General features: G+C 72.0%; 52 protein-coding genes (1 of these 52 running past the window's edge). 26 read left to right on the top strand and 26 right to left on the bottom strand.

Features of this window, described 5'->3' with window-relative positions; translation table 11 throughout:
- The 4 genes from FJ694_RS04955 to FJ694_RS04940 form a co-directional block, all read right to left on the bottom strand.
- A protein-coding gene (locus FJ694_RS04955) for a pseudouridine synthase (protein WP_157264819.1) crosses the window boundary here: on the bottom strand, positions 1–474 show its 5' portion. 303 nt of this gene lie to the left of the window's left edge; the window shows 474 of its 777 coding nt (coding positions 1–474); its start codon is at positions 472–474; its stop codon lies beyond the left edge, outside the window.
- Positions 471–866, bottom strand: coding sequence for a YchJ family protein (locus FJ694_RS04950; protein ID WP_157264817.1), 396 nt, complete (start codon positions 864–866; stop codon positions 471–473). The genes FJ694_RS04955 and FJ694_RS04950 overlap by 4 nt, the downstream gene beginning before the upstream one ends.
- A 75-nt stretch (positions 867–941) precedes the next feature.
- Positions 942–1,196, bottom strand: a complete 255-nt coding sequence (locus FJ694_RS04945; RefSeq protein ID WP_157264815.1) for a hypothetical protein — start codon at positions 1,194–1,196, stop codon at positions 942–944.
- A 124-nt stretch (positions 1,197–1,320) separates the two neighbouring features.
- The gene (locus FJ694_RS04940) at positions 1,321–3,126 is read right to left on the bottom strand and encodes a glutamine--tRNA ligase/YqeY domain fusion protein (RefSeq protein ID WP_157264813.1); all 1,806 of its coding nucleotides are present in this window, start codon (positions 3,124–3,126) and stop codon (positions 1,321–1,323) included.
- A 162-nt stretch (positions 3,127–3,288) separates the two neighbouring features.
- Between FJ694_RS04940 and FJ694_RS04935 the strand changes: the two genes are divergently transcribed.
- Complete coding sequence (locus tag FJ694_RS04935; protein ID WP_157264811.1) at positions 3,289–3,738, top strand: hypothetical protein; 450 nt, start codon at positions 3,289–3,291, stop codon at positions 3,736–3,738.
- 36 nt (positions 3,739–3,774) lie between these two features.
- On the opposite strand, the gene FJ694_RS04930 is transcribed toward FJ694_RS04935, so the two are convergent.
- Complete coding sequence (locus FJ694_RS04930; protein ID WP_157264809.1) at positions 3,775–5,277, bottom strand: helicase HerA-like domain-containing protein; 1,503 nt, start codon at positions 5,275–5,277, stop codon at positions 3,775–3,777.
- Positions 5,278–5,388: 111 nt separating this feature from the next.
- Between FJ694_RS04930 and FJ694_RS04925 the strand changes: the two genes are divergently transcribed.
- The 8 genes from FJ694_RS04925 to rng are packed head-to-tail and all read left to right on the top strand — an operon-like array spanning position 5,389 to position 12,410.
- Positions 5,389–6,120: a YebC/PmpR family DNA-binding transcriptional regulator gene (locus FJ694_RS04925; RefSeq protein WP_157264807.1), complete on the top strand. Its 732-nt coding sequence runs from the start codon at positions 5,389–5,391 to the stop codon at positions 6,118–6,120.
- On the top strand, positions 6,117–7,400 hold the full coding sequence (purD, locus tag FJ694_RS04920; RefSeq protein WP_157264805.1) for a phosphoribosylamine--glycine ligase: 1,284 nt from the start codon (positions 6,117–6,119) through the stop codon (positions 7,398–7,400). Before FJ694_RS04925 ends, purD begins: the two co-directional genes overlap by 4 nt.
- A 4-nt stretch (positions 7,401–7,404) precedes the next feature.
- The gene (gene hemF / locus FJ694_RS04915; RefSeq protein WP_157264803.1) at positions 7,405–8,349 is read left to right on the top strand and encodes an oxygen-dependent coproporphyrinogen oxidase; all 945 of its coding nucleotides are present in this window, start codon (positions 7,405–7,407) and stop codon (positions 8,347–8,349) included.
- A complete protein-coding gene (gene nadD, locus FJ694_RS04910; protein WP_157264801.1) occupies positions 8,346–8,954 on the top strand; it encodes a nicotinate-nucleotide adenylyltransferase in 609 nt (202 codons plus the stop codon). The genes hemF and nadD overlap by 4 nt, the downstream gene beginning before the upstream one ends.
- Positions 8,955–9,776 (top strand): ribosome silencing factor, encoded by an 822-nt coding sequence (gene rsfS, locus FJ694_RS04905; protein WP_157264799.1) that lies wholly within the window; start codon positions 8,955–8,957, stop codon positions 9,774–9,776.
- A gap of 10 nt (positions 9,777–9,786) precedes the next feature.
- Entirely contained in the window at positions 9,787–10,257 is a 471-nt protein-coding gene (rlmH, locus tag FJ694_RS04900; protein ID WP_157264797.1) for a 23S rRNA (pseudouridine(1915)-N(3))-methyltransferase RlmH, read from the top strand.
- A gap of 25 nt (positions 10,258–10,282) precedes the next feature.
- Positions 10,283–10,903 carry a Maf family protein gene (locus tag FJ694_RS04895; protein WP_157264795.1) on the top strand — a complete coding sequence of 207 codons (621 nt, stop codon included), beginning with the start codon at positions 10,283–10,285 and terminating at the stop codon, positions 10,901–10,903.
- A 34-nt stretch (positions 10,904–10,937) separates the two neighbouring features.
- Entirely contained in the window at positions 10,938–12,410 is a 1,473-nt protein-coding gene (gene rng, locus FJ694_RS04890; RefSeq protein WP_157264793.1) for a ribonuclease G, read from the top strand.
- Between the two features lie 47 nt (positions 12,411–12,457).
- On the opposite strand, the gene FJ694_RS04885 is transcribed toward rng, so the two are convergent.
- Positions 12,458–13,519 carry a hypothetical protein gene (locus tag FJ694_RS04885; protein ID WP_157264791.1) on the bottom strand — a complete coding sequence of 354 codons (1,062 nt, stop codon included), beginning with the start codon at positions 13,517–13,519 and terminating at the stop codon, positions 12,458–12,460.
- A gap of 225 nt (positions 13,520–13,744) precedes the next feature.
- Here FJ694_RS04885 and FJ694_RS04880 point away from each other — a divergent pair, with 225 nt between their 5' ends.
- On the top strand, positions 13,745–14,101 hold the full coding sequence (locus tag FJ694_RS04880) for a putative quinol monooxygenase (protein WP_157264789.1): 357 nt from the start codon (positions 13,745–13,747) through the stop codon (positions 14,099–14,101).
- 54 nt (positions 14,102–14,155) lie between these two features.
- Here FJ694_RS04880 and FJ694_RS04875 read toward each other — a convergent pair whose 3' ends face one another.
- From FJ694_RS04875 to xth, 3 genes are read right to left on the bottom strand one after another with little or no spacing between them, the layout of a single operon-like run.
- Positions 14,156–14,434 (bottom strand): BrnA antitoxin family protein, encoded by a 279-nt coding sequence (locus FJ694_RS04875; RefSeq protein WP_157264787.1) that lies wholly within the window; start codon positions 14,432–14,434, stop codon positions 14,156–14,158.
- On the bottom strand, positions 14,400–14,687 hold the full coding sequence (locus FJ694_RS04870; RefSeq protein ID WP_157264785.1) for a BrnT family toxin: 288 nt from the start codon (positions 14,685–14,687) through the stop codon (positions 14,400–14,402). Before FJ694_RS04870 ends, FJ694_RS04875 begins: the two co-directional genes overlap by 35 nt.
- A gap of 33 nt (positions 14,688–14,720) precedes the next feature.
- On the bottom strand, positions 14,721–15,503 hold the full coding sequence (xth, locus tag FJ694_RS04865; protein WP_157264783.1) for an exodeoxyribonuclease III: 783 nt from the start codon (positions 15,501–15,503) through the stop codon (positions 14,721–14,723).
- Positions 15,504–15,607: 104 nt separating this feature from the next.
- Here xth and FJ694_RS04860 point away from each other — a divergent pair, with 104 nt between their 5' ends.
- Complete coding sequence (locus FJ694_RS04860; RefSeq protein WP_157264781.1) at positions 15,608–16,777, top strand: zinc-dependent alcohol dehydrogenase; 1,170 nt, start codon at positions 15,608–15,610, stop codon at positions 16,775–16,777.
- Between the two features lie 55 nt (positions 16,778–16,832).
- A complete protein-coding gene (locus tag FJ694_RS04855) occupies positions 16,833–17,453 on the top strand; it encodes a hypothetical protein (protein WP_232539900.1) in 621 nt (206 codons plus the stop codon).
- Positions 17,454–17,546: 93 nt separating this feature from the next.
- On the opposite strand, the gene FJ694_RS04850 is transcribed toward FJ694_RS04855, so the two are convergent.
- The 5 genes from FJ694_RS04850 to FJ694_RS04830 form a co-directional block, all read right to left on the bottom strand.
- Positions 17,547–18,125 carry a DUF4337 domain-containing protein gene (locus tag FJ694_RS04850; RefSeq protein WP_157264779.1) on the bottom strand — a complete coding sequence of 193 codons (579 nt, stop codon included), beginning with the start codon at positions 18,123–18,125 and terminating at the stop codon, positions 17,547–17,549.
- A 56-nt stretch (positions 18,126–18,181) separates the two neighbouring features.
- On the bottom strand, positions 18,182–18,679 hold the full coding sequence (locus FJ694_RS04845) for a dihydrofolate reductase (protein WP_157264777.1): 498 nt from the start codon (positions 18,677–18,679) through the stop codon (positions 18,182–18,184).
- A 113-nt stretch (positions 18,680–18,792) separates the two neighbouring features.
- Complete coding sequence (locus tag FJ694_RS04840) at positions 18,793–19,770, bottom strand: thymidylate synthase (protein ID WP_157264775.1); 978 nt, start codon at positions 19,768–19,770, stop codon at positions 18,793–18,795.
- A gap of 116 nt (positions 19,771–19,886) precedes the next feature.
- Complete coding sequence (locus FJ694_RS04835; protein WP_157264773.1) at positions 19,887–20,567, bottom strand: YiaD family glycine zipper/OmpA-like lipoprotein; 681 nt, start codon at positions 20,565–20,567, stop codon at positions 19,887–19,889.
- A 108-nt stretch (positions 20,568–20,675) separates the two neighbouring features.
- Positions 20,676–22,487 (bottom strand): ABC transporter transmembrane domain-containing protein, encoded by a 1,812-nt coding sequence (locus tag FJ694_RS04830; RefSeq protein WP_157264771.1) that lies wholly within the window; start codon positions 22,485–22,487, stop codon positions 20,676–20,678.
- Between the two features lie 92 nt (positions 22,488–22,579).
- Here FJ694_RS04830 and FJ694_RS04825 point away from each other — a divergent pair, with 92 nt between their 5' ends.
- The 5 genes from FJ694_RS04825 (at position 22,580) to FJ694_RS04805 (ending at position 28,602) form a co-directional block, all read left to right on the top strand.
- The gene (locus FJ694_RS04825) at positions 22,580–23,167 is read left to right on the top strand and encodes a MarR family winged helix-turn-helix transcriptional regulator (RefSeq protein WP_157264978.1); all 588 of its coding nucleotides are present in this window, start codon (positions 22,580–22,582) and stop codon (positions 23,165–23,167) included.
- The gene (locus FJ694_RS04820) at positions 23,164–24,636 is read left to right on the top strand and encodes an efflux transporter outer membrane subunit (RefSeq protein ID WP_157264769.1); all 1,473 of its coding nucleotides are present in this window, start codon (positions 23,164–23,166) and stop codon (positions 24,634–24,636) included. The genes FJ694_RS04825 and FJ694_RS04820 overlap by 4 nt, the downstream gene beginning before the upstream one ends.
- 56 nt (positions 24,637–24,692) lie before the next feature.
- A complete protein-coding gene (locus tag FJ694_RS04815; RefSeq protein WP_157264767.1) occupies positions 24,693–25,994 on the top strand; it encodes an HlyD family secretion protein in 1,302 nt (433 codons plus the stop codon).
- 110 nt (positions 25,995–26,104) lie between these two features.
- Positions 26,105–27,574, top strand: coding sequence for a DHA2 family efflux MFS transporter permease subunit (locus FJ694_RS04810; protein ID WP_232539907.1), 1,470 nt, complete (start codon positions 26,105–26,107; stop codon positions 27,572–27,574).
- A gap of 212 nt (positions 27,575–27,786) precedes the next feature.
- Positions 27,787–28,602 (top strand): GGDEF domain-containing protein, encoded by an 816-nt coding sequence (locus FJ694_RS04805; RefSeq protein WP_157264765.1) that lies wholly within the window; start codon positions 27,787–27,789, stop codon positions 28,600–28,602.
- On the opposite strand, the gene FJ694_RS04800 is transcribed toward FJ694_RS04805, so the two are convergent.
- The 4 genes from FJ694_RS04800 to FJ694_RS04785 form a co-directional block, all read right to left on the bottom strand.
- Positions 28,557–29,699: a lipocalin-like domain-containing protein gene (locus tag FJ694_RS04800; RefSeq protein WP_232539898.1), complete on the bottom strand. Its 1,143-nt coding sequence runs from the start codon at positions 29,697–29,699 to the stop codon at positions 28,557–28,559. The genes FJ694_RS04805 and FJ694_RS04800 overlap by 46 nt on opposite strands.
- Positions 29,700–29,884: 185 nt before the next feature.
- The gene (locus FJ694_RS04795) at positions 29,885–31,444 is read right to left on the bottom strand and encodes a sulfatase family protein (protein WP_157264761.1); all 1,560 of its coding nucleotides are present in this window, start codon (positions 31,442–31,444) and stop codon (positions 29,885–29,887) included.
- A 366-nt stretch (positions 31,445–31,810) separates the two neighbouring features.
- Positions 31,811–34,315, bottom strand: a complete 2,505-nt coding sequence (locus tag FJ694_RS04790; RefSeq protein WP_157264759.1) for an FtsX-like permease family protein — start codon at positions 34,313–34,315, stop codon at positions 31,811–31,813.
- Complete coding sequence (locus tag FJ694_RS04785) at positions 34,312–34,965, bottom strand: ABC transporter ATP-binding protein (RefSeq protein ID WP_157264757.1); 654 nt, start codon at positions 34,963–34,965, stop codon at positions 34,312–34,314. Before FJ694_RS04785 ends, FJ694_RS04790 begins: the two co-directional genes overlap by 4 nt.
- Here FJ694_RS04785 and FJ694_RS04780 point away from each other — a divergent pair.
- A complete protein-coding gene (locus FJ694_RS04780) occupies positions 34,964–35,797 on the top strand; it encodes a histidine phosphatase family protein (protein ID WP_157264755.1) in 834 nt (277 codons plus the stop codon). The genes FJ694_RS04785 and FJ694_RS04780 overlap by 2 nt on opposite strands.
- Positions 35,798–35,908: 111 nt before the next feature.
- Complete coding sequence (locus FJ694_RS04775; RefSeq protein ID WP_157264753.1) at positions 35,909–36,469, top strand: PH domain-containing protein; 561 nt, start codon at positions 35,909–35,911, stop codon at positions 36,467–36,469.
- A gap of 16 nt (positions 36,470–36,485) precedes the next feature.
- Here FJ694_RS04775 and miaA read toward each other — a convergent pair whose 3' ends face one another.
- The 3 genes from miaA to FJ694_RS04760 all read right to left on the bottom strand — a co-directional run bounded on the left by miaA (position 36,486) and on the right by FJ694_RS04760 (position 40,528).
- Positions 36,486–37,463, bottom strand: a complete 978-nt coding sequence (miaA, locus tag FJ694_RS04770; protein ID WP_157264751.1) for a tRNA (adenosine(37)-N6)-dimethylallyltransferase MiaA — start codon at positions 37,461–37,463, stop codon at positions 36,486–36,488.
- A gap of 11 nt (positions 37,464–37,474) precedes the next feature.
- On the bottom strand, positions 37,475–38,668 hold the full coding sequence (locus tag FJ694_RS04765; protein ID WP_232539897.1) for a multidrug effflux MFS transporter: 1,194 nt from the start codon (positions 38,666–38,668) through the stop codon (positions 37,475–37,477).
- Positions 38,669–38,845: 177 nt separating this feature from the next.
- On the bottom strand, positions 38,846–40,528 hold the full coding sequence (locus tag FJ694_RS04760) for a pseudouridine synthase (RefSeq protein ID WP_232539896.1): 1,683 nt from the start codon (positions 40,526–40,528) through the stop codon (positions 38,846–38,848).
- Between the two features lie 197 nt (positions 40,529–40,725).
- Here FJ694_RS04760 and FJ694_RS04755 point away from each other — a divergent pair, with 197 nt between their 5' ends.
- Positions 40,726–41,625, top strand: coding sequence for a DNA ligase (locus FJ694_RS04755; RefSeq protein ID WP_157264745.1), 900 nt, complete (start codon positions 40,726–40,728; stop codon positions 41,623–41,625).
- 37 nt (positions 41,626–41,662) lie between these two features.
- Positions 41,663–43,087 (top strand): exodeoxyribonuclease I, encoded by a 1,425-nt coding sequence (gene sbcB, locus FJ694_RS04750; RefSeq protein WP_157264743.1) that lies wholly within the window; start codon positions 41,663–41,665, stop codon positions 43,085–43,087.
- Positions 43,088–43,632: 545 nt separating this feature from the next.
- Here sbcB and FJ694_RS04745 read toward each other — a convergent pair.
- Positions 43,633–43,986 (bottom strand): four-helix bundle copper-binding protein, encoded by a 354-nt coding sequence (locus tag FJ694_RS04745; RefSeq protein WP_157264741.1) that lies wholly within the window; start codon positions 43,984–43,986, stop codon positions 43,633–43,635.
- A 156-nt stretch (positions 43,987–44,142) separates the two neighbouring features.
- Between FJ694_RS04745 and FJ694_RS04740 the strand changes: the two genes are divergently transcribed.
- The 3 genes from FJ694_RS04740 (at position 44,143) to FJ694_RS04730 (ending at position 47,800) form a co-directional block, all read left to right on the top strand.
- Positions 44,143–45,108 (top strand): hypothetical protein, encoded by a 966-nt coding sequence (locus tag FJ694_RS04740; protein WP_157264739.1) that lies wholly within the window; start codon positions 44,143–44,145, stop codon positions 45,106–45,108.
- A 227-nt stretch (positions 45,109–45,335) separates the two neighbouring features.
- Positions 45,336–46,211 carry a PRC-barrel domain-containing protein gene (locus tag FJ694_RS04735; protein WP_157264737.1) on the top strand — a complete coding sequence of 292 codons (876 nt, stop codon included), beginning with the start codon at positions 45,336–45,338 and terminating at the stop codon, positions 46,209–46,211.
- Positions 46,212–46,405: 194 nt separating this feature from the next.
- The gene (locus FJ694_RS04730) at positions 46,406–47,800 is read left to right on the top strand and encodes a cytochrome P450 (protein ID WP_157264735.1); all 1,395 of its coding nucleotides are present in this window, start codon (positions 46,406–46,408) and stop codon (positions 47,798–47,800) included.
- Positions 47,801–47,893: 93 nt separating this feature from the next.
- Here FJ694_RS04730 and acnB read toward each other — a convergent pair whose 3' ends face one another.
- The 4 genes from acnB to FJ694_RS04710 all read right to left on the bottom strand — a co-directional run bounded on the left by acnB (position 47,894) and on the right by FJ694_RS04710 (position 53,646).
- Complete coding sequence (gene acnB / locus FJ694_RS04725) at positions 47,894–50,485, bottom strand: bifunctional aconitate hydratase 2/2-methylisocitrate dehydratase (protein WP_157264733.1); 2,592 nt, start codon at positions 50,483–50,485, stop codon at positions 47,894–47,896.
- Between the two features lie 316 nt (positions 50,486–50,801).
- Positions 50,802–51,365, bottom strand: a complete 564-nt coding sequence (locus FJ694_RS04720) for a hypothetical protein (RefSeq protein ID WP_157264731.1) — start codon at positions 51,363–51,365, stop codon at positions 50,802–50,804.
- 145 nt (positions 51,366–51,510) lie between these two features.
- The gene (locus FJ694_RS04715; protein ID WP_157264729.1) at positions 51,511–52,545 is read right to left on the bottom strand and encodes an HpcH/HpaI aldolase/citrate lyase family protein; all 1,035 of its coding nucleotides are present in this window, start codon (positions 52,543–52,545) and stop codon (positions 51,511–51,513) included.
- A 114-nt stretch (positions 52,546–52,659) separates the two neighbouring features.
- Positions 52,660–53,646: a malate dehydrogenase gene (locus tag FJ694_RS04710; RefSeq protein ID WP_157264727.1), complete on the bottom strand. Its 987-nt coding sequence runs from the start codon at positions 53,644–53,646 to the stop codon at positions 52,660–52,662.
- A gap of 173 nt (positions 53,647–53,819) precedes the next feature.
- Between FJ694_RS04710 and FJ694_RS04705 the strand changes: the two genes are divergently transcribed.
- Entirely contained in the window at positions 53,820–54,584 is a 765-nt protein-coding gene (locus FJ694_RS04705; RefSeq protein WP_157264725.1) for a GntR family transcriptional regulator, read from the top strand.
- Between the two features lie 241 nt (positions 54,585–54,825).
- Positions 54,826–55,254: a succinate dehydrogenase, cytochrome b556 subunit gene (gene sdhC / locus FJ694_RS04700; protein ID WP_157264723.1), complete on the top strand. Its 429-nt coding sequence runs from the start codon at positions 54,826–54,828 to the stop codon at positions 55,252–55,254.
- The last annotated feature ends 68 nt before the right edge of the window (positions 55,255–55,322 follow it).

Here is a 55,322-nt window from a genome sequence, read left to right as displayed (position 1 = left end):
CGCGTAGCGGCTGGTGGCATGGCGCGCGTCGGTGGCGAAGGGCCACTCCACGCTCGCCAGGCGCTCGAAGCGCGTGCGCGCCTCCAGCAGCGGCTGGCCGGCGGAAGGGCGCTCCGGATCGCGCGCCAGCGGATGCTCGATCAGCCCTTGGGCCGGCGGCCAGCCGCGCACCAGCGCGAGGTAGGTCTTGCGCGGCAGGCCGGACTCGAACTGCGCGCCCAGGGTGCGCGCCACCGCGGCGTCCAGGGCGAACAGGAGCACGCCCGAGGTGCCCTTGTCGAGCCGGTGCGCCGGCCAGACCGGTGCGCCGACCTGGTCGCGCACCAGCTGCAGCGCGGCGCGCTGCTCGTGCGCGTCCAGCGCAGTGCGGTGCACCAGCAGCCCGGCGGGCTTGTCCACGACGACCAGGTGCGCGTCGCGGTAGAGCAGCGGCAGCGCGTCCGGCGCGGCATCGCCTGGCGAATCCGTGTTCAAGGCAGCTCGCCGTCCACGTAAAACCAGCGCCCGTCCTCGCGCACGAAGCGGCTGATCTCGTGCAGCCGGTGCGCGCGGCCGCCGAGCTTGCTGCGCGCCACGAACTCGACGCGCGCATGGGCCTCGTCGATCGGCTCATGGCGCTTGACCTGCAGGCCGAGCCAGCGCAGGCCCGGCTCGTTGGGCTCCAGCACGGCGGGCCGGGTGGACGGGTGCCAGGTGGCCAGCAGGTAGTCGCGCAGGCCCAGCACGAAGGCGCTGTAGCGCGAGCGCATCAGCGCGGGCGCGTCCGGCGCCTGCAGGTGCTGCGCACCGGCGTGCCAGCGCCCGCAGCAGGCAGCGTAGGCGGCGCCGCTGCCGCAGGGGCAGGTTTCGGCGGGGGACATCGTCATGGGGCGTTCAAAACGGACCGCGCCGTCGGGCCCGGTGGCGCGACGGCGCGGTCAGGGGTTGCGGCGGAAGGGGTGTCAGCGCGCCGCCTCGCCGGCCGGCGCGGTGCCGGTGGGATCGTCGCGCTGGATCTCGGAGACGCCGGCGCTGCCGTCGCCCGGGTCGGTCACGTCGCCCTCGGGCGCCAGCGGCGCGCCGCCGTCGGCGGTGGCGTCGTCAAGCGGCAGGCCGGCGGCCTTGCGCTGCTTGCGCTCCTCCAGCTTCTCTTCCTTCTTCTTCTTCTTGGCCAGGTCGCGCTGGCGTTTCTCGAAGGCGTAGTTGGGTTTGGCCATGCGGTCTCCTGCGGATGTGTCGTGAGCGGCGGAGCAGCCCCCGCCTGAAAGCCGATTGTCGCCTCAGCCAGGAGGCACCCGCAGTGCCCGGGGTCGCCCCCTGGGCACAGGAGGCGGCTCCCGTTCAGCGCCCGCGGCTGTCCTTGAGGCCGGTGATGCGGTTGAACACCGGGCGGCCGCTCGCGTGGTCCACGCGGTCGGTGACGAAATAGCCGTGCCGCTCGAACTGGAAGCGCTCGTCGGGGTCGGCCGCGGCCAGCGACGGCTCCACCACCGCCTGCACCACGCGCAGGCTGTCCGGATTGAGGCTGGCCTTGAAGTCGCGCCCACCGGCGTCGGGCTGCGCCTCGGTGAAAAGCCGGTCGTAGAGCCGCACCTCGGCGGCCACGCCGCCGCCTTGTTCCGGCGGCTGCGCGCCGACCCAGCCGATCACGCCCTTGACCTTGACGCTGTCGGCGCCGGGCGTGCCGCTCTTGGTCTCGGGCAGCAGCCGCGCGCGCACCAGCGTCACGCGCCCGTCGGCGTCCTGCTCGAAGCCCGTGCACTCGACGACGTAGCCGTACTTCAGGCGCACCCGGTTGCCGGCGGTGTCGCCCTTGGGCGGGTAGAGGCGGTGGTAGCCCTTGGGCGGGTCGATGGCGAAATCCTCGCGCTCGATCCAGACCTCGCGGCCCATGCCGAACTCGCGCCGCCCGCGCTCGGGCTGCGACGGGTGCACCGGCGCGCTGCAGGGCTCGATGTGGCCGGCGCCCAGCGCCTCGTCCCAGTTCTCCAGCACGAGCTTGAGCGGGTCGAGCACCGCCAGGCCGCGCGGCGCCTTGGGGTCGAGGTCGTCGCGCAGCGCGCCTTCGAGCGTGGCGTAGTCGATCCAGCTGTAGTCCTTGGCGACGCCGATGCGCTCGGCAAAGAGCTGCAGCGACTCCGGGGTGTAGCCGCGCCGGCGCAGGCCCGCGATGGTGGGCATGCGCGGGTCGTCCCAGCCGTTGACGATGGCCTCGTCCACCAGCGCCTTGAGCTTGCGCTTGCTGGTGATGACGTAGGTGAGGTTCAGCCGCCCGAACTCGTACTGCTTCGGCAGCGGGCGCGAGAGCAGGCCCAGGTCGGCCAGGCGCTCCAGCAGCCAGTCGTAGAAGGGGCGCTGGTCCTCGAACTCCAGCGTGCAGATGCTGTGGGTGATGTTCTCCAGCGCGTCCTCAATCGGGTGCGCGTAGGTGTACATCGGGTAGATGCACCAGCGGTCGCCGGTGTTGTGGTGCGTGGCGCGCTTGATGCGGTAGATGGCCGGGTCGCGCAGGTTGATGTTGGGCGAGGCCATGTCGATCTTCGCGCGCAGCACCATCGCGCCGTCGGGGTGCTTGCCGTCGCGCATCTCGCGAAAGCGCTGCAGGTTTTCCTCGGCGCTGCGGTTGCGGAACGGGCTGTCGGTGCCGGGCGTGCCGAAGTCGCCGCGGTTGGCGCGCATCTCCTCCGGAGTCTGCTCATCGACGTAGGCGTGGCCGGCCTCGATCAGCGCCTCGGCCGCGCGGTACATGAAGTCGAAGTAGTTGCTCGCGTAGTAGAGGTGCGAGGTGCCGTTGGCGTCCCACGAGAAGCCCAGCCACTGCACGGCGTCGAGGATGGAATCGACGTACTCCTGCTCTTCCTTCTCCGGGTTGGTGTCGTCGAAGCGCATGTGGCAGACGCCGCCGAAGTCGCGCGCCAGGCCGAAGTTCAGGCAGATGCTCTTGGCGTGGCCGACGTGCAGGTAGCCGTTGGGCTCGGGCGGGAAGCGGGTGCGGATGCGCGCCGGGTCCAGCGCGCCGCTGCCCTGGTGCGCGGCGTCGCCGGGACTGCCGGCCCAGTGGCGCGGCGCGTAGGTGCCGGCGGCCAGGTCGCGTTCGATGATGGCGCGCAGGAAGTTGCTCGGCTTGGGGGCTTCAGGTGCGGACATGGAGTGCGGCAGAGGTGGGCCGGCGGCAGGGCCGGCGCAATCTAGGAGCTGGGGTTGCGCCGGATTCTATCGAGGGGGGTATTTGCAGGCCGACACACTCCGGCCGTGCACCGGCGCGGGGGCTGGCGCGTTGTAGGCGGACCCTCCTCGAAGGAAGCCGCCATGATGCGCTCCAGTTTCTTCCTTTCGGCCGCCGCGCTTGCCCTCGTGGGCCTGGCGTCGGTCCCGGCCCGCGCGGACGTGCAGTGGTCCGTTGGCGTGGGTTCCTTCGTCCCGGGCGTGACGGTGGGCACCGTCATCTCCACCACGCCGCTGCGCCCGGCGGTACCGGTGTACGTCGCGCCGCCGGGCGTGGGCTACTCGCCGCCACCGCCGGTGTACGTCTCGCCCCCGCCGCTGTACGTGCCGCGGCCGCCGGCCTACGTGGCGCCGCCTCCCGTCTACTACGCGCCGCCGCCCATCTACACCCCGCCGCCGCCGGCCTACGGCCCGCCGGTGTACGTGCCGGCCGCGCCGCGCTTCATCGGGCCGCCGCCGGTGTACACGGCCGCCCCGGTGTACATCGGCGCACCCGGCTGGGGCGGCGGCCACCGCCACCACTGGCGGCGCTGACGGCACTGCCGGCCGGGGCCGGTCCCGGCTTCGGCCTCAGCGGCGCCGGCGCGTGCCGCCCAGCAGCGAGCCCAGCACGCCGCGCACGATCTCGCGGCCCACGGTCGAGCCGACGGTGCGCATCGCGCTGCGCGCCGCCGCCTCGGCCAGGCCCTCGCGCCGCCCGCCGCGCGGGCCGGTGCTGCCGAACAGCGCGTCCTTCAGGCTGTCGAGCAGCCCGCCCGACGCCGGCGCGCCGCCCGGCGAGGCTGCGTCCAGCGCCTGCGCGGCATGGCCGCGCAGCCGCTCGTAGGCCGATTCCCGGTCCACCGCCTGCTCATACACGCCGGCCACCAGCGAGCCCCCGATGAGCGCGCGCCGCTCGTCCGGCGTGACGGGGCCGAGCCGGCTGCCCGGCGGCTGCACGAACACGCGCTGCGTGACGCCCGGGCGCCCATGCTCATCGAGCAGGCTCACCAGCGCCTCGCCCACGGCCAGCTCGGTGATGGCGGCCTCGATGTCGAGCGCCGGGTTCGGGCGCATGGTCTGCGCCGCGGCGCGCACCGCCTTCTGGTCGCGCGGCGTGAAGGCGCGCAGCGCGTGCTGCACGCGGTTGCCCAGCTGCGCCAGCACGCTGTCGGGCAGGTCGGCCGGGTTCTGCGTCACGAAGAACACGCCCACGCCCTTGCTGCGCACCAGGCGCACCACCAGCTCGATGCGCTCCACCAGCACCGCCGGCGCGTCCTTGAACAGCAGGTGCGCCTCGTCGAAGAAGAACACGAGCTTCGGCTTGTCCACGTCGCCCACCTCGGGCAGCGTCTCGAACAGCTCCGACAGCAGCCACAGCAGGAAGGTGGCATAGAGGCGCGGCGCCTGCATGAGCTTGTCGGCGGCCAGCACGTTGACCACGCCGCGGCCGTCCACCGTCTGCATGAAGTCGGCGATGTCGAGCATGGGCTCGCCGAAGAAGCGGTCGCCGCCTTGCTGCTCGATCTGCAGCAGCGCGCGCTGCACGGCGCCGATGCTCGCGGCGCTGACGTTGCCGTAGGTGGTGGTGAAGTCGCGGGCGTTCTCGCCCACATGCTGCAGCATGGCGCGCAAGTCCTTCAGGTCCAGCAGCAGCAGCCCGTGGTCGTCGGCGATGCGGAACACCAGGTTCAGCACGCCGGCCTGCGTCTCGTTGAGCGCGAGCATGCGCGACAGCAGCAGCGGGCCCATGTCGCTGATGGTGGCGCGCACCGGGTGGCCCTGCTCGCCGAACACGTCCCACAGCGTCACCGGGCAGGCCCGGGGCGGCGGCACGTCCAGCCCGCGCTGGGCCAGCGCGGCGACGAGCTTCGGGCTCGGGCTGCCGCTCTGGCTGATGCCCGTCAGGTCGCCCTTCACGTCGGCCATGAACACCGGCACGCCCAGGGCGCTGAAGCCCTCGGCCAGGCACTGCAGCGTGACGGTCTTGCCGGTGCCGGTGGCGCCGGTGACGAGGCCGTGGCGATTGGCCAGGGCGGGTAGCAGGCAGGCTTCCTGATTGCCGTGTCGGGCAAGCAATATCGGTTCGGCCATGGCGTGCGGGCTCCTCGAAAAAGGGCGTGGCGGGGGCGACCGGTAAAATCGCCGGCAGTCTAACCAAGCAAAAGAGCCGGACGCCCCGCGGGCCGGCGAGGAGCAGCCACGATGGCCGGACATTCCAAATGGGCCAATATCCAGCACCGCAAGGGCCGCCAGGACGAAAAGCGCGGCAAGGTCTGGACGCGCGTGATCCGCGAGATCATGGTCGCGGCCCGCCAGGGCGGCGGTGACGTCAGCGCCAACCCGCGCCTGCGCCTGGCCATCGACAAGGCCAAGGCCGCCAACATGCCGGCCGACACCATCAAGCGCAACATCGACAAGGCCACCGGCAACCTCGAAGGCGTGAGCTACGAGGAAATCCGTTACGAGGGCTACGGCATCGGCGGCGCCGCGATCATCGTGGACTGCATGACCGACAACCGCGTGCGCACCGTGGCCGAGGTGCGCCACGCCTTCAGCAAGTACGGCGGCAACCTGGGCACCGAGGGCTCGGTGGCCTTCCAGTTCAGGCATGTCGGGCAGTTGCTGTTCGCGCCCGGCACCAACGAGGACAAGCTCATGGAAGCCGCGCTCGAAGCCGGCGCCGAGGACGTGATCACCGGCGACGACGGCTCCATCGAGGTGCTGACCGCGCCGGCCGATTTCGAGGCCGTCAAGGAAGCGCTGACCGCCGCCGGCTTCACCCCGGAGATCGCGGAAGTGACCATGCGCGCCGAGAACGCCATCGCCCTGGGCGGCGAGGACGCCCAGCGCATGCAGAAGCTGCTGGACGTGCTGGAGGACCTGGACGACACCCAGGCCGTGTTCCACAACGCCGAGATCGAGGAACAGGCATGAAGGTCCTGGTCATCGGCAACGGCGGGCGCGAGCACGCGCTGGCCTGGAAGCTGGCGCAGTCGCCGCGCGTCAACCAGGTGTTCGTGGCGCCGGGCAACGGCGGCACGGCCACCGACGCGCGGCTGCGCAACATCCCCATCACCGACGTCAACGCGCTGGCCGACTTCGCCCAGGCCGAGAAGGTCGCGCTCACGGTGGTCGGCCCCGAGGCGCCGCTGGCCGCCGGCGTGGTGGACGTGTTCCGCCAGCGCCAGCTGCGCATCTTCGGCCCGACCAAGGCCGCCGCGCAGCTGGAGAGCTCCAAGGCCTTCGCCAAGGACTTCATGAAGCGCCACGGCATCCCGACCGCGGCCTATGAGAGCTTCACCGACGCCGCCGCGGCGCATGCCTACGTGGACCAGATGGGCGCGCCCATCGTCGTCAAGGCCGACGGCCTGGCCGCGGGCAAGGGCGTGGTCGTGGCCATGACGCTGGAGGAGGCGCACCAGGCCATCGACTTCATGCTCGAAGGCAACGAGCTGGGCGTGCAGTACAACGCCGGCGGCGCGCGCGTCGTGATCGAGGAGTTCCTGCAGGGCGAGGAAGCCAGCTTCATCGTGCTGTGCGACGGCCACCACGTGCTGCCGCTGGCCACCAGCCAGGACCACAAGCGGCTGCTCGACGCCGACGCCGGGCCCAACACCGGCGGCATGGGCGCCTACTCGCCCGCGCCCGTGGTCACGCCCAACGTGCATGCGCGCGCGATGCACGAGGTGATCCTGCCCACCATCGCCGGCATGGCGCGCGAGGGCCGGCCCTTCACGGGCTTCCTCTACGCCGGGCTGATGGTCAGCCCCGAGGGCCAGGTCAAGACGCTGGAGTTCAACACCCGCATGGGCGACCCGGAGACGCAGCCGATCCTGATGCGCCTCAAGAGCGACCTGCTGGAGGTGCTGCTGGCCGCCACCGACGGCACGCTCAACAAGGTCGAGCTGCAGTGGGACCGCCGCTTCGCGCTGGGCGTGGTGATGGCCGCCGCCGGCTACCCGATGAACCCGCGCAAGGGCGACGCCATCCTGGGCCTGCCCGCGCCCACCGAGGACGCCGTGGTGTTCCACGCCGGCACCACGCTCACCGACCAGGGCCTGGTGACCAGCGGCGGGCGCGTGCTGTGCGTCACCGCGCTGGGCGACTCGGCGAAGAAGGCGCAGCAGCGCGCCTACGACGCACTGTCGGGCGTGCAGTTCGACGGCGCGCAGTTCCGCACCGACATCGGCTACCGTGCCATCAAGCAGCGCTGAAGCCATGGGCACCGCGGGCACTGCCGACGTCCTCGACACCACCGCCGTGCGCGCCTGGCTGCTGGACCTGCAGCAGCGCATCGTCGCGGCGCTGGAAGCCGCCGACGGCACGCCGTTTCGCAGCGACGGCTGGACGCGCGAGCCCGGCGGCCGGCTCGAAGGCGACGGCCTGTCGCGCCTGGTGGAGGAGGGCAAGCTGCTGGAGCGCGGCGGCTGCAACTTCTCGCACGTCAAGGGCCGCGCGCTGCCGCCCTCGGCCACGCAGCACCGGCCCGATCTCGCCGGCGCGAGCTTCGAGGCCATGGGCGTGTCGCTGGTGCTGCATCCGCGCAGCCCGATGGTGCCCACGGTGCACATGAACGTGCGCATGTTCGCCGCGCAACCATCGGACGGCCGCGCGCCGGTGCTGTGGTTCGGCGGCGGCATGGACCTCACGCCCTACTACGGCTTCGAGGAGGACGCGCGCCACTTCCACCGCACCTGCGCCGACGCGCTGGCGCCCTACGGCGCGGCGCTGCATCCGCGCTTCAAGGCCTGGTGCGACGAGTACTTCTTCCTGAAGCACCGCAACGAGCCGCGCGGCGTGGGCGGCATCTTCTTCGACGACTTCTGCGAGCTGGGCCCGGTGCGCAGCTTCGAGATGGTGCGCGCGGTGGGCGAGGCCTTCCTGCCCGCGTACCTGCCCATCGTCGAGCGCCGGCGCGAGCTGCCCTATGGCGAGCGCGAGCGCGACTTCCAGGCCTACCGGCGCGGTCGCTACGTCGAGTTCAACCTCGTCTTCGACCGCGGCACGCTGTTTGGGCTGCAGTCGGGCGGGCGCACCGAGAGCATCCTGATGTCGATGCCGCCGCTGGTGAAGTGGCGCTACGACTGGCATCCGCAACCCGGCAGCGCCGAGGCGCGGCTCTACAGCGACTTCCTGCGCCCGCGCGACTGGCTCGGCGAGTGAAACGCATCGGCCTGCTTGGCGGCAGCTTCAACCCGCCGCACCTGGCGCACCTGGCGCTGGCCCGCCAGGCGCGCGACGAGCTGCGGCTCGACGAGGTGCGGCTGCTGCCGGCGGGCCGGCCCTGGCAGAAGCTGGCCGAGGGGCGGCGCATCGTCGACGCCCCGCACCGCGTGGCCATGCTCCAGCTGCTGCTGCAGGGCGAGCCGGGCCTCGCCATCGACGAGCGCGAGCTGCACCGCGCCGGGCCCAGCTACACGCTGGACACGGTGCGCGAGCTCGCTGCTGAAGTGCCCGGGGCGAAGCTGTACCTCGTCGTCGGGCAGGACCAGTACGCGCGGCTGCACACCTGGCACGGCTGGCAGGAGATCCTGCAGCGCGTGACGCTGGCCGTGGCCGGCCGCGCCGGCCAGGCGCCGCGCGCGCCGGTCGAGGTGGCGGCCGTGGCGCATGACATCGAAACACTGGCGCTGCCGCCCATGGCGGTGGCGTCCACTGACATCCGCGAACGTGCGGCCCGCGGCGAGGATCTTTCCTCGCTGGTGGGGTCGGCGGTCGCGGCCTATATTGACCAGAACGCCCTGTACCGGGCTGACCCCGGGAGTTGAATGGACATCCGCAAGCTGCAACGCGCCATCGTCGATGGCCTCGAAGACGTGAAGGCCGTGAACATCGTGGTCTTCAATACCGAGCATCTCTCGCCGCTCTTCGAGCGCGTGATCATTGCCTCGGGCACCAGCAACCGCCAGACCAAGGCGCTGGCCTCCAGCGTGCGCGAGACGGTCAAGTCGCGCGGCCTGGAGGTGATGCGCACCGAAGGCGAGGACAACGGCGAATGGATCATCGTGGACTGCGGCGCCGCCGTCGCCCACATCATGCAGCCCGCCATCCGCGAGTACTACCATCTCGAGGAGATCTGGGGCGAGAAGCCGGTGAAGCTCAAGCTCGGCGACGGCAAGGCCAAGGGCCTGCCCAAGGCCTCGGCCGACGCTGAGGACGCCGACGAGGACGCGGCCGAAAGCGCCCACGCCTCGCGCACCGCGCGCACCGCCGCCGGCAAGGCCGCGCTGGCCGCGGCGCCGGTGAAGAAGACCGCGGGCCGCAAGGCGCCGGCGAAGAAGGCGGCGTCCGCCAGTGCCAAGGCCGCGCCGGCGAAGAAGGCCGTGGCCGCCAGGAAGGCAGCGCCGGCAAAGAAGGCCGTCACGCGCACCACGGGCACCAAGGTGGCCGCGAAGAAGGCCACGACGGCCAAGGCCGTGCCCGAGCAGCGCCTGGTGGTGAACGCCCCGGTGAAGAAGGCCGCGGCGAAGAAGGCACCGGCCAAGAAGGCGGTGGCGCGCAAGGCGCCGGCGGCCAAGAAGGCTGCCGCCGCGCCCGCGAAGAAGGCGCCGGCCCGCAAGGCCGCCGCCAAGAAGGCCGCGCGCGGCTGAGCCCGGCGCCGTGCGGCTGGTGATCGCCGCCATCGGCCAGCGCCAGCCGGCGTGGGCCGAGGCGGCCTACGACGATTTCGCCAAGCGCTTCCCGCCGGAGCTGCGGCTGGAGCTCAAGGCGCTCAAGGCCGAGCCACGCACCACGGGCAAGCCGCCCGCGGCGCTGATGGCGTCGGAGGCCCAGCGCATCGAGGCCGCCATTCCGAAGGGCGCGCGCCGCGTGGTGCTCGACGAGCGCGGCACGCGGCTGACCACCGTGGCGCTGGCCGAGCGGCTGCGCTTCTGGCTGCAGGACGGCCGCGACGTGGCCTTCATGATCGGCGGCCCGGACGGGCTCGATGCCGCGCTCAAGGGCACGGCCGACGAGACCATGCGGCTGTCCGAGCTGACGCTGCCGCACGCCTTCGTGCGCATCCTGCTGGCCGAGGGGCTGTACCGCGCCTGGTCGCTGACGGTGAACCATCCCTACCACCGGGAATGACCGGACAAAAGAATCGAGTTGAGCGATGACTGAACACACCCAACACGAGCGCATCCTGCTCGCCTCGCAAAGCCCGCGCCGTGCCCAGCTGCTGGAGCAGATCGGCGTGGCCTTCGAGCTGCTGCTGCCCGAAGAGCACGAGGACGCCGAGGCGCTGGAGCTGGCGCTGCCCGACGAGCGGCCGGAGGACTACGTGAAGCGCGTCACCCGCGCCAAGCTCGACGCCGCCCGCGCGCGGCGCGAGCGTCAGGGCCTGGCCGGCGTGCCGGTGCTCGCCGCCGACACCACCGTGGCGCTGGGCCGGCGCATCCTGGGCAAGCCGGCGAATGCCGACGAGGCCCGCACCATGCTGCGCGGGCTGTGCGGCCAGACGCACCGCGTGCTCACCGCCGTGTCGGTGGCCTGCGAGGGCGAGCGCGTGCTGCACGCGCTGAGCGTGTCGCGCGTGCGCCTGGAGGGCATGCGCGAGAGCGACATCGACGCCTACATCGACAGCGGCGAGCCCTTCGGCAAGGCCGGCGCCTACGGCATCCAGGGCCGCATCGCCGCCTTCGTGGCCCATGTCGAGGGGAGCTACTCCGGTATCATGGGTTTGCCCCTCCACGAGACGGCCATGCTGCTGCGGCAAGCGCACGTGCGTTTCTGAGTCCGCGCGCCGCGGCAGACGGCAGCCGCAGCGCATGCAAGACATCCTCATCAATTGGGCCCCGCAGGAGACACGCGTGGCCATCGTCGAAAACGGCGCCGTACAGGAGTTGCACATCGAACGCGCGCTGGAGCGCGGGCTGGTGGGCAACATCTACCTGGGCAAGGTCGCGCGCGTGCTGCCCGGCATGCAGAGCGCCTTCATCGACATCGGGCTGGAGCGCGCCGCCTTCCTGCACGTGGCCGACCTGGTCGGCCACAGCCGCTTCGAGCCCGGCGGCAACCACATTCCCGTGCCCATCGAGCGCCAGGTATTCGAAGGTCAGAGCCTGATGGTGCAGGTCATCAAGGACCCAATCGGCACCAAGGGCGCGCGGCTGTCCACGCAGATCAGCATCGCCGGACGGTTGCTCGTGCACCTGCCGCAGGACGACCACATCGGCATCTCGCAGAAGATCGGCTCGGGCGAGCTGCGCGACCAGCTGCGCCAGCGCATGCAGGCGCTGGTGGGCACGCGCGAGACGGGCGGCGGCGGCGGGTTCATCCTGCGCACCAATGCCGAGGACGCGACCGACGCCGAGCTGGCCGACGACATCGCCTACGGGCGCAAGACCTGGGCCGCCATCCGCGAGCGCGCCTTCACCGTGCCGCCGGGCACGCTGCTGCACCAGGACCTGAACCTGGCCGAGCGCGTGTTGCGCGACCTTAGCAACGAGCACACCGGCTCCATCCGCATCGACTCGCGGATGCAGTTCGACCACCTCACCGCCTTCGGCCAGGAGTTCACGCCCGGCGCCGTGGGCAAGCTGGAGCTCTACAAGGGTGAGCGCCCGATCTTCGACCTCTACAACATCGACGCCGAGGTCGAGCGCGCGCTGGCGCGGCGGGTTGACCTGAAGAGCGGTGGTTACTTGATCATCGACCAGACCGAGGCGCTGACCACGGTGGACGTCAACACCGGCGGCTTCGTCGGCGCGCGCAACTTCGACGACACGATCTTCAAGACCAACCTGGAAGCCGCCGGCGCCATCGCGCGGCAGCTGCGGCTGCGCAACCTGGGCGGCATCATCATCGTGGACTTCATCGACATGGCGCGCGACGAGCACCAGGGCGCCGTGCTGGCGGAGTTCCGCAAGCAGCTCTCGCGCGACCGCACCAAGACCACGGTGAGCGGCTTCACGCAGCTTGGGCTGGTCGAGATGACGCGCAAGCGCACGCGCGAGTCCCTGGCGCACATGCTGTGCGAGCCGTGCCCGACCTGCGGCGGCCGCGGCCAGGTCAAGACCGCGCGCAGCGTGTGCTACGACGTGCTGCGCGAGATCCTGCGCGAGGCGCGGCAGTTCAATCCCAAGGAATTCCGCGTCGTGGCCAGCGCCGCGGTGGTGGAGATGCTGCTCGACGAGGAGAGCCCGCACCTGGCCGGGCTGTCGGAGTTCATCGGCAAGCCGATCTCGCTCTCTGCCGAGCCGACCATGAACCCGGAGCAGTACGACATCGTGCTGCTGTGAGGCCGGGCGGCGCGCCGGGTGGCTGCCGTCCGCGTTTCCCGAACCTCCTAGACCGCGCCGCCCAGCCGCAGCGCCTGCACCGTCAGCCGCTCCGCGGCCAGGCGCAGCGCCGGCCCGTGGCCCGGCGCGCTGAGCGTGGCGCTGACCGTGCCGGCGATGGGCCCGCTGCCGCCGTCCAGGCCCGGCAGCGAGAACAGCGCCTGCGCCGCCTGCAGCTCCGGCACGCGCAGCACGAGCTGCCGGCCCATCACCGCCGCCGTCACGCCCACGCGGTTGCGGCCCTGGGCCTGGCCCGAGAGCTCCACGTGCTGGCGCCGCGTGCCCATCACGCCGTCGCCCAGGCGGACCTCGCCGCCGAGCCGCGTGCGCTGCAGCGCCTGCGTGGCCTGGCGCCCGGGGCGGCCCTGCGGCGTGCCGCAGCCGGCGTTGTGCAGCAGGCTCTCCACGAAGGGTTGCAGCTGCAGCGAGCCGCGGTCGGTGACGCGCGCGCCGAAGAGCGAGCCGCGCTGCTCGAAGCGCACGCCGGGTACGTGCGGCAGCGCGAACTGGTAGAGGTAGTCACGGCCCTTGGGACTGTCGGCGTAGATGCCCATGTGGCTCACGCCCATGGGCGAGTCCGGGCCGATGTGCTCGACCGAGAGCCGGTTGAAGTCGATGCGCCCGTCCTGGATGACGATGCCCACCTCCGCGTCCACGATCCAGGCCGCGTCGTCGATGTGCATCTGCAGCCGCCCGTTGAGTCCGGCCAGTGCGTCGAGTTGCCATTGCGCCTGCGCGCCGGCCGCGGCGGGCGAGGGCGCCCGGGCCAGCTCCACCTGCGCGTCCTGCACTTCCAGCGCTTCCAGGCTCAGCGCCTGCAGCGTCGGCGCGCCGCCGTTCGCGCCGGGCGCGGGCGTGCCCAGGCGCAGGCCCAGGCCGCGCAGCAGCACCTGGCCGGCGCGCAGCGCCAGCAGCGGCGTGCGCAGCTCCACGCCGCGCAGCTGCAGCCGGCCGAGGCGCCAGGCGCCGTCGCGCAGCGCCAGGCCGGAAAGCTCCACCACCTCGGCCTGCAGCACCTCGATGGGGCCGAAGCCGGGCAGGGTGAGGCCTTGCAGCAGCCGTGCGTCCATCGCGTCTCCTCCATCCGTTGAATGCGGCCAGGCCGTGGGCCGGGCGCCGTGCAACCGGCATGCCGCGCGGGTGCTCCAGGGCCCGCGTCTCAGGGCATTCCCGGAGCCGTGGGCGGCCGGCGCGGCCTGGCGGCGCCACCACAATGATCCTGCAGCGGCGCGCATCGAAGGCGAGCGTGCCGCGCACTCAACGACCCGAAGCTTTTCATCGAGGAGAACCGAACCATGGCCGACACCTGCTGCACCCTCGTGCCGTACTTCAAGGTCCACCCGGGCCGCCTGGACGATTTCAAAAGCCTGTGCGTGCAGTTCGAGGAGCGCACCCGCACGGAGGACGGCTGCCTGCACTACGCCTTCAGCTTCGACGGCGACGCCGTGCACTGCCGCGAGGGCTACGTGGACAGTGCCGCGCTGTTGCACCACCTGGAGAACGTCGGCCCGGTGCTGCAGGAGGCGCTGAAGATCGCCGACGTGACGCGACTGGAAGTGCACGCGCCCGCGGCCGAGGTCGAGAAGCTGCGCGAGCCGCTGGCCGGGCTGAAGCCGCAGTTCTTCGTGGTGGAGGGCGGGTTCAGGCGCTGAGCCTGGCTTGATGCCCGCCCCAGGTCGCCAGCAGGCGGCGGGGCGGGTGACCGGTCAGGGGCGGTGGGTGCGCAGCCAGTCCCGCAAGGCGTCGTTCATGCGCGTCTGCCAGCCCCGGCCGGTGGCCTTGAAGGCTTCCAGCACGTCGCTGTCAAAGCGGATGGTGGTGGGCTCCTTCAAGGGAGCCTTCTGAGGCCCTCGCACCCGCCGGCCCAGCTTGTCCTGAAGGGACTGCGGCAAGGCCACGAAGCGCTGCGCCCGGCTCACTTCATCTGCCGTCCATTCCGGGTTGTCGTCGTCAACCGCTTCGGGGCTGGGTTTTTGCTCGCTCATAGTGCTTCACCTCGCGCTGGTTGGCCTTGCGGAAACTGATGACCCGGACTCCTTGCTGCGTCTCGACGAACACCAGTGCATGCACGCGGCCGTCGAGCATGCCCAACGCCCGCCAGCGGACTTCTCCGTAGTCGCGACGCTGGTCCACTGAAAACACCGCGGTTTCGAAGTCGAAATCGCTGACCCGCTCGAATGCCAGTTGCCGTTCGCGGATGTTCCGCTCGTTCTTGGCTGGGTCATAGTCGATTTCCACAATCAAATTGTATTAACAATCTGAAGTTGGGCTTCAGCAGTCCAGCTCCACCACCACCGGCGCATGGTCGCTGGGCCGCTCGTTCTTGCGCGGCGCCTTGTCGATGTGGCAGGCGCGCACCAGCGGTTTCAGCGCCTCGCTGACCAGCAGGTGGTCGATGCGTAGGCCCTGGTTCTTGCGGAAGGCGAGGTTGCGGTAGTCCCACCAGCTCCACAGCCGCGGCGGCTGCTCGAAGAGCCGGAACGCGTCCCACAGCCCCAGCCCGGCCAGCGCCTGGAAATGCGCCCGCTCCTCGGGCGTGCAGTGGATCTGCCCGGCCCACAGCACCGGGTCGTGCACGTCGCGGTCGTCGGGCGCGATGTTGAAGTCGCCGCCCAGCACCAGGCGCGGGAACTGCGCCAGCTGGTCCTTGAGCCAGGCCTGCAGCGCCTCCAGCCACGCCATCTTGTAGGCGAATTTTTCGCTGCCCGGCGCCTGCCCGTTGGGGAAGTAGCCGCCGACGAAGCGCAGCGGCTGGCCGTCGGCGCAGGTGAGGGTGGCGGCGATGACGCGCGCCTGCGCGTCGTCGAAGCCGGGGATGTTGCGCTGCACGTCGGCCACCGGCTGGCGCGAGATCAGCGCCACGCCGTTGTAGGTGCGCTGCCCGAACCACTGCGCGTGCCAGCCGGCGTCCTGCAGCGCGGCGTGCGGGAACTTGTCGTCGGTGAGCTTGGTTTCCTGCAGCACGATGGCGTCCACGGGATGGGCAGCGAGCCAGTCGAGCAGCTGCGGCAGCCGCACGGCGAGGGAGTTGACGTTCCAGGTGGCGAGTTTCATGGGGCAACAGGAGGTTCGATCGGCTTGAGCCTACCCCAGCACAGGAACGCCCCTTGCCGCCCTTCGCACACCCGACGAAGCCCCCGTGCGAAAGGACGACCGAAATGCGCGCTCTCTGCTACCACGGCAAGAAGGACATCCGCTGCGACAACGTGCCCGACCCGAAGATCGAGGAGGGGCGCGATGCCATCATCAAGGTCACCTCCTGCGCCATCTGCGGCTCGGACCTGCACCTCTTCGACGGCTTCATGCCCGGGATGATGAAGGGCGACATCGTCGGCCACGAGTTCATGGGCGAGGTCGTCGAGGTCGGCCCCGAGAACAAGAAGCTCAAGGTCGGCGACCGCGTCGTCGTCCCGTTCACCATCTGCTGCGGCGAGTGTGACCAGTGCCGGCGTGGCAATTTCAGCGTCTGCGAGCGCACCAACCGCAACAAGGACGTGGCCGACAAGGTGTTCGGCCACACCACCGCCGGCCTCTTCGGCTACACCCACCTCACCGGCGGCTATCCCGGCGGCCAGGCCGAGTACGTGCGCGTGCCCTATGCCGACTTCGCGCCGGTCAAGATTCCCGACGGGCTCACCGACGAGCAGGTGCTCTTCCTGGGCGACATCTTCCCCACGGGCTGGCAGGCCGCCGTGCAGTGCGACATCCAGCCCACCGACACGGTGGCGATCTGGGGCGCCGGGCCGGTGGGGCAGTTCGCGGTGAGGAGCGCCTTGCTGCTGGGCGCCAAGCAGGTCATCTGCATCGACCATGTCCCGGAGCGGCTGGAGATGGCGCGCGCCGGCGGGGCCATCACCATCGACTTCGACAACGAGAGCGTCATCGAGCGCCTGGCCGAGCTGACCCAGGGCAAGGGCCCCGAGAAGTGCATCGACGCCGTGGGCATGGAAGCCCACGCCACGCGCAGCATCGACTCCATGTACGACCGCGCCAAGCAGGCGCTGATGCTGGAGAGCGACCGCGCCCACGTGCTGCGCGAAATGATCTACGTCTGCCGCCCCGCCGGCGTGCTCTCCATTCCCGGCGTGTACGGCGGCCTCATCGACAAGGTGCCCTTCGGCGCGCTCATGAACAAGGGCCTGACCGTGCGCACTGGCCAGACCCACGTCAACCGCTGGGCCGAGGATCTGCTGCGCCGCATCCAGGAAGGGCAGATCGACCCTTCCTTCGTCATTACCCACACCGTCGGGCTGGAACAGGGACCGCAGATGTACACGACCTTCCGCGACAAGCAGGATGGCTGCATCAAGGTGGTGCTCAAGCCCTGATGCCGGCCCTCTTCACGCACCACCGGCCATCCCTTCACAGCCCAGGAGCCTTGCCATGCAGCAACAGCAGACTTCCCTGACCGAGAGCGGCGTCCCCAGCGGCGTGTACAGCCCGAGTGCCGAGACGCGGCTGCGGCTGGGCCGCGTGCCCGACGACGGCCACATGCTGCCCTCGCGCCGCCTGGCGCGCGGCCTGGGCTGGTTCAGCATCGGCCTGGGCCTGGCCGAGGTGCTGGCGCCGCGGCTGATGGCGCGCGCCACCGGGCTGCACGCGCACGAGTCGCTGGTCAAGGCCTACGGCTGGCGCGAGATCGCCACCGGCGTGGGCCTGCTGTTCGCGAAGGACCCCACGCCCTGGCTGTGGGGCCGCGTCGCCGGCGACGCGCTCGACCTCGCCACGCTGGGCACGCGCGCCATCGCGGGCGACGAGTCGCAACGCCGCCGCGCGCTGTCGGCCGCCGTGGCGGTGGCCGGCGTCACGGCGCTGGACGTGGCCTGCGCCACGGCCGTGCCCAAGGCGCAGGCGGTGCGCCAGGCCCAGGCCAGCCACGACTACAGCGACCGCAGCGGCCTGCCGCAGGACCCGGAATGCATGCGCGGCGCCGCGGTGGGCACCTTCGACATGCCCGACGACATGCGCACGCCGGAGGCGCTGCGGCCGTACACGCTGCATTGACCCCGCTGCAGAAGCCGCCACCCGGCTGAAAAGACAAAGGGCCCGTCAGGGCCCTTCTTCATGGCGTCGCGCGGCGGCTGCCCGCGTCGCCCGTCACCAATGCATCGCCGCGGCCACGCCCAGCAGGCCGCCCACGCCGGCGACGCCGTACATGCCCATCTCCAGCCACTTGCGCCGCGTCAGCAGCGCGATGGCCGCCAGCGCGATCGACACCTGCAGCGCCGTCGTCGCCTGGGCCCAGCGGTGGTGCAGGTGGATCTGGTCGTCGGACTGCCGGTCCCAGTCGCGCGCCTCGGCTTCGAGCTTGTCGGCGCCTTCCTTGATCTCCGCCTTCTCCGACTTGTAGCGGTCGATCTCCTTGCGCACGTCCGGCTTCTTCTCCTCGGACACCAGTTGCAGCGACAGCTCGGCCAGGTTCTGCTTGCTGCTCTTGGCCTGGTAGTAGTTCCACTGGTTCGACGCCTCGGTCTTCTTGATCGCGGCGTTGTTCTTGTAGAGCGTGGCGTTGGCCTGCGTGGCGCCGCCCATGTAGCCGAAGAGCGCGCCCACGGTGGCCAGGATCGCCGTGGTCACGGCGATGCGGCCCTGGAACGGGTCCTTGCCGCCATGGTGCGCGGCGTGTTCGAGCTCGTGGTCGTGCGGACCGTGGACGTGGAAACCGTGGCCGGACATGTCGGAAATCCTCCCTGGATGGTTTTGTTGATTCGGCGCGGACCGGGCTGGCTGCCTCAGCCCCGGCGCCGGTAGGTGACGAAGGCGAAGTCGAAATCGTTGGGCGGCGCGGCGCGGTGCGTTTCGCGCGCCACCTCGGCGAAGCGGTTGCGGTCGAAGTCGGGGAAGCGCGTGTCGCCCTCGAAGTCGCGGTCGATCTCGGTGAGCACGAGCTCGTCGGCGAACGCCAGCGCCTGCGCGTAGAGCTGCGCCCCGCCGGTGACGAACACCGCCGGCGCGTCGGCCAGGCGCTGCAGCGCCTCCTGCAGCGAGTGCGCGGCCTCGGCGCCGTCGGCGCGCCATTCCGGATTGCGCGTGACGACGACGTTGCGCCGCCCGGGCAGCGGCTTGAAGCGCGCGGGCAGCGAGTCCCAGGTCAGGCGGCCCATGACCACGGGCGCGCCCATCGTCAGCGCACGGAAATGCTGCAGGTCCTCGGGCAGCCGCCAGGGCATGGCGTTGTCGCGCCCGATCACGCCGTTGCGCGCCATGGCGGCGACGAGGATCAGTTTCATCGGGGTTCAGGCAAGGGCGCGTGGCGCGCGCCGGTCGGGCTGGGAAGGCCGGGGCCGGGGCCGGCGGCCGAGGCGACGGAACGCGATGGTCCGCCGCCGGCATGAAGCGCGTATTACACCGCCATCGGCGCCGTCAGCGGCGGGTGGTGGCGGTAGCCTTCGAGTGAGAAATCACCGGGTTCGACCTGTTCCAGCCACTGCGGCTCGTAGCGGCCGGTCACGGCGAAGTCGGGAATGCGCTCGGAGAGCACCAGCCGCGGCGGCGCCAGCGGCTCGCGCGCGAGCTGCTCGCGCAGCATGTCGAGGTGGTTCTCGTAGATGTGGGCATCGCCCACGAAGTAGCTGAACCAGCGCGGCGTGTAGCCCGTGAGCCGGCCCACCAGGTGCAGCAGCGCCGCGCCCTCGGCCAGGTTGAAGGGCGTGCCCAGCCCCAGGTCGTTGCTGCGCACGTACAGGCACAGCGAGATCTCGCGCTTGCTCGCGTTGGGCAGGAACTGGTAGAGCAGGTGGCACGGCGGCAGCGCCATCTCCTCGATCTGCGCCCAGTTCCAGCCATGGAACAGGATGCGGCGGTCCGACGGGTTGTTGACGATCGTGTCCAGGCACTGGCGCAGCTGGTCCACCGCCTTGTAGAGCAGCACGCCGCCCGCGCCGCCGTCCTCGCCCTGCACCAGGCCGACGCGCCGGTAGCCGCGCTTCAGGGCGTCCTCGACCTGCGCCGTCGCGCCCGGGTCGAGCAGCTTGTAGGCCGGCCACTGGCGCCACTGCACGCCGTAGACGGGGCCGAGGTCGTCGTCGCCCAGGCGGTAGGGGTTATTGAGCCAGGCCTGGTTCTCGTTGGCGTTCTGGTCCCAGACCTTGCAGCCCAGGGCGCGGAAGTCGGCGGCGCTGCGGCTGGCGCGCAGGAAGCCGACCAGCTCGCCGATGGCGGTCTTGAAGGCCAGCTTCTTGGTGGTGACGGCCGGGAAGCCCTGCTGCAGGTCGAAGCGCAACATGGCGCCGGGCAGGCTCAGCGTGCGCACTCCCGTGCGGTTGTCCTGCCAGCTGCCCTGGTCGAGGACGGTCTGGACGAGTTCGAGATAGCTCTTCACTTCTTGGGCGGGCTCAAGGGCGGGCGGTTCGCAAGGCGCGCAAGTGTAGGGGCCGCGCACCGCCCGCCCGTCGCCCCGGCGCCACGGCCCGGCGCGGGCCGTGGCAAGTGACGCGATCAGCCCGCGGGCTGCGTGTCGCGCAGGAACAGCTCCACGCGCCGGTTGCGCGCGCGGCCGGCGTCGGAGCCGTTGTCGGCCACGGGCTCGTAGCTGCCGCGGCCCTCGGTGGTGATGCGCGCCGCGGGCACGCCGCGCATGACCAGGTAGTCGCGCACGGCGTTGGCACGGTTCACCGACAGCGGGTTGTTGATGGCGTCGCTGCCGGTGGAGTCGGTGTGGCCGACCACGCGCACCACCTGGTTGGCGTCGAGCCCGCGCGCGAACTGGTCGAGCACCGGGCGCATCTGCGGCTTGATGTCGGCGCGGCCGGTGTCGAAGCTGAAGTCCGCCGGCACGTTCACGCGCAGCTCCTCGTTGGCGGTGCGGCTGACCTCGATGCCCGTGCCCTGTGTGGCCTGCTGCATGGCCACGCGCTTTTCCTCCATGCGGCGCGACCAGACGTTGCCGGCGATGGCGCCCAGCGCGCCGCCGATGACGGCGCCGCGCGCGGTGTTGTTGTGGCCGGTGGCGCGGCCGATGACGGCGCCGGTGACCGCGCCGGCGCCCGCGCCGATGGCGGTGCCGCGCTGGGTCTCGCTCATGCCGCCCGGCGTGGCGCAGCCGGCAGCCAGCACGGCGGCGCCCAGCAGCGCCAGGGCGGGACGAAGGGGGGACAGGGTCAGGGTCGGGATGTTCATACGGCTCTCTCTCCTCTGCAGAGGGTTATTGGAGACGGGGCGCCCTGGGGCGCCCGCCAAACGCGCGGTGAGCACTCGACGTGCCCATGACCCGCGGCCCGGCCCGCTTCACGCCGCCGGCCGCAGGTCGAACTGCATCGCCGCCAGTCGAGCGTACAGCCCGCCGCGTGCCACCAGCTCGGCATGGGTGCCGACGTCCACGATGCCGCCCGCCTCGAGCACGACGATGCGGTCCGCCCGCTGCACGGTGGCCAGCCGGTGCGCGATCACGAGCGTGGTGCGCCCGCGCATCGCGCCCTCCAGCGCCGCCTGCACCATGCGCTCGCTCTCGGCGTCGAGCGCGCTGGTGGCCTCGTCGAGCAGCAGCAGTGGCGGGTCCTTCAGCAGCGCCCGCGCGATGCTGATGCGCTGGCGCTGCCCCCCGGACAGGCGCACGCCGCGCTCGCCCAGGAACGTCGAGTAGCCCTCCGGCAGGGCGCTGATGAACTCGTGCGCATGCGCCGCCCGGGCTGCGGCGACGACCTCGGCTTCGCTCGCGTCGGGGCGGCCGTAGCGGATGTTCTCCAGCGCGCTGGCGGCGAACACCACGCTGTCCTGCGGCACCAGCGCGATGCGCGCGCGCAGCTCGTCGAGCGCCGCCTCGCGCAGCTCCACGCCGTCGAGCGTGATGCGGCCCTGCTGCGGGTCGTAGAAGCGCAGCAGCAGCTGCAGCAGCGTGCTCTTGCCCGCGCCGCTGGGGCCGACCAGCGCCACCGTCTCGCCGGGACGGATGTCCAGCGACACACCGTCCAGCGAAGGCTGGTCGGGCCGCGATGGGTAGCTGAAACGCACGTTCTGGAACCGCACCGCGGAGCCGCCCCGGGCCGGCGGCAGCGCGCGCGGGTGCTCGGCTTGCCCGATGGCGGCATCGGCGTGCAGCAGCTCCATCAGCCTCTCGGTGGCGCCCGCGGCGCGCAGCAGGTCGCCATGCACTTCCGACAGCACCGCCACGCTGCCCACCAGAATGATCACGTACACCACCGTCTGCCCCAGGTGGCCGGCGCTGATGCGTCCCTCCATCACCGCCTGCGTGCCCTGGTACAGGCCCCACAGCAGCGCCGCGAAGGTGCCCGCGATGATGAAGGCCACCAGGAAGGCGCGCACCCGGGTGCGGTTGCGCGCGGTGTCGAAGGCGCGCTCGGTGGCCGCGGCGAAGCGGTCCGACTCGCGCCCCTCCTGCCCGTAGGACTGCACCACCGGCATGGCGTTGAGCACCTCGGCGGCGATGGCGCTGCTGTCGGCCACGCGGTCCTGGCTGGCGCGCGACAGGCGCCGCACCCGCCGCCCGAAATAGATCGAGGGCAGCACCACCAGCACCAGCACCCCGAGCACCTGCGTCATCACGCGCGGGTTGGTCACCACCAGCATGCCCAGCGCGCCCAGCCCCATCACGCTGTTGCGCAGGCCCAGCGACAGGCTCGACCCCACCACCGTCTGCACCAGCGTGGTGTCGGTGGTGAGGCGGCTGAGCACCTCGCCGGTGGCGGTGTGCTCGAAGAAGGCCGGCGCCTGGCGCAGCACGCGCGCGTACACGGCGTTGCGCAGGTCGGCCGTCACGCGCTCGCCCAGCCAGCTCACCATGTAGAAGCGCCCGGCCGAGAACACGGCCAGCGCCGCGCCCACGCCGAACAGCGCCAGGAAGTGGCCGCGCATGAGCATCACCCGCTCCTCGGCCGAGATGGGCACCAGGCCCTGGTCGATGAGCCCGCGCAGCGCCATCGGGAACACCAGCGTCGTCGCCGCCGCGCACACCAGCAGCAGCGCCGCCAGCGCGATGCGGCCGCGATAGGGCTTCAGGAAGGGTTTCAAGCTCGCCAGCGCGCCCACGCGCTGCGCGCGCGGACGGTCGCCGTCGGCGGTTCGGTTTCTTTTTCGGGCCATCCCGCCAGTGTAGGCAGCGCCTCGCCGGCCCCCGCCGTCAATGGGTGTTTGCCTTGACAAAGATTGCCTAGGCAATTATTGTCTTGTCCATCATGTCCGACATCCCGTCCCATAGCTCTTCGCTGCCCGCCGATGGGCCTGTGCCGGTGGCTTGCGCCGCGGCGCCCGGTGCGCCGGCCGTGCCCGCCGCCTTCTACGGGGGCAGCTACTGCGCCGAGGACAGCGTCGGCTACCTCATGCGCCGCGTGCTGCAGTCCATCGCCGGCCAGGCCGATGCGCGGCTGGAGCCCCATGAGCTCACGCACGGGCAGTGGATGCCGCTGTTCGTGCTGCTCAAGGCCGGCGGCGCCGCCACGACGGCGCAGGTGGCGCGGCAGGTCAGCATCGATCCGGGCGCGGCCACGCGCATGCTCGACCGGCTGGAGAAGAAGGGTTTCATCACCCGCAGCCGCAGCACCGAGGACCGGCGCGTGGTCAACGTGGCGCTGACCGAGGCCGGCCGCCAGGCGGCCGGCGAGGTGCCCAAGGTGCTGTCGCAGGTGCTCAACGAGCACCTGGCCGGCTTCAGCTTCGACGAGTGGCAGACGCTGCTGTCGCTGCTGCGCCGCATGCTGGCCAACGCCGAATCGCTGCAGGCCGCCGCGCCGGCGGCGCCGACTTCCGAAGAAGACGCCGAATGAACACTCGCACCTTGCGCGCCGCCGCGCCGGCGGCCGCCATCGCGCTTGCCGCGTTCCTGGCCGGCTGCGCCAGCCCGGGGCCGTCGAAGCCGCCCGCGCCGCTGCTGCAAGCCCCGGCCGTCGGGCTGCAGGCCGATGCGCCCACCGCGCTGCAGGTCGCGCCCGACTGGTGGCGCAGTTTCAGCGACGCCACGCTCGACGGCCTGGTCGAGCGCGCCCTGGCCGAGCAGCCCAACCTGCAGGCGGCGCAGGCGCGCATTGCCCGCGCCGCGGCCGCGGCGGAAGCGGCAGGCGCCAGCTCGCGCCCCGGCGTCAATGCCGCTTTCGACGCCACGCGCCAGCGCTTCAGCGCCAACGGCATCTACCCGCCGCCGCTGGCCGGCAGCGTCCGCACCACCGCCAACCTGCAGGCCGGCCTGCAGTGGGAGCTGGACTTCTTCGGCCGCCACCGCGCCGCGCTCGAAGCCGCCCTGGGCGCGCAGCGCGCCGCGCAGGCCGACGCGGCCGCCGCCCGCACGCTGCTGGCCGCGCAGGTCACGCGCGCCTACGTCGCGCTGGCGCAGCTGCAGGCGCAGCGCGAGGTGGCGCGCCAGGCGCTGGCGCAGCGCGAGGGGCTGCTGTCCCTGGTGCAGCAGCGCGTGCGCAACGGCCTGGACACCAGCGTCGAGCTGCGCCAGAGCGAGGGCAGCCTGCCCGAGGCCCGGCTGCAGATCGAGCAGCTGCAGGAGCAGATCGCGCTGGTGCGGCACCAGCTGGCCGCCTTGACGGCGCAACCGCCGCAGGCGCTGGCGTCGCTCGACGCGCGGCTGGCCGCGCTGCAGCCGCTGGCGCTGCCCGCCGTGCTGGGCGCCGACCTGCTGGGCCGCCGTCCCGACATCGTGGCCGCGCGCGAGCGCGTGGAGGCCGCGGCGCAGGACGTGGCCGTGGCGCGCACGCAGTTCTATCCGGACGTGAACCTCACCGCCTTCGTCGGCTTCAACGCCATCGGGCTGGACAGCCTGGTGCAGGCCGGCAGCCGGCAGTGGGGCGTGGGCCCGGCCATCCGGCTGCCGATCCTCGACGCCGGGCGGCTGCGCGCCAACCTGCACGCCCGCCAGGCCGACCTCGACGCCGCGGTGCTCGCCTACAACAACGCGCTGCTGGAGGCGGTGCGCGAGGCCGCCGACGCGCTGACCACGCTGCAGTCGTTGCAGGCGCAACGCCGCGAGCAGGCCGCCGCGCAGGAAAGCGCCGAGGCCGCGTACGGCCTGGCGGTGCAGCGCTACGGCGCGGGGCTGTCGAGCCGGCTGACCGTGCTCAGCGCCGAAGGGCCGTTGCTGGCGCAACGGCGCCTGGCCGCCGAGCTGCAGGCGCGCAGCCTCGACGCTCAGGTCGCGCTGCTGCGCGCGCTGGGCGGCGGCTGGCAGACCGAAGGCCCCGCGGCGGCGACCACCCCGCTGGCAACCGCGACGCCCGTGGCCGCGCGCTGACACCGGCCCGCCCCAAGCGCCACCTCCGGAACCGAACGAATCACCGAGACGCCGTCATGAGCAACACCCCCGCCGATGCGCAAGGCGCGCAGCCCGATCCGAAGCAATCCCGGCGCCACCAGACCCGCAAGAAGGGCCTGCTGGCCATCGCCGCCGCCGTGACCGTGGGCGGCCTGGCCTGGGGCGGCTGGCACCTGGCCGTGGCCCGCGGCTTCGAGACCACCGACAACGCCTACGTGCAGGCCGACGTGGTGCAGATCACGCCGCAGCTGGCCGGCACGGTGCAGCAGGTGCTGGTGCAGGACACCGACTTCGTGCGCGCCGGCCAGCCGCTGGTGCGGCTCGACAGCGCCGACGCGCGCGTGGCGCTGGAGCAGGCGCAGGCCACGCTGGCGCAGACCGTGCGCGAGGTGCGCACCCTCTACGCCAACAACGCCGCGCTGCAGGCCACCGTGGCGCTGCGCCAGGCCGATGCCGGGCGCGCCCGCGCCGACCTGGCCCGCGCGCAGGACGACGTGCGCCGGCGCGAGCCGCTGCTGGCCAGCGGCGCGGTGGGGCGCGAGGAGTTCAACCACGCGCTGGCGCAGCGCGCCGCGGCGCAGAGCGCCGTGGCGGCGGCCGAGTCGGCGGTGCAGGCCGCGCGCGAGCAGCTCGCCTCGGCGCGCGCGCTCACCGACGACACCCCGGTGCAGGAGCATCCCAACGTGCAGCGCGCCGCGGCGCGCGTGCGCGAGGCGCACCTGGCGCTGCAGCGCACCGAGCTGACCGCGCCGGTGGACGGCTACGTGGCGCGGCGCAGCGTGCAGCTGGGCCAGCGCGTGCAGGCCGGCGCGCCGCTGATGTCGGTCGTGACCCTGGGGCAGAGCTGGGTCGATGCCAACTTCAAGGAAGTGCAGCTGCGCAAGCTGCGCATCGGCCAGCCCGCCACGCTCGAAGCCGACGTGTACGGCGGCAAGGTCGAGTACCACGGCCGCGTCGTCGGCCTGGGCGCGGGCACGGGCGCGGCCTTCTCGCTGATCCCGGCGCAGAACGCCACGGGCAACTGGATCAAGGTGGTGCAGCGCGTGCCGGTGCGCATCGAGCTCGACCCGAAGGAGCTGCAGCAGAACCCGCTGCGCGTGGGCCTGTCCATGGACGTGACGGTGGACGTGCGCAACCAGGACGGCAAGGTGCTGGCCGACACGCCGCGCGCCGCGCCCGCTTCGGCCGCCGCGTCCGATGGCGCGGGCGCCCACCCGGCGCCGACGCCGCACGAGCGCGAGGCCGAGGCCGACGTGCAGCGCATCATCGACGCCAACCTGGGCACGGCGGCCGCGCCGCGCGCCGCGGCCGCGCCGAGGACGGGGCCGGCCTCGTGAGCGCCGCTGCTCCCGCGGCGCCCGGCGCCGCCCCGGGCCAAGCCGCGCCGCCGCCGCTGTACGGCCCGGCGCTGGTGCTGGGCACGCTGTCGCTGTCGCTGGCCACGTTCATGAACGTGCTCGACAGCTCGATCGCCAACGTCTCGCTGCCGGCCATCGCCGGCGACCTGGGCGTGAGCCCGACGCAGGGCACCTGGGTCATCACCAGCTTCGGCGTGGCCAACGCCATCTCCGTGCCGCTGACGGGCTGGCTCACGCAGCGCTTCGGCGCGGTGCGGCTCTTCACCTGGAGCGTGCTGCTGTTCGTGCTGGCCTCGTGGCTGTGCGGCTTCGCGCCGTCGCTGGAGCTGCTGATCGCCTTCCGGGTGCTGCAGGGCGCGGTGGCCGGGCCGATGATCCCGCTGTCGCAGACGCTGCTGCTGGCGAGCTACCCGCGCGAGAAGGCCGGCACGGCGCTGGCGCTGTGGGGCGTGACCACGCTGGTCGCACCCGTGGCCGGGCCGCTGCTGGGCGGCTGGATCACGGACCACATCTCCTGGCCCTGGATCTTCTACATCAACATCCCCGTGGGCCTGGCCGCCGCGGCCGTGACCTGGGGCATCTACAAGGACCGCGAGACGCCGGTGCGCAAGCTGCCCATCGACACCATCGGCCTGGCGCTGCTGGTGCTGTGGGTGGGCGCGCTGCAGCTCATGCTCGACAAGGGGCACGAGGAGGACTGGTTTCATTCCGGGCTGATCGTGGCGCTGGCGCTGGCGGCGGCGATCGGGCTGGCCGTCTTCATCGTCTGGGAGCTCACCGCCGAGCACCCGGTGGTGGACCTGCGGCTGTTTGCCGGGCGCAACTTCGCCTTCGGCGCGCTGTCGCTGTCGGTGGCCTACGGCGTGTTCTTCGGCAACGTGGTGCTGATGCCGCTGTGGCTGCAGCAGTGGATGGGCTACACCGCCACCGCCGCGGGCTGGGCGCTGGCGCCGGTGGGGGTGCTGGCCATCGTGCTGACGCCGCTGGTGGGCAAGAAGGTCAGCCAGTGGGACCCGCGCCGCATGGCCACGGGCGCCTTCATCGGCTTCGCGCTGGTGCTGTGGCTGCGCTCGCACTTCACCACGCAGACCGACTTCGCGCACATCCTGATCCCGACGCTGATGCAGGGCGCGGCCATGGCCTTCTTCTTCATCCCGCTGACCACGCTCACGCTCAGCGGGCTGGCGCCGGAGCGCATCCCGTCGGCCGCGGGCTTGAGCAACTTCGTGCGCATCACCGCCGGCGCCATGGGCACCTCCATCGCCACCACGCTGTGGAACACACGCGCCTCGCTGCACCACGCGCAGTACGCCGAGAGCCTGGGGCAGGGCAGCCCCGCGGCGGCCGAGGCGGTGGCGCGGCTGGAAGGCGCGGGCTTGAGCACCGAGCAGGCCTGGGGCCAGATCAACCGCCTGGTGGACCAGCAGGCCTTCACGCGCGCGGCCGACGACATCTTCCTGGCCTCGGCCGGGGTGTTCCTGCTGCTGATCGTGCTGATCTGGTTCACGAAGCGCCCGGCGCGCGGCGTGGCCGGGGCGGACGCGGGTGGCGCGCATTGACGCGCCGGCACGCCGCCCGGCAGCCTGGCACGCGAGTGCGCCGGCGCGCACAAGGCGATGCCGGGCACGGGCCCTTGCCCTCGCCAGGGCCGGGCCTGGCCCTGTAAATTGCCTTTACGTGGGCGGCGCGCCGTTTGCCGCTGCCGCACTGCCGTCCTGCACTGGAGCAGGTCTCGGGATTTGCGTTTTTTCGGCCGATGGACATCTTTCCCATGCACGCGAGCACCCCCGAACGTTCCCGCCGGCAGCGTTTGCGCCGCCGGGTGCTGGGCCTGGGGCCCTGGCGAGTCACGCTGTTGCTGCTGTTGCCCAGCGTTGCGCTGTGCGAGGGCCTGGCCTTTGCGCTGCACGCGCTGCTGGGCGCGGCCGACACCAGCCAGCTGATGCTGGCCGCGGCCGCCTGCGGCCTGGCGCTGCCGCCGCTGCTGTGCATGCCGCTGCTGCAGCATCTGCAGGAGCTGCAAAGCCAGAACTCCGCGCTGGAGGTGCGCGCCACGCGCGACGAGCTCACCGGCGCCTTCAACCGCGACTGCTTCCTGCAACTGGCCGAGCGCGAGTTCTCGCGCGCGCGCCGCTACGACGCCGACTGCGCGCTGCTGCTGGTGGACGCCGACCGCTTCCGCAACATCAACGACCGCTTCGGCCGTAGCTGCGGCGACGCGCTGCTGCGCGAGATCGTGCAGGCCAGCGCACGGCAGCTGCGCAGCCCCGACGTGCTGGCGCGCTTCAGCGGCGAGGCGCTGTCGGTGCTGCTGCCGCAGACCGACCCGCTGGGCGCGCTCGACGTGGCCGAGCGCATCCGCGAGACGGTGGCCGAGCTGCAGGTGCACTGGAAGGGCGCCGCCGTGGGCACCACGGTCAGCGTGGGCGTGGCCTCGCTGGGCGCGGGCCACACCGCGCTGGAGGCGCTGCTGGGCGACGCCGACGGCGCGCTGCACGCGGCCAAGGAAGCCGGCCGCAACTGCGTGCGCGCCGCGCCGATTCAGCCCAGGCGCAACGGCGAGGCGTACCCCGTCATCTCCAAGTAACCCGCGCCGACGCGGCGGCCCGACGCCGCGTCGCGCAGCTCGCACAGGCCCTCCCAGTAGATCGCCGCGGTGGAGCTGCGCGCATCGAGCTCCTGCGCGTCCAGCAGCGCGTGCACCTCGAAGCGGCCCGCGGGCGTGTCCACCGTCCACTGCACCGGGTAGCGTGCCTGCGAGCCCGGGCTCTGCCAGGTGCGCCCCGGCGTGAAGCGCAGCTCCTGTGGCTTGAACTCGCGCGCCGTGCCGCCCGCGGGCCGAAAGGCGCCGCCGGCCCACAGCGCGCTGCCGTCGCGGTGCCGGATGCGGAAGGCCATGAGCGCGCTGCCGTCGTCCAGGTTCATGCCGATCCAGTCCCAGCCCGCCGCCTGCGGGTGCAGGATGGCGATGCTCCACTCGTGGTCCAGCCAGGCCTTGCCGCGCACGTCCTCGCGCCGCTGGCCGCGCCAGAGCGTGCCGGAGACGGCGAGCTGCGGCTCGGAGTAGTAGTGGCTGGCCTGCTCGGGCTCCGGGCCCTTGCGGCTGAAGCCGCCGTCGCCCTGCAGCAGCAGTGGCTGCGTGGCGGCCAGCTCCAGCTCATAGGCGAAGCCGGCGTCGCGGTCGGCCAGCCGCGCGCGGTAGCGGCTGGCGCCGGCGCCGCCGCTGCGCCTGAAGAACCAGTCGCCGATGAAGACGTCGGTGTCGCGGCTGGAGGCCGCGGCCAGCGGCGCGTCCGGATCCTCGTTCCAGCGCGCCAGGCGCTGGGCATGGTGCAGCTTGCCGGCGGTGATCTCGCTCAGCGCCGCGTGGGCGGAGAGCAGCTGCCGCGGCGCGAAGCGGCCGCCGTCGCGCGCACCCAGGCCGGTGTTGCTGCGGAAGAACGTGAGCTGGAAGCCCAGCGTCTCGCCGGCGCCCGTCTGCAGCGTGCCGGTGGCGTACCACCACTCGGTGCGCACGCCGTTGTGGGCGCCGAAGTCGCGCGGGAAGATCAGTTCGCGCGGGCTGACCGAGCTGTCCTCGGGGGCACCGCGCGGCGCCCCGATGGCGCCGGTGGACTCGGCTGCCGGGGCAAGGGCGGGGCAGGCGGCGGGCAGGAGCGTGAGCAGGCGGCGGCGGGAGAGCATGGACGGCATGGTAGGCAGCCGGGGCAGGCGGCGAGCCGCCGCGGCGTCATGCCCGTGCCCGTGCAATGCGGCCTGTAGCGCAGCGGGGGAAAAGAAAAAGCGCCGGGCCCTCGTCGCAAGGCACCGGCGCCCAGAAGGCGCTGCCCGGAGCGCAGCGCCACCCCATAACCTGGAAATCCTTCGCTTCAGCGGCTGCCCGGGCGGCGGCCGGCGGGCACCTCCTCGGCGTTGCGCAGCGCCTGGCCCGCGGCGTTGCGCATGGCGTTGAGCTGGTCCGTGAGCGCGGCCTTGAGCGTGGCGTTCATGCCGTTGTAGCGGTTGGTCAGCTGGTACGGGTCGAGGTAGAGGTCGTAGTACTCGCCCTCGCCGATGTCGTAGAGCGCGAAGGTGGAGCCGAAGGCCGTGCGCAGGCCGCGGTAGACGAAGGCCGGCGAGGGCGCCAGCACCGCGGCGTCCTGGTCGGGCGGCTCCAGCAGCCCGGGGTCGGTGCCGGGGCTGCCGGCGGGGTCGCTCTCGGCGGCCTCGCCGGCGTTGCCGGTGTGGCTCTCCAGCAGCAGCGCCTGGCGCCAAGTGGGCGGATTCGGGCCGGCGAACAGCGGCACCAGCGAACGCCCGTCCACGTAGGCCGGCGGCGCGACGCCGGCGATCTGCGCGAAGGTGGGGGCCAGGTCCACGTTGGCGCTGAGCTTGTTCACCGTGCGCCCGACCGCGATGCCCGGGCCGCGCACGGCCAGCGGCACGCGGATGTCCTCCTCGTACAGGCGCGACTTGCCCAGCGGCAGCCGGTGCTGGCCCTGGTGCCAGCCGTTGTCCGAGCTGAAGAAGACGTAGGTGTTGGCCAGCTGCCCGGTGTCGCGCAGCGTCTTGACCAGGCTCTCGACCATGTCGTCCACCGCCAGCAGCGACTGCCGGCGCTTGACGTAGTTCATCTCCATGTGCGCGATCTGCGAGCTGGTGAGCAGCGGCAGCCGGCGCAGCCAGGATGGCTTGTCGCTGACGTCGGCCTCGTTGAACGAGGGCGGGCGCGGCATCTTCACGTCGGTGAGCAGCCCGGTGTAGCGCTTGGGCGCATTGGCCGGCACGTGCGGCAGCGTCGGGTTGAGGAACAGGAAGAAGGGCTTCTTCGCGGCGTCGGCCGCCGACTCGCGCATGAAGGCGTTGGCCTGGGCCGTGAGCACGTCGTTGAAGTGGTCCGCGGCGCGGTTGCCGTAGCTGACGGTGCGGCCGTTGAAATTGATGCTGTAGTTGTACTGGGTGTAGGGCTTGCCCCCGTTGGGGCTCCACCAGTAGCTCCAGCCCGGCGGAATGTAATGCGGGCCCACATCGGTATTGGGATAGCCGTTGAGGTATTTGCCGATCAGCGCGGTGCGGTAACCCGCGCCCTGCAGCCAGGTGGCGACGGTGGAATTCTCCAGCCCGTCGGTATGGAACTTGGCGAAACCGCCGTTGGGCCAAGCATTGGTGAATATGCCGGTGTTGTGCGCATACTGGCCGCGCAGCGTGCTCACGCGCGAGGGGCAGCACAGCGACAGGCTCGTGAAATTCTGGTTGAAGAGCACGCCCTGCTGCTCGATGAGCGCACGCGTCTTGGGCAGGTACTGGTAGAGCTCGTGCTCCATGTCGTCCACCAGGATGTACAGGATGTTGGGCCGCCCCTGCGCCGCGGCCGGCCCGGCCAGCAGCGCGCCCAGCGCCAGTGCCGCCAGCGGCCCCAGCAGCCATCGCAAGATCAATAACGACTTCATCGCGGCGGGTTCCTTCCTGTTTTCCGAGAGTGGTCCAAAAGCAACTGAATCTTTCCTGGCCGTTATCCGGGTTCGGGGATATTCGGGTGTGTCCCGGGTATATCGGTTCGAAGCCGCCGCCGGCTGGAAAGGCCGTTTTAGCGGCCCGGGCCGGAAATAACCCCGACAAATCGTAAACAGTGCTTCAGGGCGCGCCGGGCCGACGAATATGCAGGGGGCGGCTGGCGTGGCCGTGCCCGCATTCGAAGGCGTGCAATTGCAGGGGAAACGCCGCCCGCGGGAACGCGAACCCGCCGGGCGGTTTTCCTGAGTGCGCCAGCAGGCACGGGGCGGCGGCGCGGGCCGGGCCTGCCGGGCCGGGCGGCCCTACCAGTCCTCTTTGACCGCCAGCACCGCGTCGCGCCCGGCGGCGGCGCGGGCGCTGAGCGCGGCGGTCAGGGTGCCGGCCGCGACCACCGCCGCGCACAGCAGGCCCAGCCGTGCCCAGGGCAGCAGCAGCTCCATGGTCCAGTGGAAGCTCTGCGGATTCACGACCTTCACCAGCACCACGCTGACCAGGATCCCGAGGCCGAGCCCGACCAGCGCCCCGGCGGCGGTCCAGGCCGCGCCTTCGCCGCCGACCACGCCGACGACCTGGCGCCGGGTGAAGCCCAGGTGCGCGAGCAGCCCGAACTCGCGCCGGCGCGCCATCACCTGCGCCGAGAAGCTGGCGGCGATGCCGAACAGCCCGATGCCGATGGCCACGGCCTGCAGGTAGTAGGTGACGGCGAAGCTGCGGTCGAAGATGCCCAGCGAGATGCGCCGGATCTCGCCCGGCTGCGCGAACTCCAGCAGGCCGGCGTCGGGCACGAGCGCGCGCAGCCGCTGCTGCACGCTGTCCAGCGCCGCGTCGGGCGCGAGCCACAGCGCCAGGTCGTTGACGCGCGCGTCGCCGGTCAGGCGCCGGTACGCCGCGTCGTCCAGGGCCACGGCGCCGAACTGGCGCGCGTAGTCGCGCCACACGCCAAGCACCCGCACCGCCACGGGCGCGCCCGTGCCCAGCGGCAGCCGCAGCTCGGTGCCGGGCCGGGCGCCGTAGAGGTCCACCATGGCCTCGCTCACGTACACGGCCGGCAGGGCATCGCCCGGCGGGGCGGCGATCGGGCGGCCGAGCAGGGGCAGGTCGCGCGCCGGGTCGGCGATGGGCCGCGCCACCAGCGTCACCGCCGGCCGCGCCGGGTCGAGCTGCAGCGGCCGGGCGCGGATGCCCTCGACGCGCGCCACGCCCTCGACCCGCGCCGCCGCGGCCACGAAGCCCGGCGGCAGGAAGGCGGTGTCACCCTGGCCCTGCGTGCCGCCGCGCACGTACAGGTCGGCCGGCAGCACCGCGTCGAGCCACTGCGCCACGCCGTTGCGAAAGCTCGCCACCATCACCGTCAGCGCCACCGCCAGGCTCAGGCTCGACACCACGCCGGCCATGGCCACCGCGGCGGCGTGCTGCTCGTGGCGCGCGCGCTGCACCGCCAGCAGCGCCAGCGCGCCGCGCGGCTTCAGCCGGGCCAGCAGCAGCGTCACCGCAGCCGGCACGATGGCGATGCCGCCCAGCAGCAGGCAGGCCACCGAGGCGTAGGCCGGCAGTGGCAGGTCCAGCACCGGCGGCAGCAGCGCCAGCAGCCCGCCCAGCGCTAGCAGCGCCGGCGCGCGCCAGGCCGGGGCTGGGGCGAGGGTGCCGCCGAGTCCCTTGAGCGCCTGCGCCGGCGCCATGCGCGCGGCCAGCTGCGCCGGCCACCAGCCGCCGGCCAGCGCCGCCACCACGCCCAGCGCGCCGAACACCAGCGCCGCCGGCACGGAAAAGCGCAGCGGCGGGGCGATGCCCGGGAAATAGCCGCCGCCCAGGTCGCCGGCGAGCCAGCGCAGCGCCAGCGCGGCCAGCGCCGTGCCCAGCGCCAGCCCGATGCCGCTGCCCAGCACCCCGATGGCGGCCGACTCGGCCAGCACCAGGCGCCGGCGCTGCGCCGGCGACAGGCCCAGCACGCCCAGCAGCGCCAACTGCGGCGTGCGCTGCGACACCGACAGCGCCAGCACCGAGAACACCAGGAAGCCGCCGACGAACAGCGCCACCAGCGCCAGCACCGTCAGGTTGACGCGGTAGGCGCGCGACAGGTCCGACACCCGCTGCGCCGCCGTGCCCGGCTCGGCCAGCTGCAGGTCGCCGGGCAGCGCCAGCGCGCGGCGCAGCGCGGCGGCGTCGGCGCCGGCGGCGAGCCGGATGTCCACCCGCGACAGCCGACCCGGCGCGAAGCGCGCCTGCGCCGCGGCGATGTCCATCACCGCCAGCGGCGCGCCGCCGGCCGTGACGGTGCCCAGCACGCGGAACGCGCGCCGCTCCAGCCCCTGCTGCAGTGCCAGCTCGGCACCGGGCTGCAGGCCGAGGCGCTTGAGCGCGGCCGGGTTGAGGAAAACGGCGTCGGGTTCCAGGAAGGCGGTGAGCGCGGCGCCCTTCATCGGCACCGGCATCAGCGACGCGGCCAGCGGCGCCACGCGCAGCGCGTCCACGCCCAGCAGCTTCAGGCTGACGCGCTGCCCGGCGGCGTCGAGCGCGGCGGCGTCCACCTCCAGCACCGGACTGGCGGCCTGCACCAGCGGCGAGAGCGCGACGCGCTCGAACCAGGCGTCGTCGAAGCCGTCGAGTGCCGGGCTGCGCAGGCTCAGGTCGGGCTCGCCGGCGGCGGCGCGCGCGGCATTGGAGAACTCGTCCAGCGCGGAGCGGTTGATGAGCTGCACCGAGAAGGCCAGCGCCACGCCCAGCGCCACCGACAGCACCGCCACCGCCAGCCGCCACGGGTGCGCCCGCCACTCGGGCAGCACCAGCTGGATCAGCCACTGATTCACGCCGTCACCGCCTCGAAGCCGGTGGCGGTCAGGCGCAGCGCGCGGTCGGCGCGCCGGGCCGCGGCCTGGGAGTGCGTGACCAGCAGGCAGATGGCGCCTTCGGCGCGCGCCTGTTCCAGCAGCAGGGTGAGCACGCGCTCGGCGGTGCCCGGATCGAGGTTGCCGGTGGGCTCGTCGGCCAGCAGCAGCGCCGGCTTGTGCACCAGCGCCCGCGCGATGGCCACGCGCTGCAACTGCCCGCCGGAGAGCGTGCGCGGCAGGCGGTCGTCGAAGCCCTCCAGCCCGACCACGGCCAGCATGTGCCGCACGCGCGCGGGGTCGGGGCGCTGCAGCAGCAGCAGGGGCAGGGCGACGTTCTGGCTCACCGACAGGTGCGGCAGCACGTGGAACGCCTGGAACACGAAGCCGAGCTTCTCCCGGCGCCAGCGCGCGCGCGCCTCCTCGCCGAGCTGGAACACGTCCACGCCGTCAAGCCGGACCGAGCCGCCGCCGGCCTCGTCCAGCCCGGCGATGCAGTTCAGCAGCGTGGACTTGCCCACGCCCGACTCTCCCAGGATGGCAATGAAGTCGCCCGGCGCGGCCTCCAGGCTCACGCCGGTGAAGACGGGGGTGGAGGCGTAGTGTTTTTCTAAGGACTTGATTTGAAGCATGGAAGTTGTGATGGATTTCACAGACGCTGTGGACGTTATCAGCAAAACCGGGGCCTATCTCAGTGCGGTAGCGCACCGAAAATGGGTTTCGATGGTTTTTTGTCCGCCTGCACTTCCAGGGAACTATTTTGGCATGAAAACCATTTCAATATCGTGGAGTCACAGTGTGGTGAAGAAACTGGCTGATATTTTGCGGACTGCTCTACTGCTCTGTATTTCATTTGCAGCCGCTGCCCAATCCCGCACCCCCGAGCCCGGCAAGCCTTTGCTGGAATTGCTGCGCACCGGCGGTTTCATATTGTTCATGCGCCACACCCATGCCGACGTGGGCGAGGACAATTACGCCAACAGGGAATACTGGAAGGATTGCCGCGAGCAGCGCCGCATCAGCCCGCGCGGCACGGTCGAGGCCAACCTGGTCGGCACCTACATGCGTGACCTGAAGATTCCCGTCGGCCGGGTCGTGGCGGGAAATTTATGTCGCGCCCAGAAAAGCGCCGAACTGTTGCGCCTGGGGCCGGTGCAGACCTCGGAAAACCTCAACGATTTCATGACCTGGACCAGCATGGGCCGCGATCGGCAGGAGTTGCTGGCGGCGTACAGGAAGGAGTTGTCCACGCCGCCCGAAGCCGGGACGAATACCGTGCTGGTGTCGCATGCGCAGCGCGGCAATTACGCCGTGCACCCGGTGCTGGACCTGATCGAGATGGGCACCATCGCCGTGTTCCGGCCGCTGGGCCCGGACCGCTTCGAGTTGATCGCGACATTGCGCCTGGGCGACTGGCCGTTCCTGGGCGTGTCGGAAATCCCGTCGGCGGCGGCCCTGCGCTGAGCGGCCTCCACGCCTTGACCATGCCGCCGCGCGACTCCACACGCCCGTCAGGGCCGCTGTCGCGTCCCGGCGACGACAAGTCGGCCATTTCCGTGATGGACGTCACGAATCGTGCGCCGTCTGCCGGGCGCATGGGGCACACGGATTGCAGCAAGGTTCCTGCAAGCCGCACCATGGGTCCTTTACCGGTTAGGGCACGGCTGCTCTGGAAATTTCATGCGCTCCCGCGAACGTTTCAGTGACACCGAGCAGTACGAAGCGGACCAAAACTTCTTGCCGCCCGTGACTTACAAGTCCCGCGTGGATTTATGGATCGTGCTTTTGCTCGTCCTGATTTACGCGGGCATCCTGTATGAAGGCATCGTGCAGGAAAACGAGCTGGCCTGGGTTTTCGGCATTTTCCTGACGCTGGTATTGCGGCTGACGGCGCTGCCCTGCCGCTACACGCTCATGCCGGACCACGTGCTGGTGCGCTGCGGCGTGCAGCGCTGGGAAATTCCGTACAAGGAAATCAAGTCGATGCGCAGCAGCTACAACCCGGCCACGGCGCCGGCGCTGTCGCTGCGGCGGCTGGAAATCCGCCACGGCCCGCAATTGACGCTGATTTCGCCGCCGTCCCCCAGCGAGTTCGCCATCGAAGTCCGGGCGCGCATGCGCAGGCAGCGCCACTGAACGCGGAAACCGCGGCTCAGCGCTCCGTTTCCGTTCCAGCCGCCAGCCCGGCCGCCCGCAGCAGCGCTTCGAGCACGTCGGGCGCGTCGCACGCCAGCGTCACGCGCCACGGCATGCCGCGCAGCCAGGTGAGCTGGCGCTTGGCCAGCTGCCGCGTCGCGGCGCTGCCGGTCTCCAGCACGCGCGCGCGCAGCGCGGCGCCCGACAGGCCCGCGTCCAGCGCCTCCCAGGCCTGCCGGTAGCCCACGCAGCGCATCGAGGGCAGGTCGATGTCCAGGTCGCCGCGCGCGCGCAACCGGGCCACCTCGTCCAGGAAACCCGCGTCCAGCATCTGCCGGAAGCGCAACCCGATGCGCTCATGCAGCCAGGCGCGCGACTGCGGTTCCAGCGACAGGAACAGCCCTTCGGGCGCCTTCGCCTCCTTGTCGCGGTGGAAATCGGAAATCGGCCGGCCGCTGATCCGGTGGACCTCCAGTGCCCGGCAGATGCGCTGCGTGTCGCCCGGCGCCAGGCGCCGGGCCGTGGCCGGGTCCACCTGCGCCAGCTCGGCATGCAGCGCCGGCGTGCCCCGGGCCGCCGCCCGCGCCTCGATCTCGGCGCGCACGGCGGGCACCGAGGGCGGCATCTCGTCGAGGCCGTCGATGAGCGCCTTGAAGTACAGCATCGTCCCGCCCACCAGCAGCGGCAGCGCGCCGCGCGCGCGGATCTGCGCCATGGCGGCCTGCGCGTCGGCCACGAAGCGGGCGGCGGAGTAGCTCTCGGCCGGGTCGATCAGGTCGATGAGGTGGTGCGGCACGCGCGCGCGCTCCTCGGCCGTCGGCTTGGCCGTGCCGATGTCCATGCCGCGGTACACCAGCGCGGAGTCCACGCTGACGATCTCCACCGGCCGCTGCAGCCGCCCGGCCAGCGCCAGCGCCAGGGCGGTCTTGCCGCTGGCGGTGGGGCCGGCCAGGGCGATCCAGGGCAGGCCGCCGGGGGAGGGCTGGTCGTGCATCGCCGGCCCCTTCATGCCGCCTGCGCGCGCCGCAGCACGCCGTGGCGCTGCACCAGCGTCCAGCCCACGGTGGCGGTAGCGATGCCGAAGAAGCCCACCGCCAGGCCCAGCGGCAGCGTGCTGCCGTCCATGGCGCGCCCGGTCCACAGGCCCACCAGGAAGGCCACCGTCGCCAGGATGAAACCGTTGAGCGCCGACGCCACGCCGGCGCTGCGCGGGAACGGGCCCACCGCGCCGGCCTGTCCGCAGGGCTGGTGGATGCCGTGGCCGAAGCAGTAGATCCACTGCGGGATGAGCACCGCCCACACCGCCTGCACCCCGGCCAGCGCCAGCACCGCCAGGGACACGCCGCCGACCAGGCTGAAGGCCGCGCCGCGGCGCACCGCGCCGTCCAGGCCGTGGCGCAGCAGCCAGCGCCGGCAGAAGAAGGTGCCGGTGAGGTAGGCCACCGAGCCCGAGGCCAGGGCCAGGCCGAACTGCGCCGGCGTCAGGCCCAGCACCTGGATGTAGACGAAGGAGGACATCACCAGGATGGCGAACAGCCCGCCGTAGGTGCAGGCCACCAGCGCCGACCAGGCGCGGAAGGTCCGGTGCGCCAGCACCGCGCCCACCGAGCGCGCCAGCGGCCCCAGGCGCAGCGCGTGCGGGTTGCGGGCGCCGGGCACCAGCGACTCCGGCAGCCGCGTCGCGACGAAGGCCAGGGCCACGGCGCCGACGCACGTCACCGCTGCCAGCGGCGCGCGCCAGCCCAGCGTGGCCGCCAGCGCGCCGCCCAGCAGCGGCGAGGCGATGGCGATGACGCCCAGCCCCGACATGCCCTTGGACATGACGTGCGCGCCCTCGTGCGGCTCGTACAGGTCGCGCACCATGGCGCGCGCGCACACGACCGCGGCCGCGAGCGCGGCGCCCTGCAGCGTGCGCGCCAGCACCATCCAGCCCATGGCCGGCGCCAGCGTCGCGGCCAGGCTGGCCAGCGTGTAGAGCGCGAGGTTGAGCAGCAGCACCGGGCGGCGCCCGAAGCGGTCGGCCACCGGGCCCCAGAACAGCTGCCCGATGCCGAAGGCCAGCATCAGCGCCGACATGGTGAGCTGGCTCTGCGCCGGGGTGGCGTCGAAGGCGTGCGTCAGGCGCGGCAGCGCGGGCAGGTACAGGTCCGTGGTGACGGGCTGCAGGCCCAGCAGCAGGGCCAGGGCGAGCGCGGCCATGGCGGGGGAGACGGCTGCGCGCGCCGGGGGTGGGGAAACGGACATCGGAGAAGCGGAAAGCGGAACCGGGCGAGGGTAGCAGCCGAAAGGCCACGGCTTTGGGCCGGCCCCGAATGCTTCAGGGCGCTAAACAAAAAAGGCCCTCGAAAGGGCCGTCGTGCTGGTGTCACCCGAGGTTCAGAACTTCTCGAACTCCCCCAGGTAGCGCCACTGCCCCGGCGGCAGCTTGCCCAGCACCACGGAGCCGATGCGCACGCGCTTGAGGCCCACGACCTTCAGGCCCACGGCTTCGCACATGCGCCGGATCTGGCGCTTGCGGCCCTCGCGCAGCACCACGCGCAGCTGGTCCTCGTTCTGCCAGCTCACCTGCGCGGGCTTGAGCGGCTTGCCGTCGAGCTCCAGGCCGTGGCGCAGCAGCTCCAGGTCGCGGTCCGGGAGACGGCCCGGGTGCTGGTACTCCACGCGCACCAGGTATTCCTTCTCCACCCGCGTCTCGTCGCCGATGAGCTGCTTGGCGATGCGCCCGTCCTGCGTCAGCACCAGCAGCCCGGTGGAGTCGATGTCCAGCCGCCCGGCGGGCGCCAGGTGCCGCGTGTGGCCGGGATGGAAGCGGATGCGCGCCGGGTCCTCGGCCCAGTGGTTCTCGGCCGTGACCAGCACAGACGCGGGCTCGTAGCCGTCCTCGGCCTGGCCGCTGACGTAGCCGATCGGTTTATGAAGCAGGATCGTCACGCGCTTGGCCTGCGCCTCGCGCGCGGCGGGGTCGATCTCCACGACCTGGCCGGGCTGCAGCCGCTGGCCCAGCTCGGCCATCTTGCCGTCCACCTTGACCCAGCCGGCCTCGATCCAGTCGTCGGCCTCGCGCCGCGACACCAGGCCCTGCTCCGACAGGTGTTTCGACAGGCGCACGCCCTGCGCGGCGGCCGGCGTGTCGTGGTCATCGGTCCTGGCCGGCCGGGCGGCACGGTCCTCGCGCCGGGGCGCGTCCTGGAAGTCGGACCGTTGCTCGCGCACCGGCTGGCCCGGGGCGGGGCGGCGGCGGTCGAAGCCGCCTTCCTCGCGCCGTTGCGCTCGCTCGCCCCAGACGCCGCTGTCCGAGCGGCGCGGGCGGTCGCCGAAGCCGCCGTGGTCGTCGCGGGGCGGGCGGTCACCGTAAGCCGGGCGCTCATCGTGACGCGGGCGGTCGCCAAAGGCGGGGCGCTCGTCACGACGCGGGCGGTCGCCAAAGGCAGGCCGCTCGTCACGGCGCGGGCGGTCGCCGAAGCCGCCGCGGTCGTCGCGGGGCGGGCGGTCGCCGTAAGCCGGGCGCTCGTCGCGGCGCGGACGGTCGCCGAAGGCGGGGCGCTCGTCGCGGCGGGGACGGTCGCCGAAGCCGCCGCGGTCCTCGCGGGGCGGGCGATCGCCGAAGGCGGGGCGCTCATCGCGGCGCGGACGGTCGCCGAACGCGGGACGCTCGTCGCGGCGGGGACGGTCGCCGAAGCCGCCGCGGTCGTCACGGGGCGGGCGATCGCCGTAGGCCGGGCGCTCGTCGCGGCGGGGGCGATCACCGAAGGCCGGGCGCTCGTCGCGGCGCGGACGGTCCTCGTGGCGGCCCGGGCCGGCGTGGCGCGGGCGGTCATTGTGAAAACTGCCGCCGCGCTCATCGCGGCGCGGGCGGTCGTTGGGGCCGCCGCGGTCGTCGCGGCGCGGGCCGCGGCCGGCGTCGTCGCGGCGTTCCTGGCGGGCCGCCTCGCTGCGCGCGGCGCGCTCGGCGGCGGTGGGCGGCGGGCCGGCCTTGCGGGCCGTGGGGCGCACCTTGGTGCGGCGCGGATCGCGCGCCGCGGCGCCGGCCTTCAATCCGATCTTGGGTCTGTCACTCATCCCGGGATTGGACCATGCCGCCATCGCCCGGCCGGGCGACGCCGCTGCTGCCGGCAGGGACAGCCCGGCACGACTGCACGGGCACGGCGCCCGCGGCGCGCCGGCCGCCGCGGGGCGGGGCCTGCGGGTTCGGGCCGAGGCCGCCCGCGCCGGCCCGCTCCTATGCTGCCCTGCACCACGACGCCAGGGAGCCCCGCATGGACCCACACGGAAGCGCGATCACGCGGCGCCGGCTGTTGCTGCTGCTGCAACTGGGATGGCTGCCCTCCGGGACGGCGGTGGCCGCGCCCGGCGCGCCGGCCAGGCTCGAACCGCCCGCGCTGCTGCTGGCGCGCGAGGCGCCGGCGGACCTTGATCCGGCCGGCTGGCTGGTCAGCGAAAAGCTCGACGGCGTGCGCGCGCTGTGGGACGGCGAGCGGCTGCGCTTTCGCAGCGGCGCGCCGGTGCCGGCGCCGGCGGCCTTCCTGCGCCGGTTGCCGCCGCAACCGCTGGACGGCGAGCTGTGGCTGGCGCGCGGGCGCTTCAGCGAGCTGTCCGGGCTGGTCCGGCGCCAGGGCGCGAGCGCCGCGGACTGGGCGCGCGTGCGCTATGAGCTCTTCGAGCTGCCCGGCGCGCCCGGCTCCTTCGAGGCGCGCGCCCGCGCGCTGGCCGGGCTGGTCGAGGGCCTGGACGCGCCCGCGCTGCGCGCCGTGCCGCAGGAGCGGCTGCCCGACCGCGCCGCGCTGCAGCGCCGGCTGCGCGAGGTGGTGGATGCCGGCGGCGAGGGCCTGATGCTGCACCGCGCCGACGCGCCCTACCTCACCGGCCGCGGCGAGGTGCTGCTGAAACTCAAGCCGCAGCAGGACGCGGAAGGCCTCGTGGTGGAGCGGCGCTTCGGCACCGAGGGCCGGATGCAGGGGCTGCTCGTGGCGCTGCGGCTGCGGCTGCTCGAAGGCGAGGGCGAAGGGCGCGAGTTCCTGCTCGGCAGCGGCTTCAGCGACGCGCTGCGCCGCGACCCGCCGCCGCTGGGCAGCGTCGTGACCTACCGGCACCGCGGCTGGAGCAGCCGCGGGCTGCCGCGCTTCGCGTCATTCCTGCGCGTCGATCCCGGCGTTTGAAGGGGCCTGCCCGGACCGCTCGGGTATCGTCCCGCCGATGAGCGATTTGACCTTCTTCTGGCACGACTACGAGACCTTCGGCCGCGTGCCGCGCCGCGACCGCCCGGCGCAGTTCGCCGGGCTGCGCACCGATGCCGAGCTCAACGAGATCGGCGAGCCGCTGACCCTCTACTGCCAGCCGCCGCTGGACGCGCTGCCCGACCCCGAGGCCTGCCTGCTCACCGGCATCCTGCCCCAGCAATGCCAGGAGCAGGGCGTGCCGGAACATGCCTTCGCCGCAGCCATCCACGCCGCGCTGGCCGAGCCCGGCACCGTGGGCGTGGGCTACAACAGCATCCGCTTCGACGACGAGGTCACGCGCTTCCTGTTCTGGCGCAACCTCATGGACCCGTATGCGCGCGAGTGGCAGAACGGCTGTGGCCGCTGGGACCTGCTCGACGTGGTGCGCTGCGCCTACGCGTTGCGCCCGGACGGGCTGCAGTGGCCGCGCCACCCTGACGGGCGCCCGTCCTTCAAGCTCGAAGACCTCACCGCCGCCAACGGCATCGCGCACGAGTCCGCCCACGACGCGCTGTGCGACGTGCGCGCCACCGTCGCGCTGGCGCGGCTGCTCAAGACGGCGCAGCCGAAGCTCTGGGACTTCTGCCTGAAGCTGCGTCGCAAGGACGCGGTGCTGGCCGAGATCGGCACGGGCAGGCCGTTCCTGCACGTGTCAGGCATGTTCGGCCCCGAGCGTGGCTGCCTGGCGCTGATGTGGCCGCTGGGCCCGCATCCGAGCAACCGCAACGAGCTGCTGTGCTGGGACCTGGCCGCCGACCCGGCCGAGCTTGCCGGGCTGGACGCCGCCGCCATCCGCCAGCGCCTGTTCACGCGCACCGAGGACTTGCCGGAAGGCGTGACGCGGCTGCCGATCAAGAGCGTGCACATCAACAAGTCGCCGGTGGTCATCGGCAACCTCAAGACGCTCAGCCCGGCGCAGGCCGAGCGCTGGGGGCTGGACCTGGACGTGCAGCTCGGCCACGCGCGGCAGCTCGCCGGCGCGCCGCCGCTGCCGCCGCAGCTGTGGGCGCAGGTGTTCGAGCGCCCGGCGGCCGCCGCGCCGGTGGACGTGGACGAGGACCTGTATGGCGGCTTCGTCAGCAACGGCGACCGGCGCAAGCTGGAGGCGTTGCGCGCCACGCCGCCGCACGAGCTGGCGCTGCGCGAGCCGCCCTTCGAGGACCCGCGCCTGGCGGAGCTGGTGTTCCGCTGGCGCGCGCGCAACCATCCCGACACGCTCGATGCCGCCGAGCGCTCGCGCTGGGACCGGCACCGCGCGCGGCGCCTGCACGAGGGGCAGGGCGGCGCGCTGACGCTGGCGGCCTACGCCGAGCGCATCGACACGCTCAGCGAAACGGCCGACGAGCGCGGGCAGGAGATCCTGGGCGCGCTCTACGACTGGGCCGAGGAGATTGCGCCTTGAGGACGGCGCAGCGCGTGCTGTCGGGCAGGGCGTAGCGACGCTGGACGCGAGCAAAGACCTCGTCATTCCCGCGAAAGCGCACTGCTGTCCGGGGAAAACCAAGAAAGGTGTCGGCCACAGGCTGACATGCCACGCCCACTACTTCGTCATCCCCGCGCAGGCGGGGATCCAGGCGGCCCCCAAGCAGCCGGCAGCTGGTCGGTCGGCTCACCAAGGCTCAAGGCACGGCAGGCGCTGCGCATGGGCTTGCGGCTGATTTGGGGACCGCCTGGATCCCCGCCTTCGCGGGAATGACGAAGTGGGGTGCGGACCGCCCATGCCTATGGGCCACCAGCCTCTGCCAGTTTCCCCGGACAGCAGTGCGCGAAAGCGGGAATCCAAGTTGGGCTGTCCGGCAGGACGGCGGCTTTATGCGAGGCCGGCCGTCTGGCAGCACCGAAGGCCGGCCTGCGGCCGGCAGAAAAATGGATGCCCGCGTACGCGGGCATGACGACGTTTCTTCTTCGGTCTGCGCTGTTGGCAAGCGTGCCGCGGCTGCTCCGGGCCTACGGCGCCCCCACGCTCCCATGCAGCGCCGCGCGCCGGCAGGCCGCGGCGCAGACCAGGCAGGCCTCGGCGCATTCCTGGCAGTGCTCCATGTGGTGGTGGCGGCCGCACTCGGTGCCGCAGGCCTCGCACAGCTGCGCGCACAGCGCGCAGATCGCCTGCGCATGCTCGCTGTCGCGCGCCATCGCGGCCGAGGCCAGGCGGCAGACCTCGGCGCAGTCGATGTCCAGCGCGATGCAGCGCGCCATCGGCTTGGGGTCGGGCTCCTGCAGGCACGACACCGCGCAGTGGTCGCAGGCCGCGGCGCAGGCGTCGCAGGCCTCGATGCAGGCACCGTAAGGATGGTTCTCCATGGGGGTCAACTCCACAGCCCGACAACGTGGGCAATGCCGCGCTGCCGGCAAGCCATGCACCCGCGCCGCGCATGCCGCTTGCTGACGCACCTTCACCCACAGCGCGGCGCGCTCGCGCCGCCTGCTCCCCTCTACCTCGGAATCAAGGAGCCCCTCATGAAGACCCGTCAAGCCGCCGCCAGCCGCCAGTTCCGCATCGCCCTGCTGGGCGGCGCCGTGCTCGTGGCGCTGGGTGCCGCCAGCACCGCCAGCCAGGCCGCCGGCAGCAGCCACAAGGCGGACCGCGGCGCCGCGCAGTCGCAGTACCGCTCGGACATCGAGTTCTGCAACAGCGGCCAGTCGGGCCAGTCGCGCGCGCTGTGCCAGCACGAGGCCCGCCAGGCCTACAACGAGGCCCTGCGCGGCACGCTCGACGTGCCCGTGATGCAGGCCGGCACCCGCTCCACCGACAGCGTCGCCACCGGCATCGGCGCGGGCAGCACCACCGGCGCGGGCACGGGCATGCAGCCGAGCGACCAGGGCATGGCCCAGGGCAGCGGCATGCCTTCGGGCTCCTCCGGCATGGACGGCGGCGCCGCCGGCCGCAGCGCCGACGCCACGTCCAACAGCGGTACCGACCAGGGCAACCGCACCGGCGTCGGCCCCAGCAGCTCCGGCTACAGCAACAACGACGCCGGCGCCACGGGCACCAGCAGCTCCACCACCGGCGCGGGCACGGGCATGTCCTCGGGCTCCAGTGGCACGGCCGGCTCCACCACGGGCGCGGGCACCGGCACCAGCACCAACACCAACAGCCAGTCCTCGGGCAACAGCGGCTCGACCACGGGCACCGGCGCGGTCAACCCGGGCGCCACCGGCGCGGGCACGTCTTCGGGCGCCGGCAGCACGGGCATGTCGTCCGGCAGCGGCAGCTCCGGCGGCAGCGGCATGACCTCGGGCTCCACCAGCCGCGGCGCCACCAGCGGCACGCCCACGGGCCAGGGCGGCAACACCGCGGCCGACACCAACACCAACAGCGGCTCGTCGGGCAACAGCGGCTCGACCACGGGCACCGGCGCTGTGAACCCGGGCGTCACCGGCGCGGGCACCTCCTCGGGCAAGGACCCCAGCGCGGGTCGCTGATCCCTCACCCGGGCCGGCGTGCCCACGGTACGCCGGCGCGTCCCGACCCCTGAACACCGAAGGGCCGCGGCCGGCGTCGCGGCCTTTTCCGTTGGTGAGCGCACTTGCCGCCATGTGCCGCCCCGTGCGGGCCCGGACCTTGCCCCCAGGCGGCTGTCACGGGACGTCTTGCCGAAGGCCTTGCCGGGCGGGGCGTCCTGCCCATCAACGAGCACAGGAGCACTTCCATGAGCATCGCCCACCGTTCCCGCGGCCTCGTCCTTGCGCTGGCCGCCGCCGGCATGCTGGCCGGCCTGCCGGCGCTGGCCGCCGACGCCGCCACGAAGGCGGCCGCCTCGCCGGCCGCGCAAAGCGCCCTGGCACGCGATGCCCGCGCCAGCCAGGTCATCGGCCGCGAGGTGCGCGACCCCAACGGCGCCAAGCTTGGCGAGATCAAGGACCTGGTCGTGGACCTGCGCAGCGGCCAGCTGCGCTACGCGGTGCTGGAGTTCGGCGGCATCGCCGGGCTGGGCGAGAAGTACTTCGCCTATCCGGTCAACGCCTTCCGCACCTCGCCCGACAGCGACGACCTGGTGCTGACCGTGGACCGCAACCAGCTCAATGCCGCGCCGGGCTTCGACAAGGGGCGCTGGCCGGGGCTGGATGCCGATGCCTACTGGCGCGACGTGGACCGCCACCACGGCGCCGCCGGCCGCAGCGCCGAGCGCACGGCCGCCGCGGCCGGGCAGCCGCAGCTCATGCGCATGACCGAGCTGTTGGACAAGGACGTCAACGACCGCCAGGGCGCCGATGCCGGCGAGATCGAGGACGTGGTGATCAACATGGCGCAGCAGCGCGTGCACTACGTGGTGCTGGACTTCGACAAGAAGTGGAGCCCCGACGACAAGATGCTGGCGCTGCCGCTGTCGGCGCTGAGCGCGCCCGCGGGCAAGGGCAAGGACGCCGACCTGGTGCTCAACGTCCCGCGCGAGCAGCTCGACATGAAGCGCGGCTTCGACGAGAACGCCTGGCCAGACCTGAACAGCCCCGCCTACCGGCAGGACGTCAGCGGCTGGCTCGACCACTTCCCGCCCACCAGCCGGGCGCAGGAGCAGGGGCGCTGAGGGCGCGGGGCCGCCGGCCTGCAGCGGCTGCGCCCACAGCCGGTAGCTCCAGAAGCTCTCGTCCTCCCTCAGCCGGCGCAGGAACTCGTCAGGGCTGAAGCCCGTCACGTGACGCTGCGGCCGCGGAGCGAGGGGCGGCCGAGGCTGCGGTGCCGTTCCAACGGCTGAATGCCGGCGAGCCCAAGTCGTGCAGCATGCGCGGCATGGACCCTCGAACGCCTCCCGACAGTGCGCAACCTCCCGGCCCCCCGCGCCGCTTATGGGGTCTGCCGGTGGTGCGCGCCATGGGCCGCGACTTCCTCGGCTTCGCGCAACAGCGGCATCGCGCCCACGGCGACCTGAGCCTGATGTTCATCGGCTCCCGCGCCTGCTACGACCTGTTCTCCCCGGCGCTGGTGCGCGAGGCGCTGGTGGACCAGGCCGAGCACCTGGTGCGGCTGCCCCGGACCATCGGCGTGCTGCAGCGCAGCTTCGGCCTGGGTCACGGAGTCATCACCACCGAGGGCGCCACCTGGCAGCGCCAGCGCCGCATGCTGCAGCCGGCCTTCACGCCGCGCCAGGTGGCGGGCGACGCGGCGCAGATGCGCGCGGCCATCGAAACGGCCCTGGAGCGGGCGCTGCTCGCGGGCGCGGACCACGCGCTGGTGGACATGCAGGCGCTGTTCGGCCGCGTGGCCATGGACGTGATCCTACGCACCCTGTTCAGCCGGGCGGCCGACGCCGAGGCCGACGCCGCCATCGGCGCCATGGGCGTGCTGGGCGAGGCGGCGATGTTCGACCTGATCGTTCCTTTCAATCTGCCGCCCTGGCTGCCGCGGCGCGGCAAGGCGGCGCGGCGCCAGGCGCTGCAGACGCTGCGCGACCTGGTTCACGGCCACATCGCGCGGCGCCGCATGCAACCCGACCCGGCCGCGGGCGACGACGTGCTGGCCCGCCTGCTGGCGCTGCGCGACGACGCATCGGGCGAGGCGCTGAGCGAGCAGGAGGTGTTCGACCAGTGCATGGTCAGCTTCCAGGCCGGACACGAGACCACGGCCACGGCGCTGACCTGGTGGAGCCGGCTGCTGGCGCAGCACCCGGACGCGGCGGCGCGGGCGCGGGCCGAGGTGGATGCCGTGCTCGCCGGCCGCGACCCGGGACCGGAGCATCTGCAGGCCTTGCCGTTCCTCACCGCCACGCTGAAGGAGGCGATGCGCCTGTATCCGCCGCTGCCGGCGCTGATCACGCGCCACACGCTGCGCGAGATTTCAGTGGGCGGCTGGCGCATCCCGCCCGGCGCGAGCCTCTACGTCACGCCCTGGGTGCTGCACCGCGATCCGCGCTGGTGGAGCGAGCCGGACGAGTTCCGCCCCGGGCGCTTCCTGCCCGGCGCGCCGGAGGTGCCGCGCGGCGCCTGGATCCCGTTTGGCGTCGGGCCGCGGGTGTGCATCGGGCAGCATTTCGCGATGCTGGAGATGACGCTCGTGGCAGCGATGCTGCTGCAGCGCTTCGATGTCGAGTTGCCGCCGGATGCGCCGCCGATGGCGGCGGTGCTGCACGTGACGCTACGGCCGAAGGGCGGGGTGCGGCTGGGCTTGCGGCACCGTTGAGTCCCGGCGCCGCGCCATGAAAAAAGGCCCGCCAATGGCGGGCCTTCCTGCGCGTCAGTCACGGCATGACGCCGTGATTGAAAAGCGGCTGCTTCAGGCGTTCACGCCCTGCGCCACTTCCGCGTACTCCTCGATCTGGTCGAAGTTCATGTACTTGTAGATCTGGTCGGCGTTCTTGGTGACGACGCCGATCTCGGCCTGGTACTCGTCCACCGACGGGATGCGGCCCAGCTTGGAGCACACCGCGGCCAGCTCCGCCGAGCCCAGGAACACGTTGGTGTTCTTGCCCAGGCGGTTGGGGAAGTTGCGGGTCGAGGTGGACATCGCCGTGGAGCCTTCCTTGATCTGCGCCTGGTTGCCCATGCACAGCGAGCAGCCCGGCATCTCCATGCGGGCACCGGCGCCGCCCAGGGTGGCGTAGTAGCCCTCCTTGGTCAGCTCGGCGGCGTCCATCTTGGTCGGCGGGGCCACCCACAGGCGCACCGGGATGTCCTTCTTGCCTTCGAGCAGCTTGCCCGCGGCGCGGAAGTGGCCGATGTTGGTCATGCACGAGCCGATGAAGACCTCGTCGATCTTGGTGCCGGCGACTTCGGACATGAACTTGGCGTCGTCCGGGTCGTTCGGGCAGCAGACGATCGGCTCCTTGATGTCGGCCAGGTCGATCTCGATCACGGCGGCGTACTCGGCGTCGGCATCGGCCTTGAGCAGCTGCGGATTCGCCAGCCAGGCTTCCACGGCCTCGATGCGGCGCTGCAGGGTGCGGGCGTCCTGGTAGCCGTTGGCGATCATGTTCTTCATCAAGACGATGTTCGAGCGCAGGTACTCGGCCACCGGCTCAGGATTGAGCTGCACCGTGCAGCCGGCCGCCGAGCGCTCGGCGGAGGCGTCGGACAGCTCGAAGGCCTGTTCGACCTTCAGGTTGGGCAGGCCCTCGATCTCCAGCACGCGGCCCGAGAAGATGTTCTTCTTGCCGGCCTTCTCGACGGTCAGCAGACCGGCCTTGATGGCGTACAGCGGGATGGCGTGCACCAGGTCGCGCAGCGTGATGCCGGGCTGCATCTCGCCCTTGAAGCGCACCAGCACCGACTCGGGCATGTCCAGCGGCATCACGCCCGTGGCGGCGCCGAAGGCCACCAGGCCGGAGCCGGCGGGGAAGGAGATGCCGATTGGGAAGCGGGTGTGCGAGTCGCCGCCGGTGCCCACGGTGTCGGGCAGCAGCAGGCGGTTGAGCCAGCTGTGGATCACGCCGTCGCCCGGGCGCAGCGCCACGCCGCCGCGGCTGCTGATGAAGGCCGGCAGCTCACGGTGCATCTTCACGTCCACCGGCTTCGGATAGGCCGCGGTGTGGCAGAAGGACTGCATCACCAGGTCGGCCGAGAAGCCCAGGCAGGCCAGGTCCTTGAGCTCGTCGCGGGTCATCGGGCCGGTGGTGTCCTGGGAGCCGACCGTGGTCATCTTCGGCTCGCAGTAGGTGCCCGGGCGGATGCCCTGGCCTTCCGGCATGCCGCAGGCGCGGCCGACCATCTTCTGGGCGAGCGTGAAACCCTTGCCGGAATCGACCGGGGACTTGGGCAGGCGGAAGGCGGTGGAAGCGGGCAGGCCCAGGAATTCGCGCGCCTTGGCGGTCAGCGAGCGGCCGATGATCAGGTTGATGCGGCCGCCGGCGCGGACCTCGTCGAGCAGCACGTCGCTCTTGAGCGCGAAGCTGGCGACGACCTCGCCGTTCTTGACCAGCTTGCCCTCATACGGCAGCACGTCGATGACGTCGCCCATCTCCAGCGCGGAGACGTCCACCTCGATCGGCAGCGAGCCGGAGTCTTCCTGCGTGTTGAAGAAGATCGGGGCGATCTTGCCGCCCAGCGTCACGCCGCCGAAGCGCTTGTTGGGCACGAACGGGATGTCCTGGCCGGTGGCCCAGATCACGCTGTTGGTGGCCGACTTGCGGCTGGAGCCGGTGCCCACCACGTCGCCGACGTAGGCCACGAGGTTGCCCTTCTTCTTCAGGTCCTCGATGAACTGGATCGGGCCGCGCTTGCCGTCCTCTTCGGGCACGAACGCCGCGCCGGGGCGCGTGTTCTTGAGCATGGCCAGGTAGTGCATCGGGATGTCCGGGCGGCTCCAGGCGTCCGGGGCGGGCGAGAGGTCGTCGGTGTTGGTCTCGCCGGGCACCTTGAAGACGGTGACGGTGATCTTCTGCTCGACCTCGGGACGGCTGGTGAACCACTCGGCGTCGGCCCAGCTCTGGATCACTTCCTTGGCCACGGCATTGCCGGCCTTGGCCTTCTCGGCCACGTCGTGGAAGTAGTCGAACATCAGCAGGGTCTTCTTCAGACCCGCGGCGGCCACGGGGGCGCACTCCGCGTCGTCGAGCATCTCGATCAGCGGCTTGACGTTGTAGCCGCCCACCATCGTGCCCAGCAGCTCGGTGGCCTGGGTGCGGCTGATCAGCGCCACCTGCACGTCACCATGCGCCACCGCGGCCAGGAACGAGGCCTTGACCTTGGCCGCATCGTCCACGCCCGGCGGCACGCGGTGCGTCAGCAGCTCCAGCAGGAAGGCCTCCTCGCCCGCGGGCGGGTTCTTGATCAGCTCGATCAGCTCGGCGACCTGCTTGGCCGACAGCGGCAGCGGCGGGATGCCGAGCGCGGCGCGTTCGGCGACATGTTGACGATAGGCTTGCAGCATCTGGGGCTCCGTGCTTCGTGGGGTTTTCCGGGGATGGGCCGATTTGAGCCGGTCCGTGGGGCGGTCGCCCCGGGGCGCCGCCGACTCTGACATTTTATGTCTTATATAAGACTTGAGACAACGCCGCAGTGCCGCGCTGTGGCATGGCGGCAGCGCGCGAGTCTGCACCGCCACCGCGGCGCGTGAACGGTTTGACCCAGGAGCATCCCGGGTCAATCGGCGCTGCAAGTGTGAAAAAGCCGGCTTGCGCCGGCCTTGCGTTGCGTCAGGCGATGCGCGCGCGGGGCGCGCACCGCCGTCGGGCGGGGAGGGGACTTCAGTTGTTGCCGGCCACCACGGGCTGCTTGCTGGGGTCGATGCCCAGGCCGCCGCCGGTGGGCGGGGCCAGCTTGGCCGCGGCCACGGCCTCGCGCTGCTCGGCGCTCTGGCAGTCGTCGACCAGGCGCTGGCCGACGCGGGTGTCCATGAGCATGGACTTGTTGGCGATCTGCACCATCAGCGTCTGGCCCTTGACGTCCTCCAGGCGCAGCGCGCCCGTGTGCGAGAGCACGGGCTTCATGGTGTAGGTGTCCTTCTTCCACTTCACGTCCAGGTAGCCGGCGTGCCTGGCGTTGGGGCCGATGTCGAGCGTCTGGTTGAACTCGCAGGCGTAGACGCCCTGGTAGGCGCGCCCGTAGGCGGTGAGCTGGGCCTCGTCGGCCTCGGCCAGCGGCGCCTCGGGCTTGGGCGCGGGCTGCTTGGCCTTGGCGGCGGTCTTGCTGGCTGCGGCGGCAGCCTTGGCGGCCTTGGGCTTGGCCTCTTCGGCCATCGCCGCCGTGGTGCTGATCAGGCCGAGGGCGGCAGCGGCGGCCAGTGCCGCCAGTCGAAGGGTAGCGATCATGAAATCTCCTGGGCGCGAGGTCTTTCCGCGCGGGGATCAGATTGTGAGCCACCGCCCCGCGGCCCGGCAGAGCACGGTTGCGGGACAGCGACAGAACTTCACGGGCGCGGGAAATGCTCCGGCGCGCGCCGCGGGTGCGGGGATTTCAGCGCGCGGCGCCGTCCTCGCTGAACCACGCGCGCTGCACCTCGGCGGGCAGCTGCGCGCCGTCGCTCCAGGAGGTGCGGTGCGCGCGCTCGAGCACGTGCCAGAAGTAGCGGTAGCTGGCGCGGTCGTGCAGCTGGTCGTGGCCGCCGTGCTGGTGGCGGATGGGGGCCCAGCCCGCGGCCTGCGCGGCGCTGATGATCTCCACGGCGCGGTCCACTTCCGCCGCGCTGGGCGTGAAGGCCTCGACGATGGGGCGGACCTGCGCCGGGTGGATGCTCCACATGCGCGTGTAGCCGAACTCGCGCCCGGCGCGCGTGGCCGCCTGCTCCAGCGCGCGGGTGTGCCTGAACTCCGTGACCACGCAGTGCGAGGGCACCTTGGCGTGCGCGTGGCAGGCCGCGGCGATCTCCAGCTTGGCGCGCACCACCAGCGGGTGCTCGAACTGGCCCGGCACGCCCATGGCCGAGGCCGGAATCGCGCCGCGGTGCGCCGAGACGAAGTCCATGAGGCCGAAGGACAGCGACTCGATGCGCGGGTGCGCGGCCAGCGCGAACACCTCGCGCAGCGCGCCGTGCGTCTCGACCAGGGCGTGCAGCGGGATGCGGCGCGCCAGGCCGGCGCGGTCCGAGGCGGCGTCGATGAAGTCGACGGCGCGCTGCAGCTCGGCCAGGCCGCGCGGCTTGGGGACCATCAGGTAGGCCAGCCGCGCGCCGCAGCGCTGCACCAGCAGCTCGGCCACGGCCTCGAACTTGTCGTGGCCGACTTCCGGCACCCGGGCGCCGACCCGGCCGAAGCGGTTGGCGCTCGAATTGACCAGCTCGGCGATGAGCTGCGCGTGCTCGACCTCGCCGCCCACCGGGGCGCCGTCCTCGCAGTCGAGCGTGATGTCGAAGACCGGGCCCATCTCGGCCTGCAGCTGCAGGCTCTTGGACATGCGCGGCTCCACGCCCGCGTAGTGGTCGCACACGGGCAGCGGGGCGGGCAGCTCGCCGTCCTCGAACAGGGCCTGGCGGGGGTGGATCAGGGTGGTCACGGCGGCGGTCCTGGGCGTCTGGAAGGAAAAAGGGCCGGTGAACAGCGGTCACCGGCCCCGGAAGCAGTCAGTTCACGCGGTGTCCGGCGCGCTGCGCCGGACATCCGGGCGCGATCACAGCAGGTGCTTGACGCCGTCCTGCTCGCCCTGGAGCTCGGCCAGGGTCTTGTTGATGCACTCCTGCGAGAACTCGTCGATGGGCAGGCCCTCGACGATCTTGTACTCGCCGCCTTCGCAGGTCACGGGGTAGCCGAACATCACCTCGGCCGGGATGCCGTACTCGCCGTTGGAGGGCACGCCCATCGTGACCCACTTGCCGTTGGTGCCCAGGGCCCAGTCGCGCATGTGGTCGATGGCGGCGCCGGCAGCCGAAGCGGCCGACGACAGGCCGCGGGCGGCGATGATGGCGGCGCCGCGCTTGCCCACGGTGGGCAGGAACACTTCACGGTTCCACTGCTCGTCGTTGATCAGGTCCTTGACGCTCTGGCCCTCGATGGTGGCGAAGCGGTAGTCGGCGTACATCGTGGGCGAGTGGTTGCCCCACACGGCCAGCTTCTCGATCGTGCCCACGGCCTTGCCGGTCTTGGAGGCGATCTGCGAGGCGGCGCGGTTGTGGTCCAGGCGCAGCATGGCCGTGAAGTTCTTGGCCGGCAGGTCCGGCGCCGACTTCATGGCGATGTAGGCGTTGGTGTTGGCCGGGTTGCCCACGACCAGCACCTTGACGTTGCGCGAGGCCACGGCGTTGAGCGCCTTGCCCTGGGCCGTGAAGATCTGGGCGTTGGCCGCCAGCAGGTCGGCGCGCTCCATGCCCGGGCCGCGCGGACGGGCGCCGACCAGCAGCGCGTAGTCCGTGTCCTTGAAGGCGGTCATCGGGTCGCTGTGGGCCTCGATGCCGGCCACCAGCGGGAAGGCGCAGTCCTCGATTTCCATGATCACGCCCTTGAGCGCGTTCTGGGCCTTCTCGTCCGGGATCTCCAGCAGCTGCAGGATCACGGGCTGGTCCTTGCCCAGCATCTCGCCGGAGGCGATGCGGAACAGCAGGGCATAACCGATCTGGCCGGCGGCGCCGGTGACCGCAACGCGGACGGGCTTCTTGCTCATGGAGCGTCTCCAAACATGTCAGGGGAGGTGGGATGCGCCCGCGGCTCGCGGACGCGCCGGGTCGCAAGTGTATCCATGTGCGGGGGAGGGCGGCACATCAAACTTGATCTTATGTCTTATATAAGATACGTTTGATTGGACTCAAGGCGCGCGTTGTGCTGCAATCGCGTCCCATGTCCAGCGCCGTACCGCCTTTCGAACCGTCCGCAGACGCCGGCGCGGCGCCGGCCTTCAGCCCGCTGTACCAGCAGATCAAGGCGCTGCTGGTGCGCAGCCTGCAGGGCGGCGAGTGGAAGCCGGGCGAGGCCATCCCGAGCGAGCTGGAGCTGGCCGCGCGCTTCAAGGTCAGCCAGGGCACGGTGCGCAAGGCCATCGACGAGCTCGCCGCCGACGGGCTGCTGGTGCGCCGCCAGGGCAAGGGCACCTTCGTGGCCACGCATGCCGAGGAAAACGTCCAGTACCGCTTCCTGCGCTTGGCGCCCGACGAGGGCGCGAGCCCGCCGGCCGAGCGCCGCGTGCTCGACTGCCGGCGGCTGCGCGCCCCGGCCGACGTGGCGCGCGCGCTGGAGCTCAAGAGCGGCGAGGCCGCGGTGCTGGTGCGCCGGGTGCTGTCGGCGCAGGGCCGGCCCGTGGTGCTGGACGACATCTGGCTGCCCGGCGCGCTCTTCAAGGGCCTGTCCGCCGAGAAGCTCTCGGGCTGGCGCGGGCCGATGTACGAATTGTTCGAAAGCGAGTTCGGCGTGCGCATGATCCGCGCCGAGGAGCAGATCCGGGCCGTGGCTGCCGATGCCGCCACGGCGCAGTTGCTGGGCCTGGAGCCCGGCGCGCCGCTGCTGAGCGTGGAGCGGCTGTCGCGCACCTACGGCGACAAGCCGGTGGAGCTGCGCCGCGGCCTCTACAACACCGCGCAGCACCACTACCGCAACGAGCTCAGCTGAACCGGGCCCCGAGCCCGGCGCGAGCGTACGAAAGACACGAGCACAGGAAAACCGATAGCAACACGCCAGGCTTTCACACGGCTGTCATGTGGCGTGAGCCGCAGTACGCAATAAGGCTGAAGTGACGTGTTGTTGCAGTGACCTAAAATCAGCGGGTTTATCCGTAGCTCAGCCCGGAAAACCTCCACCCCGAAGCCCACCCCGGCGATTCACAACACGAGCAGCAAGAGGCGATAACACCATGGCCGACACGATCAAGCAAAGACCCGTCTATCGCAACATCCACATCGCGCAGATCGTCTCGTACCGCCTGCCGCCGTCCGGCATCGTGTCGATCCTGCACCGCATCAGCGGCGCGATCCTGTTCTTCCTGCTGCCGTTCATCATCTGGATGTTCGACACCAGCGTCTCTTCGGAAATCTCCTATGAGCGCTTCACCAGCGCCTTCACCGCCGGCGTGGGGCTGTTCCCCGGCTGGTTCATCAAGCTGGTGGCGCTGGCCCTGATCTGGGGCTACCTGCACCACTTCTTCGCCGGCGTGCGCCACCTGTGGATGGACATGACGCACAACACCACCAAGGCCTTCGGCCGCAGCTCCGCGCTGACGGTGCTGGCGCTGGGCGTGGTGCTGACGCTGGTGCTGGGCGCCAAGCTGTTCGGCGCTTACTGATTCGAAAACTGCAGCGAGGAACATTGCAAATGAACCAGAACTTCGGTTCCAAGCGCCTGGTGGTGGGC

Source organism: Azohydromonas aeria (assembly GCF_009760915.1).
GTDB lineage: Bacteria > Pseudomonadota > Gammaproteobacteria > Burkholderiales > Burkholderiaceae_C > Azohydromonas > Azohydromonas aeria.
Note: the sequence above shows the minus strand (reverse complement) of the source record. Positions and strands in the feature narration are given on the sequence as shown.

Bases quoted from the DNA above. Each gene is read 5' to 3' on its own strand.
- miaA (WP_157264751.1), bottom strand. From the start codon at position 37,463: ATGCACGACCAGCCCTCCCCCGGCGGCCTGCCCTGGATCGCCCTGGCC.
- FJ694_RS04885 (WP_157264791.1), bottom strand. From the start codon at position 13,519: ATGGACGCACGGCTGCTGCAAGGCCTCACCCTGCCCGGCTTCGGCCCC.
- FJ694_RS04820 (WP_157264769.1), top strand. From the start codon at position 23,164: ATGAACACTCGCACCTTGCGCGCCGCCGCGCCGGCGGCCGCCATCGCG.
- FJ694_RS04845 (WP_157264777.1), bottom strand. From the start codon at position 18,679: ATGAAACTGATCCTCGTCGCCGCCATGGCGCGCAACGGCGTGATCGGG.
- FJ694_RS04830 (WP_157264771.1), bottom strand. From the start codon at position 22,487: ATGGCCCGAAAAAGAAACCGAACCGCCGACGGCGACCGTCCGCGCGCG.
- FJ694_RS04810 (WP_232539907.1), top strand. From the start codon at position 26,105: ATGAACGTGCTCGACAGCTCGATCGCCAACGTCTCGCTGCCGGCCATC.
- rsfS (WP_157264799.1), top strand. From the start codon at position 8,955: ATGGACATCCGCAAGCTGCAACGCGCCATCGTCGATGGCCTCGAAGAC.
- FJ694_RS04945 (WP_157264815.1), bottom strand. From the start codon at position 1,196: ATGGCCAAACCCAACTACGCCTTCGAGAAACGCCAGCGCGACCTGGCC.
- acnB (WP_157264733.1), bottom strand. From the start codon at position 50,485: ATGCTGCAAGCCTATCGTCAACATGTCGCCGAACGCGCCGCGCTCGGC.
- FJ694_RS04755 (WP_157264745.1), top strand. From the start codon at position 40,726: ATGGACCCACACGGAAGCGCGATCACGCGGCGCCGGCTGTTGCTGCTG.
- FJ694_RS04740 (WP_157264739.1), top strand. From the start codon at position 44,143: ATGAAGACCCGTCAAGCCGCCGCCAGCCGCCAGTTCCGCATCGCCCTG.
- FJ694_RS04795 (WP_157264761.1), bottom strand. From the start codon at position 31,444: ATGAAGTCGTTATTGATCTTGCGATGGCTGCTGGGGCCGCTGGCGGCA.
- FJ694_RS04860 (WP_157264781.1), top strand. From the start codon at position 15,608: ATGCGCGCTCTCTGCTACCACGGCAAGAAGGACATCCGCTGCGACAAC.
- FJ694_RS04760 (WP_232539896.1), bottom strand. From the start codon at position 40,528: ATGAGTGACAGACCCAAGATCGGATTGAAGGCCGGCGCCGCGGCGCGC.
- FJ694_RS04935 (WP_157264811.1), top strand. From the start codon at position 3,289: ATGATGCGCTCCAGTTTCTTCCTTTCGGCCGCCGCGCTTGCCCTCGTG.
- FJ694_RS04855 (WP_232539900.1), top strand. From the start codon at position 16,833: ATGCAGCAACAGCAGACTTCCCTGACCGAGAGCGGCGTCCCCAGCGGC.
- FJ694_RS04850 (WP_157264779.1), bottom strand. From the start codon at position 18,125: ATGTCCGGCCACGGTTTCCACGTCCACGGTCCGCACGACCACGAGCTC.
- FJ694_RS04765 (WP_232539897.1), bottom strand. From the start codon at position 38,668: ATGGCCGCGCTCGCCCTGGCCCTGCTGCTGGGCCTGCAGCCCGTCACC.
- FJ694_RS04805 (WP_157264765.1), top strand. From the start codon at position 27,787: ATGCACGCGAGCACCCCCGAACGTTCCCGCCGGCAGCGTTTGCGCCGC.
- FJ694_RS04785 (WP_157264757.1), bottom strand. From the start codon at position 34,965: ATGCTTCAAATCAAGTCCTTAGAAAAACACTACGCCTCCACCCCCGTC.
- FJ694_RS04875 (WP_157264787.1), bottom strand. From the start codon at position 14,434: ATGAGCGAGCAAAAACCCAGCCCCGAAGCGGTTGACGACGACAACCCG.
- FJ694_RS04745 (WP_157264741.1), bottom strand. From the start codon at position 43,986: ATGGAGAACCATCCTTACGGTGCCTGCATCGAGGCCTGCGACGCCTGC.
- FJ694_RS04835 (WP_157264773.1), bottom strand. From the start codon at position 20,567: ATGAACATCCCGACCCTGACCCTGTCCCCCCTTCGTCCCGCCCTGGCG.
- FJ694_RS04825 (WP_157264978.1), top strand. From the start codon at position 22,580: ATGTCCGACATCCCGTCCCATAGCTCTTCGCTGCCCGCCGATGGGCCT.
- FJ694_RS04815 (WP_157264767.1), top strand. From the start codon at position 24,693: ATGAGCAACACCCCCGCCGATGCGCAAGGCGCGCAGCCCGATCCGAAG.
- FJ694_RS04930 (WP_157264809.1), bottom strand. From the start codon at position 5,277: ATGGCCGAACCGATATTGCTTGCCCGACACGGCAATCAGGAAGCCTGC.
- FJ694_RS04730 (WP_157264735.1), top strand. From the start codon at position 46,406: ATGCGCGGCATGGACCCTCGAACGCCTCCCGACAGTGCGCAACCTCCC.
- FJ694_RS04925 (WP_157264807.1), top strand. From the start codon at position 5,389: ATGGCCGGACATTCCAAATGGGCCAATATCCAGCACCGCAAGGGCCGC.
- sbcB (WP_157264743.1), top strand. From the start codon at position 41,663: ATGAGCGATTTGACCTTCTTCTGGCACGACTACGAGACCTTCGGCCGC.
- sdhC (WP_157264723.1), top strand. From the start codon at position 54,826: ATGGCCGACACGATCAAGCAAAGACCCGTCTATCGCAACATCCACATC.
- FJ694_RS04780 (WP_157264755.1), top strand. From the start codon at position 34,964: ATGGAAGTTGTGATGGATTTCACAGACGCTGTGGACGTTATCAGCAAA.
- FJ694_RS04705 (WP_157264725.1), top strand. From the start codon at position 53,820: ATGTCCAGCGCCGTACCGCCTTTCGAACCGTCCGCAGACGCCGGCGCG.
- hemF (WP_157264803.1), top strand. From the start codon at position 7,405: ATGGGCACCGCGGGCACTGCCGACGTCCTCGACACCACCGCCGTGCGC.
- purD (WP_157264805.1), top strand. From the start codon at position 6,117: ATGAAGGTCCTGGTCATCGGCAACGGCGGGCGCGAGCACGCGCTGGCC.
- xth (WP_157264783.1), bottom strand. From the start codon at position 15,503: ATGAAACTCGCCACCTGGAACGTCAACTCCCTCGCCGTGCGGCTGCCG.
- FJ694_RS04800 (WP_232539898.1), bottom strand. From the start codon at position 29,699: ATGCTCTCCCGCCGCCGCCTGCTCACGCTCCTGCCCGCCGCCTGCCCC.
- FJ694_RS04710 (WP_157264727.1), bottom strand. From the start codon at position 53,646: ATGAGCAAGAAGCCCGTCCGCGTTGCGGTCACCGGCGCCGCCGGCCAG.
- FJ694_RS04880 (WP_157264789.1), top strand. From the start codon at position 13,745: ATGGCCGACACCTGCTGCACCCTCGTGCCGTACTTCAAGGTCCACCCG.
- FJ694_RS04720 (WP_157264731.1), bottom strand. From the start codon at position 51,365: ATGATCGCTACCCTTCGACTGGCGGCACTGGCCGCCGCTGCCGCCCTC.
- FJ694_RS04735 (WP_157264737.1), top strand. From the start codon at position 45,336: ATGAGCATCGCCCACCGTTCCCGCGGCCTCGTCCTTGCGCTGGCCGCC.
- FJ694_RS04950 (WP_157264817.1), bottom strand. From the start codon at position 866: ATGACGATGTCCCCCGCCGAAACCTGCCCCTGCGGCAGCGGCGCCGCC.
- FJ694_RS04940 (WP_157264813.1), bottom strand. From the start codon at position 3,126: ATGTCCGCACCTGAAGCCCCCAAGCCGAGCAACTTCCTGCGCGCCATC.
- FJ694_RS04895 (WP_157264795.1), top strand. From the start codon at position 10,283: ATGACTGAACACACCCAACACGAGCGCATCCTGCTCGCCTCGCAAAGC.
- rng (WP_157264793.1), top strand. From the start codon at position 10,938: ATGCAAGACATCCTCATCAATTGGGCCCCGCAGGAGACACGCGTGGCC.